The following is a 42,562-nucleotide window of genomic DNA, read 5'->3' as shown; positions in this document are numbered from 1 at the left end:
GTGGGCAAAAAACTGGAACTGCTCGAATCACTGCGGGAGCGGAGATGGCACCGGCTTCGCCGGTGTTCGCGGGTAAACCCGCTCCTACAAGGGAAGGGTGCAACGCCAGGCAGGGGCGCCCCCCGCACACCCTTCAGGACAACGTCGCCTCCCATAATTCGAGTCAGAACACTAGAATAGCCCCCACGCACCTATACAGAAGCGCTCTATGTCCAATTCTGTCGAACCTGAAACCCTGGCCCAGCTGCCGTTGGACGAGCTTGTCGCCTGCCATGAATGCGACCTGCTGCTGCGCAAGCCCGTGCTGCAGCATGATGAGAAAGCCCAATGCCCGCGCTGCGGCTACGAGCTCTATGCCCACCGGCATAATGTGGTCAATCGCAGCCTGGCCTTGGTGCTGACGGCCCTTTTGCTATTCGTGCCGGCCAATTTCCTGCCGATCATGCAGTTGCACCTGCTTGGCCAGACTTCGGACGATACGGTCTGGAGTGGCGTGCTAGGCCTGTACAACTCGGGAATGCGCGGTGTTGCCGTAGTGGTGTTGCTCTGTAGTATGGTCATTCCGCTGGCGAAGCTGCTCTGTCAGCTGGCCGTGCTGTTGAGCATCCGCTTGAACTTCGGGCGGGACTACGGCCTGGTCTTCTACCGCATCTATCACCACCTGCGTGACTGGGGCATGCTCGAGGTCTATTTCATGGGGGTGCTGGTGGCCATCGTCAAACTGGTGGACCTGGCCGAACTGACCGTGGGCCTTGGGCTGTTCTGTTTCATCAGTCTGTTATTGATCCAGGTGTGGCTCGAAGTGGTGATGTCGCCCCACCAGATCTGGAGTGCGCTATCGGGGGAGGACCTGCATGCGGGCGATTGACGCAGGCATTGTTGTCTGCAATGAGTGTCACGAGCTGAACAGGCAAGAGCCAGACAGCACTTCGCAAACCTGTACACGTTGCGGCGCTATCGTGCATGCACGCCGGCCGAACAGTATCGTGCGCACCTGGGCGTTGCTGATTGCGGCGTCGATCCTCTACATCCCGGCCAACATACTGCCGATCATGACCGTGAGTACCCTCGGTCAGGGTAGCCCGGACACCATCATGTCCGGTGTCATCACCCTGCTCAAGCACGGCATGGTGCCCATTGCGGCTGTGGTGTTCATTGCCAGTATCCTGGTCCCCACGTTCAAGCTGGTGGGTATCGGCTTGCTGTTGTACTCCGTTCAGCGGCGGCAGCCGCTTTCGGCCCGGCAGCGGATATTGATGTACCGCTTCATCGAATTCATCGGGCGCTGGTCCATGCTGGATATCTTCGTCATTGCCATCCTGGTGGCAGTGGTGAATTTTGGCCGAATAGCCAGTGTCGAAGCCAACCTGGGCGCTGTCGCCTTCGCAACTGTGGTGATACTGACAATGCTTGCCGCTTTAACTTTCGATCCCCGACTGATTTGGGATAACACGGAGTCGGATGACGACCATGAGTGACCTGCCAACGGCTAAAACCCGCCCAGCCTCGAACTGGTCGGCCATCTGGATCCTGCCTTTGATTGCGCTGATGATCGGTGGCTGGCTCGCGTGGCAGGCCTACCGCGACGCTGGCGTGGAAATTGAAGTCCGCTTCGAGTCGGGAGAGGGTATCGTCGCCAACAAGACCGAGGTCATCTACAAAGGCATGCCGGTTGGCAAGGTGAAAAGCCTGGTGCTCGACGCCAAGGGCGACACGCAGGGGGTGATCGCTACCATCGAGATGAACAAGGCTGCCGAGCCCCATCTAACCAAAGGCACGCGTTTCTGGCTGGTGAAGCCGAGTGTCAGCCTGGCCGGTATATCTGGCCTTGAAACACTGGTGTCGGGTAACTACATCGCCGTTAGCCCGGGAGAGGGGGAACGTACCAAACGCTTTGTGGCATTGAAGGTGGCGCCACCGCTCTCGGATTCTGAACCAGGCCTGCACCTGACCCTCAAGGCCGACAGGCTGGGCTCGCTCAACCGTGACAGCCCGGTATTCTACAAGCAGATTCAGGTTGGCCGGGTGAAAAGCTACCGCCTGTCCGAGGACCAGAGCACCGTAGAGGTGAAAGTCTTCATCGAGCCGGCCTACGCCAGCCTGGTGCGCAAGCACACGCGTTTCTGGAACGCCAGCGGTGTCAGCATCGATGCTTCGCTTTCGGGTGTGAAGGTGCGCAGTGAGTCGTTGTCGAGCATTGTGGCGGGTGGTATCGCCTTCGCCACGCCGGAGTACCGCAAGGACAGCCCTCCCACCGATCCGAGCCTGCCGTTCCGTCTGTACGAGGACTTCGATGCCGCCCAGGCGGGTATCCGGGTAAAAGTGAAGCTGAGCGATTATGAAGGCCTGCAGGCGGGTCGCACGCCGGTCATGTACAAGGGCATCCAGGTGGGCTCGCTGAAAGCCCTGAAGATGGAAGACAACCTGGCCAGCGCTTCGGCCGAGCTGACACTCGACCCACTGACCGAGGACTACCTGGTAGACGGGACACAGTTCTGGGTAGTCAAACCGTCGATTTCCCTGGCGGGAATCACTGGCCTGGAAGCGCTGGTCAAAGGTAACTACATCGCCATTCGTCCTGGTGAGAAGGGCGCACGGCCAGAGCGTGAGTTCGAGGCGCGTGCCAAGGCGCCGCCGCTCGACCTCAAAGCGCCGGGCCTGCACATGGTGTTGTTCGCCGACACCTTGGGTTCGCTGGAAATCGGCAGCCCGGTGACGTACCGCCAGGTGAAGGTGGGTAGCGTGCAGAGCTATCAGTTCGCCCGTAACAGCAACCGCATCCTGATCGGTGTGCATATCGAGAAGGAGTACGAGAAGCTGGTCAATGGTTCGTCGCGCTTCTGGAACGTCAGTGGGATCACCCTGACCGGCGGCCTGTCGGGCATCAAGATCAAGAGTGAGTCGCTGCAAACACTGATGGCCGGCGGTATTGCGTTCGATACACCACGGCCCGATGTACCGCTGAAACGGCACATTCCACGCTTCCGCCTGCATGACAGCCAGGAAGCGGTGAACCGTGCGGGTACGTTGATCACCATCCGTGTAGAGCGTGCCGATGGCCTGAAGCCGGGTACGGCCATCCGCTTCCGCGGCCTGGATGTGGGCAGCATCGAGAGCGTCGACCTTACCGATGACCTGCAGGCGGTGCTGCTACGGGCGCGCATTACCGAATCGGCGGATCGCATTGCCCGTGCCGGCACGCAGTTCTGGGTGGTCAAGCCGGCCCTGGGCCTGGTGCGCACTGAAAACCTGGACACCTTGATAGGTGGGCAGTACCTGGAAGTGCAGCCAGCAGCCAAGAACCGTGGGCCACAGCGCGATTTCATCGCCCTGGCCGAGGCACCGGAGGTAGCAGGGCCAGAGGTCGGCCTGCCATTGACGCTCAGTGCACCGCGTCGCGGCTCGATCAAGCCGGGTGTGCCGGTTACCTATCGTGAGGTTACGGTGGGCAAGGTGACAGGCTTCGAGCTGGGCCAGAGCGCTGACCGCGTGCTGATTCATATCCTCATCGAGCCGCGCTATGCCGCCTTGGTGCGCAGCGGTAGCCGCTTCTGGAACAGCAGTGGTTTCGGTTTCGACTGGGGTCTGTTCAAGGGCGCTACAGTGCGTACCGAGTCGCTGGAAACCCTGATCGATGGCGGTATCGCCTTCGCAACGCCAGATGGCGAGCAGATGGGTAACCCGGCACGGCCGCAGCAGACCTTTGCCTTGTTCGAAAAGGCCGAGGATGAATGGCTGCAGTGGGCACCGAAGATTCAGATCGCCAAGTGATGTAAAAGTAGGGCCGCCAAACGCGGCCCTGCTTTTTTGTGGGAGCGGCCTTGCGTCGCGAAAGGGGCGCGTAGCGGCCCCTCGGTTTCAGCGCAGAAGCTGAGATTGCCGGGGCTGCTTCGCAGCCCTTTCGCGACACACAGAGATCGAGACCCACATGGAACTGGGCCCGCAAGCATAAATCGCAGGCAACAAAAAACCGACCCTAGGGTCGGTTTTTCGACTAGCGCGTCGCTTAGGCAGCTGCAGCTTCTTTCAGCGCCTTGATGTGGCCATTCAGACGGCCTTTGTGACGAGCAGCCTTGTTCTTGTGGATGATACCCTTGTCGGCCATACGGTCGATTACAGGTACAGCCAGAACGTAAGCGGCTTGCGCTTTTTCGGCGTCTTTTGCGTCGATGGCTTTAACTACATTCTTGATGTAGGTGCGGACCATGGAACGCAGGCTGGCGTTGTGGCTGCGACGCTTCTCAGCCTGTTTTGCACGTTTCTTGGCGGAAGGTGTGTTGGCCACCGTCGAGCTCCTCGAAAGACTTTAGGTAAATAGCAAACAAAATAGGCCGCGAATCATGCCGATCAGTCGAGCGGATGTCAAGGCCACCTGCAAGGTTCCGCCGAGCGGTGCGCCAACAAGCGGGAAAGATTCCTTTCTGCTGCGCGACCTGTACACTCGGGAATTTTTGGCTCCCCTGCGAAGGCGCGGGAGTATCGCACATTCGGACGCTCTCTGGCAGCGTCCTCTGTCATTGGCGTGAATCTTTTCGATGAACCTGCTCAAATCCCTGGCTGCAGTAAGCTCGATCACCATGATTTCGCGGGTGCTGGGCTTTGTTCGCGACACCATCCTGGCCCGCATCTTTGGTGCTGGTGTCGCTACCGATGCCTTCTTCATCGCGTTCAAACTGCCCAACCTGTTGCGGCGCATCTTCGCCGAAGGCGCATTCTCCCAGGCCTTCGTGCCGATTCTGGCCGAGTACAAGACCCAGCAAGGCGAGGAGGCGACGCGCACCTTCATTGCCTATGTCAGCGGCCTTCTGACCCTGGTGCTGGCCCTGGTGACCGCCATCGGCATCCTCGCTGCACCGTGGGTGGTGTGGGCGACGGCCCCGGGTTTTGTCGACAGCACCGAAAAATACGAGCTGACCACCGACCTGTTGCGGGTGACGTTTCCTTATATATTCCTGATCTCGCTGTCTTCCCTGGCCGGAGCGATCCTCAATACCTGGAACCGCTTTTCGGTGCCGGCCTTCACGCCCACCTTGCTGAACGTGGCGATGATCGCCTTCGCCGTGTTGCTGACGCCGTACTTCAACCCGCCAATCATGGCGTTGGCCTGGGGCGTGCTGGCGGGTGGCCTGGCGCAGTTGCTGTACCAGCTGCCAGCGCTGAAGAAGATCGGCATGCTCGTGCTGCCGCGCCTGAACCTCAAGGACGCGGGTGTGTGGCGGGTACTGAAACAGATGCTGCCGGCGATCCTGGGGGTGTCGGTGAGCCAGATCTCGCTGATCATCAACACCATCTTCGCCTCCTTCCTGGTGGCCGGCTCGGTATCGTGGATGTACTACGCCGACCGCCTCATGGAGCTGCCTTCCGGTGTGCTGGGCGTTGCCCTGGGCACCATCCTGCTGCCGACCCTGGCCAAGACCTACGCCAACAAGGACCGCGAGGAGTACTCACGGATTCTCGACTGGGGCCTGCGCCTGTGCTTCCTGCTGGTACTGCCCTGCACCCTGGCGTTGGCCATTCTTGCCGAACCGCTGACCGTTGCTTTGTTTCAATATGGCAAGTTCAGCGCGTTTGATGCGGCGATGACCCAGCGAGCGTTGATCGCCTATTCCGTGGGCTTGCTGGCGATCATTCTGATCAAGGTACTGGCACCTGGCTTCTATGCGCAGCAGAATATTCGCACGCCGGTGAAGATCGCAGTCTTCACCCTGGTCTGCACCCAGCTGTTCAACCTTGTCCTGGTCGGCCCGCTTGCACATGCCGGCCTGGCATTGGCGATCAGCCTCGGTGCCTGCCTGAATGCCGGTTTGCTGTTCTGGAAGCTGCGCAGTCAGCAGCTGTTCGAGCCTCAGCCTGGCTGGGCAGTGTTCCTGCTCAAGCTTGTGTTGGCGGTGGCGCTGATGTCGGCAGTACTGCTGGCGGGCATGCACTATATGCCGGCCTGGGAACAGGGCATCATGCTTGAGCGCTTCCTGCGGCTTGGGGCGCTGATCCTGGCGGGCGTCGTGACGTATTTTGGCTGCCTGTACCTGTGTGGCTTCAGGCCCCGGCATTTCGCTCGCAAGGCCTTGCACTGAGGCTTTTGGCGGGTCAGGCGTCGGTTTTTCGCATTCCACGCCGCCCTTGGGCGCTGCTGCCTGTCACCAGCGCCCGGGTGTGGTTATAATCGGCCACTTTATGAGCAAGAAGCGCGTTATGCAGCTGGTTCGAGGTCTTCACAACCTGCGCCCCGAGCACCGGGGCTGTGTCGCCACCATTGGCAACTTCGACGGGGTTCACCGCGGCCACCAGGCAATCCTGGCGCGCCTGCGCGAGCGCGGTCAGGCCTTGGGCCTGCCGACCTGCGTGGTGATCTTCGAACCGCAACCACGCGAGTACTTCGCACCCGATACCGCGCCGGCACGTCTGGCCCGGCTGCGCGACAAGATCGAGCTGCTGGCGACCGAAGGCATCGACCGGGTGCTGTGCCTGGCGTTCAACCAGCGTCTGAGCAAGCTCAGTGCCGATGCCTTCGTCAAGGCCATCCTGGTCGACGGCCTGGGCGTGCGTCATCTCGAAGTGGGCGATGACTTCCGCTTCGGCTGCGACCGCGCTGGCGACTTCGCTTTCCTGGTCGAGGCCGGCAACGCGTACGGCTTTACCGTCGAGGCCGCCAACACGGTCATCCAGGATGGCCTGCGGGTCAGCAGCACCGAAGTGCGCAAGGCCTTGTCCGAGGGCGACTTCGAACTGGCCGAACACCTGCTGGGCCGCCCGTACCGCATTACAGGCCGCGTGCTGCACGGCCAGAAGCTGGCCCGCCAGCTCGGCACACCAACCGCCAACATCCAGCTCAAGCGCCGCCGCGTGCCGCTGTCCGGGGTATACCTGGCCAGCATCGTGATCGACGGCAAAGCTTGGCCGGGTGTCGGCAATATCGGCGTGCGCCCCACCGTTGCCGGTGATGGGCGCCCGCACCTGGAGATTCATCTTCTGGACTTTGCCGGCGATCTTTACGGCCGGCGCCTGACGGTGGAGTTCCACCACAAGCTGCGTGAAGAGCAGCGATTCGCCTCCCTGGAGGCGCTGAAGTCGGCGATCGATGCGGATATCGCCGCCGCACGTGCACATTGGCACGCTCAACCGCTAACGAAGAGCCTGAAATGACCGACTACAAAGCCACGCTTAACCTTCCGGACACCGCCTTCCCCATGAAGGCCGGCCTGCCTCAGCGCGAACCGCAGATCCTGCAGCGCTGGGACAGCATTGGCCTGTACCAGAAGCTGCGCGAAATTGGCAAGGATCGTCCCAAGTTCGTCCTGCACGACGGCCCGCCCTATGCCAACGGCAAGATTCACATCGGTCATGCGCTGAACAAGATCCTCAAGGACATGATCGTCCGTTCCAAGACGCTGGCCGGCTTCGATGCGCCGTACGTGCCAGGTTGGGACTGCCACGGCCTGCCGATCGAGCACAAGGTCGAGGTTACCCACGGCAAGCACCTTTCCGCCGACCGTACCCGCGAGCTGTGCCGCGAGTACGCTGCCGAGCAGATCGAAGGGCAGAAGACCGAGTTCATCCGCCTGGGCGTGCTGGGTGACTGGGACAACCCATACAAGACCATGAACTTCGCCAACGAGGCCGGTGAAATCCGCGCCCTGGCCGAGATGGTCAAGCAAGGCTTCGTGTTCAAGGGCCTGAAGCCGGTGAACTGGTGCTTTGATTGCGGTTCGGCGCTGGCTGAAGCGGAAGTCGAGTACGCCGACAAGAAGTCGCAGACCATCGACGTGGCCTTCCCGGTTGCCGATGAAGCCAAGCTGGCCGCCGCCTTCGGCCTGGCCTCGCTGGCCAAGCCGGCCGCCATCGTGATCTGGACCACCACCCCGTGGACCATCCCGGCCAACCAGGCCCTGAATATCCACCCGGAATTCAAGTACGCCCTGGTCGACACCGGCGAACGCCTGCTGGTGCTGGCTGAAGAGCTGGTCGAGTCGTGCCTGAAGCGCTACAACCTGGAAGGTTCGGTCGTTGCCACCGCCCAAGGTTCGGCGCTGGAGCTGATCAACTTCCGCCATCCGTTCTACGATCGCCTGTCGCCAATCTACCTGGCCGACTACGTCGAGCTGGGCGCCGGTACCGGCGTGGTGCATTCCTCGCCAGCCTACGGTGAAGACGACTTCGTCACCTGCAAGCGCTACGGCATGGTCAACGACGACATCCTTACCCCGGTGCAGAGCAACGGCGTGTATGTCGACTCGCTGCCATTCTTCGGCGGCCAGTTCATCTGGAAGGCCAACCCGGCCATCGTCGAGAAGCTGAGCGAAGTCGGTGCGCTGATGCACACCGAAACCATCAGCCACAGCTATATGCACTGCTGGCGCCACAAGACCCCGCTGATCTACCGCGCCACCGCGCAGTGGTTCGTGGGCATGGACAAGCAGCCGAGCACCGGCGAGCCGCTGCGTGAGCGTGCGCTGAAAGCCATCGAAGACACCAAGTTCGTCCCGGCCTGGGGCCAGGCGCGCCTGCACGCGATGATCGCCAACCGCCCGGACTGGTGCATCTCGCGTCAGCGCAACTGGGGTGTGCCGATCCCGTTCTTCCTGCACAAGCAGACCGGCGAGCTGCATCCGCGCACTGTCGAACTGATGGAAGAAGTGGCCAAGCGTGTCGAGCAGCAAGGCATCGAGGCCTGGTTCAAGCTGGACGCCGCTGAACTGCTGGGCGCTGAAGCCGACCAGTACGACAAGATCGCCGACACCCTCGACGTGTGGTTCGACTCGGGCACCACTCACTGGCACGTACTGCGTGGCTCGCACGACATCGGCCACGCCACCGGCCCGCGCGCTGACCTGTACCTGGAAGGTTCCGACCAGCACCGCGGCTGGTTCCACTCGTCCTTGCTGACCGGTTGCGCCATCGATAACCATGCGCCATACCGCGAGCTGTTGACCCACGGTTTCACCGTGGACGAGAACGGCCGCAAGATGTCCAAGTCGCTGGGCAACACCATCGAGCCGGAGAAGGTCAACAACACCCTGGGTGCCGATATCCTGCGCCTGTGGGTTTCGGCCACCGACTATTCCGGTGAAATGGCCGTTTCCGAGCAGATCCTGCAGCGCAGTGCCGACGCCTATCGGCGTATCCGCAATACCGCCCGCTTCCTGCTGTCCAACCTGTCCGGCTTCGACCCGGCCCGCGACCTGCTGGCCCCGGAAGACATGCTGGCGCTGGACCGCTGGGCCGTGGACCGTACCCTGCTGCTGCAACGCGAACTGGAAGAGCACTACAGCGAGTACCGTTTCTGGAACGTCTACTCCAAGGTGCACAACTTCTGCGTACAGGAGCTGGGCGGCTTCTACCTCGACATCATCAAGGACCGCCAGTACACCACCGGCGCCAACAGTGTCGCCCGCCGTTCCTGCCAGACTGCGCTGTACCACATCAGCGAGGCGCTGGTGCGCTGGATCGCGCCGATCCTGGCATTCACCGCCGACGAAATCTGGCAGTACCTGCCGGGCGAGCGCAACGAGTCGGTAATGCTCAACGGCTGGTACCAAGGCCTGAGCGAGCTGCCGGAAGGCACCGAGTTGGACCGCGCCTACTGGGACCGCGTGATGGCAGTGAAGGCATCGGTCAACAAGGAGCTGGAAAACCAGCGCACTGCCAAGGTCATCGGCGGCAACCTGCAAGCCGAAGTGACCCTGTACGCCGACGAAGGCCTGAGTGCCGACCTGGGCAAGCTGGGCGACGAGTTGCGCTTCGTGCTGATCACCTCGGCCGCCAGCGTGGTGCCGTTCGCACAGGCGCCGGCCGAAGCGGTAGCCACCGAAGTCGAAGGCCTCAAGCTGCAAGTGGTCAAGTCCGGCCACACCAAGTGCGGCCGTTGCTGGCACTTCCGCGCCGACGTCGGCAGCCATCCGGAGCACCCGGAAATCTGCGGCCGTTGCGTCGACAACCTGACCGGCTCGGGTGAGGTGCGCCACTATGCCTAACCCTGCAGCGGGGCGCTTCGGGCGCCTTGCATGGCTGTGGCTGAGCTTGCTGGTCCTGGTCATCGACCAGGCCACCAAGCTGTACTTCAACAACGCCCTGACCATGTACCAGCAGATCGTGGTCATTCCTGACTACTTCAGCTGGACCCTGGCCTACAACACCGGTGCCGCGTTCAGCTTCCTGGCTGACGGAGCGGGTTGGCAGCGCTGGTTGTTCGCCCTGATCGCCGTGGTGGTCAGCGCGGTACTGGTCGTCTGGCTCAAGCGCCTGGGGCGCAACGAGACCTGGCTGGCCGTGGCGCTGGCGCTGGTGCTGGGTGGGGCGATTGGCAACCTGTACGACCGCATCGTGCTGGGCCATGTAGTCGACTTCATCCTGGTGCACTGGCAGAACCGCCATTACTTCCCGGCCTTCAACGTGGCCGACAGCGCCATCACCGTTGGTGCGGTGATGCTGGCGCTGGATATGTTCAAGAGCAAGAAGTCCGAGGATCCGGTCCATGACTGACACCCGTATCGGCCAGAACACCGAAGTCACCCTGCACTTCGCGCTGCACCTGGAAAACGGCGACACCGTCGACAGCACGTTCGATAAGGCCCCGGCTACTTTCAAAGTGGGTGATGGCAACCTGCTGCCGGGCTTTGAAAACGCCCTGTTCGGCTTCAAGGCCGGTGACAAGCGCACCGTGGCAGTGGCCCCGGAGAACGCCTTCGGCCAGCCTAACCCGCAGAACGTGCAGGTCATGCCAAGGTCCAACTTCGAAGGCATGGAGTTGTCCGAAGGGCTGCTGATCATCTTCAACGACGCCGCCAACACCGAGCTGCCGGGTGTGGTCAAAGCGTTCGATGACGACCAGGTCACCATCGACTTCAATCACCCACTGGCTGGCAAGACCCTGACCTTCGAGGTGGAGATCCTCGAGGTGAAGGCCCTGTAAGCCTGGAGCCGAGCATGCAAATCAAACTCGCCAACCCTCGCGGCTTCTGCGCCGGGGTCGACCGGGCGATCGAGATCGTCAACCGCGCGCTGGAAGTCTTCGGCCCGCCGATCTATGTGCGTCACGAAGTGGTGCACAACAAGTTCGTGGTGGAAGACTTGCGTAACCGCGGCGCCATCTTTGTCGAAGAGCTGGACCAGGTGCCGGACGATGTCATCGTCATCTTCAGTGCCCACGGTGTTTCCCAGGCGGTGCGCCAGGAAGCTGCTGGCCGTGGCCTGAAAGTGTTCGATGCCACTTGCCCGCTGGTGACCAAGGTTCACATCGAAGTCGCCAAGTACAGCCGCGACGGCCGTGAGTGCATTCTCATCGGCCACGAAGGGCACCCGGAAGTCGAAGGCACCATGGGCCAGTACGATGCCAGCAACGGCGGCGCCATCTACCTTGTCGAAGACGAGGAAGATGTGGCCAACCTGCAGGTGCGCGACCCGGACCACCTGGCTTTCGTCACCCAGACAACACTGTCGATGGACGACACCAGCCGCGTCATCGATGCGCTGCGTGCGCGCTTCCCGAACATCGGCGGCCCGCGCAAGGACGACATCTGCTACGCCACCCAGAACCGCCAGGATGCCGTCAAGCAACTGGCCGGCGAGAGCGACGTGGTGCTGGTGGTCGGCAGCCCGAACAGTTCCAACTCCAACCGTTTGCGTGAGCTGGCTGAGCGCATGGGCACCCCGGCCTACCTGATCGACGGTGCCGAGGACCTGCAACGCGGCTGGTTTGACCAGGCCGCGCGCATCGGCATCACCGCCGGTGCTTCTGCGCCCGAAGTGCTGGTGCGTGGCGTGATAAAACAGCTCAAGGCCTGGGGCGCCACTGGCGCTGAAGAGCTGGACGGGCGCGAAGAGAACATCACCTTTTCAATGCCCAAAGAGCTGCGGGTTCGCTCGCTGATCTGACGGGCAGCACCGCCGCCAATGCAGGGGCTGCTTTGCAGCCCTTGCGCGACACAAGACCGCTCCTGCAATGACCGCGCTAGCAGCGGTCATTGCTCAGGTCCTCCGTAAGCAACCTGACTCTGCCGCTTGATGCCAGCACCACCTGATATCGGCTGCGAGCAGCGGCGCGTTCGCACATTTCCAGTTTTGCGCCCAACCAGCTGTTGCCCGACGTCATGGGCACGCCCAGCGCACTGAATTTGAACTGCTCACCGCGATTGCTGGTTATTTTCAGCGGCTTTGAAAGGCGCTGTTCGCGCAGCACCTGCCGGTTATGCTCCAGCACTACCCGCCACCCATTCCCCCAATTACCGTCCAGCGCCAGCACCAGCACCGGCTGACCCTGCAACAGCGCATGGCTGCGTGCACTGCGCAGCGCCTGCGCCAGATCACGGGCAGCCGCCGCCCGGTGCAGGTCATCGCTCATTCGGGCGTAGGCCGGCATGCCCAGTTGGGTCAGCAAGACCGCCACGGCCAAGGCCGACAACATTTGTATCAGTGTTACGCCGCGTTGCTTCACCGTGCATTCCTCCCTGGACGTGCTTGGCTATAGCTTCCTGGCGGCTGGACAAGAGGTCCAGTCGCCCAAGTTGAAAGCAATGACGGGAAAAGTCGCAGGAGGTGCAGGGATGCACGCAAGGCAAGGGGGCATGACGCTTCTGGAAGTGTTGTTGGCGATCGTGATCGTGGCCGCAGGTCTGTTCGCAACGGCTGCGATGCAATTGCAGGCATTGCAGGCTGCGGACAGCGCGCGCCGGGATGGACAGGCGGCGATGGCGCTGCACAGCGAACATGAGCGCAGGCGGCGATGAGGCGCTGCCATACAGGGTTTGGGTTGCTTGAGATGGTGGTGGCGCTGGCGATCGGATTGATGCTGCTGGCGGCGGCCAGTCAGCTTTTTGTCTCTGCGCACCAGACTTGGCGCCTGCAAAGTACGGCAGTGCGCATGCAGGATTCTGCGCGGCTTGCGTTGCTGCGCATGGCGCAGGATATCCGCATGGCCGGGATGTTCGGTTGCCTGCGCCTGGGCCCAGACGACTTTCTGATCCCAGGCGCGGAGCAGGCCTTTGCCCGGCCCTTGGCGAACGGCCCGTCAAGTTTGAGCCTGGTTGTCGCTGAGTTACCAGGATATGCCGGCGACCCCGACTGGACCTTGCTGACAAACTGTATCGACACGGTGGAGGTACACAAGGAGCGCGCGCAAGGGACTGACAACCTTATGGCTTTGCCTTTCAGCCGGCATCGCTATGTTCACGTTGGAAGTACGCTTTACTTCGAGCGGCGCGGCCGCAATCAGCCCTTGGTCGATTACGTGCGCGAACTGCGTGTGGTTCAGGTGGCTGGAGAGCGGATCGATCTTCAGCTGACATTGTATGAGCCGACCTTGCAGCTTGAGCAGCACCATGCGCTGAGCGTGGCATTGCGCAACCCGGTGCCGGATTCATGAACCGACAGCGGGGTGTTGTCCTGTTGTTGGCGTTGGTGCTCAGCGTCCTGCTGGGCCTGCTTGCCACATCTGCCCTGCGCGACGCGCTGGTGGTAACGCGAATGACCGGCTACCTGAGCGATGGCCTGATGGCGCTGGAAGAGGCTGAGGCCACTTTGCTGGCCGGGGTACGCGAACTTGAACGGGCGCCCCCTGACGTTTGTAACGCGTGCCTGCCACCGCCCAGGCCGCACGATCTGGTTGGGCAGTGGCAAGGTACCCAGACCGGCTTTTTCCAGCTGCAGAACCTGGGTGTCAGCGAACGTGCCGCGCACATGCCCGAAGGGCAGCCGGTTAGCCTGTTCCGGATTACCGCCGTCAGCAAGCAAAGCCGCTCACGGCATGTGCTGGAAGCGGTCTACGCCGTGGCCGGCAATCAAACCCAACGCATCACCTGGCGGCAAAGATTGCGAGGAGACTGACATGCAGCAAGGCTTGAGCCTGATCGAGTTGTTGATTGTGCTGGCCGTGACCGGCATTCTGGCAGCCATTGCCTACCCCAGTTACAGCGACCAGCTTCGGCGAGCCGCGCGCAGCGAAGTGGTTGGCCTGCTGCATGATGCCGCCCTGCGCCTGGAGCGCCACCGCGTGCGCACTGGCCAATACGCCGAGGGCGACCTGGTCTTGCCCGAAGGTACCCGCTACTACAGCCTTCAGGCCCAGCGCGACAGTGACACCTTCACGCTGCGCGCCCGGCGGCTACCGCATGGGCTGATGGCACAGGATGGCTGTGGCGATTTCCAGCTCGACCAGGCTGGCGTGCAGCACAATCCGGGCGCCGTTGAGCACAGCACGCACTGTTGGGGAAGTTGAAGGTTCAATGATGCCCGGTGCATCGCGGTTTTACTTCAGGTGTTGGATCGACAGATGAGCAAGCAAGTAGTGGTGGTTGGCGGCGGGGTGATCGGCCTGCTGACGGCATTCAACCTGGCAGCCAAGGTCGGCCAGGTGGTGGTGTGCGATCAGGGCGAGGTTGGCCGAGAGTCGTCCTGGGCTGGCGGAGGCATTGTCTCGCCGTTGTACCCGTGGCGCTACAGCCCCGCCGTGACCGCTCTGGCGCATTGGTCGCAGGACTTTTATCCCCAGCTGGGCGAGCGTCTGTTCGCCAGCACCGGCGTCGACCCGGAAGTTCACACCACCGGGCTGTACTGGCTCGACCTGGACGACGAGGCCGAAGCGTTGGCCTGGGCCGCGCGCGAGCAGCGGCCGCTGAGTGCCGTGGATATTTCGGCGGCCTACGATGCGGTGCCGGTGCTGGGCCCGGGCTTCAAGCACGCCATCTACATGGCTGGCGTGGCCAATGTGCGCAACCCACGCTTGGTCAAGTCGCTGAAAGCAGCGTTGCTGGCGCTGCCGAACGTGAGCTTGCGCGAACACTGCCAGATCACCGGCTTCGTGCAGGAAAAGGGGCGCGTGACCGGTGTACAGACGGCAGATGGGGTACTGGCGGCGGATGAGGTTGTGCTCAGCGCAGGCGCCTGGAGTGGTGACCTGTTGCGTACCCTTGGCCTTGAACTGCCGGTGGAGCCCGTGAAGGGCCAGATGATCCTGTTCAAGTGCGCTGAAGACTTCTTGCCGAGCATGGTGCTGGCCAAGGGGCGCTATGCAATCCCGCGACGTGACGGGCACATTCTGGTAGGGAGCACGCTGGAACACGCCGGGTATGACAAGACCCCGACCGGGGATGCGCTGGAAAGCCTGAAAGCATCGGCGGTGGAGTTGTTGCCAGAGCTTGAAGGCGCGACAGTGGTGGCGCACTGGGCGGGACTGCGGCCGGGGTCGCCAGAAGGCATCCCTTATATTGGGCCTGTGCCAGGGCATGAAGGGTTGTGGCTGAACTGCGGGCATTATCGCAATGGGCTGGTGCTGGCGCCGGCTTCGTGCCAGCTGTTTACCGATTTGCTGACAGGGGCCGAGCCGATTATCGACCCGGCGCCGTATGCGCCAGAAGGGCGTTTGGGCTGAGGACCTCTTCGCGGGTAAACCCGCTCCTACGAGAGCGGGTTTACCCGCGAAAGGGCCTCAGAAACCAACACAGATTTCAGCCAGTAATCGGTGCTTGCAGGTGCCGGCTCGGATAATGCTGCTCATACACCTTGCACACCCGCAGCACTTGCTCATCAGCAAAGCGCCCGGCCACCACCTGCAGGCCCACCGGCAACCCCTCGCGGGTGAACCCGCAGGGTACCGAGGCCGCCGGCTGTTGGGTCAGGTTGAACGGATAGCTGAACGGCGTCCACTCCATCCATTGCGCCATCCCCGACCCAGGCGGCACGTTGTGTCCGGCCTCGAACGCCACCAACGGCAGCATCGGCGATACCAGCACGTCATATCGCTGATGAAAGGCATTCATCTTCGCAATCAATTCTGCCCGTGCCTCAAGCGCCTGGGTGTATTCGCCGAGGCTGATCTGTGCACCTTGTTCGGCAATCCAGCGCAGCCCCGGGTCAAGCAACGCTTTCTGCTCATCGCTCAAGGCACTGGCCAACCGCGCCGCACCGGCAAACCACAGGGTGTTGAAGGTTTCCAGCGGGTCGCTGAAGCCCGGGTCCACTTCCTCTACCTGCGCACCCAGCCGCGCCAGGCGCTGCACCGCTTGCGCCACCAGTGCCTGGATCTGTGGGTCGACCTGCACGTAACCGAAGTTGGCGCTGTAGGCGATGCGTAGGCCGCTCAGATCTTGCTGCTGGCTGAGCCACGGCGCCTGCCGGGGTGCGCCGGCCAAACCGTCGCGGGCATCGGGGCGCGCTACGCAGTCAAGCATCAGCACCGAATCGTCCACGGTACGCGTCATCGGCCCCAGGTGCGACAGCACGGTCATGGCGCTGGCCGGCCATTGCGGCACATAGCCGAAGGTCGGTTTGATGCCGAAGGTGCCGGTGAAGGCGCAAGGGATGCGAATCGAACCACCGGCATCGCTGCCCTGATGCAGCACCCCCAGGTTCAGCGCGGCGGCTGCCGCAGCACCACCAGACGAACCACCGGCAGTCAGCCTGGTATCCCAAGGGTTGCGGGTAATGCCGTACAGCGGGTTGTCGGTCACGCCTTTCCAGCCGAACTCCGGCGTGGTGGTCTTGCCCACCAGCACAGCACCGGCTTCACGCATGAAGGCGCTGAAGGGCGCATCGATTTCCCACGGGCCGGTACCCGAGGTTGTACGCGAGCCTTTGCGGGTGGGCATGCCGCGGGTCAGGGTCAGGTCCTTGATAGAGGCGGGTACGCCATCCAGTCGGCCACAGGGCTCGCCGCGCTGCCAGCGCTGTTCGCTGGCGCGGGCGGCGGCGCGGGCGCCTTCGCCGTCGACATGGCAGAAGGCGTTGACCGCCGGGTTATGCAGGTCGATGCGCGCCAGCACATCCTCGACCACCTCGACGGGTGACAACTGGCGGCGCTGGTACAGTTCGAGCAGTTCGACGGCGGTGAGTTCGCCAATCGCGGTTTTCTGGGTCATTTCAACGGGCTCCCGGGTTGGCGGCCTGGAACATGGCGCGCAACAGGACGTCGCAACCATCGGCCAGGTCCTGGGGCGCGGCATTTTCGATTTCGTTGTGGCTGATGCCGCCTTCGCATGGCACGAAGATCATCCCGGCCGGGCCCAGCTCGGCGAGGAAGATTGCATCGTGACCGGCGCCGCTGACGATATCCATGTGGCTCAGGCCCAGCGCACGCGCCCCCTGGCGCACGGCATCCACACACTGCTCGGCGAAGTACAGCGGCGGGAAGTCGGCTGTCGGGGTCAGCTGATAGCTCAGGCCATGTTTCACCGTGCTGGTTTCGATGGCTGCGCGCACTTCGCTGACCATGGCGTCGAGGTGCCCAGGGTCGAGGTGGCGCAGGTCGATGGTCATGTGTACCTGGCCGGGGATAACGTTGCGCGAACCTGGATGCAGGGTCAGGCAGCCGACCGTGCCGCAGGCATGTGGTTGGTGCGCGTGAGCGACGCGGTTGACCGCAGCCACCACTTCGGCTGCGCCGACCAATGCGTCCTTGCGCAGGTGCATGGGCGTGGGGCCGGCATGCGCCTCGACACCGGTCAGTACCAGGTCGAACCATTTCTGTCCCAGGCAGCCCTGGACCACGCCGATGGTGGTGCGTTGGTCTTCCAGCACCGGGCCTTGCTCGATATGTGCTTCGAAGTAGGCGCCCACGGCATGCCCGGTAGGCACGCGCGGGCCGGCGTAGCCGATGCGCTGCAATTCAGCGCCGACCGACAGACCTTGGTCATCGACCTTGTCCAGGGTTTCCTGCAGGCCGAACTTACCGGCAAACACGCCCGAGCCCATCATGCAGGGCGGGAAGCGCGAACCTTCTTCGTTGGTCCATACCACCACTTCCAGCGGGGCTTCGGTGGTCAGGTGCAGGTCGTTGAGCGTGCGCATCACTTCGAGGCCGGCCATGACGCCGTAGCAGCCATCGAACTTGCCGCCGGTGGGTTGGGTGTCGATGTGGCTGCCGGTCATAACCGGTGCCAGGGCAGGGTTGCGGCCGGGGCGGCGGGCGAAGATGTTGCCGATGGCGTCGATGCTGACGGTGCAGCCGGCTTCTTCGCACCAGCGCACGAACAGGTCGCGCGCCTGGCGGTCGAGGTCGGTCAGGGCCAGGCGGCATACGCCACCCTTGGCGGTGGCGCCGAGTTGGGCCAGGTCCATCAATGATTGCCACAGGCGCTCGCGGCTGATCAGAGGGCCTTGGCCGAGCAGGTGCTGCGAGGGATCGATGCGGGTGTTCATGGTTCATCTCTCCTGAAATTACTGGGTTGCTTGTACCGGCCTATTCGCGGGTGAACCCGCTCCTACAAAGGCCTCGCAGGGCTGAGGGTGGTGACACCTTTGTGGGCGCGGGTTTACCCGCGAAAGGGCCGGTACAGGTAAGCACGGTCGGGTCAGGCGCTAAGGGCCAGGTACCGGTTCTTGATGCTCGGGTCCTCGCGGAACTGCGCTGCACTGCCTTGGTAAGCGACGCGGCCCTGCTCCAGCACATAGTGGCGATCAGCAAGGGCATCGCAGACCATCAGGTTCTGCTCTACCAGCAGGATCGACAGCCCTTCGTCCTTGATCCGTCGCAGGATCTTCACCAGTTCGTCGACAATCACCGGGGCCAGGCCTTCGGTGGGCTCGTCGAGGATCAGCAGCCTGGGGCCGTTGAGCAGGGCGCGGGCGATAGCCAACATTTGCTGCTCGCCACCGGACAGGGCGAAACCACCGTTGCGGCGCCGCTCCTTCAGGCGCGGGAACATGCTGTACACGTCCTCCAGCTGCCACCGGCTGGCCTTGCGCACGGCAATCTTCAGGTTCTCCTCCACGCTGAGCTGGCGGAAAATGCCGCGGTGTTCCGGCACCAGAGCAATGCCGAGCCGGGCGATATCGAAAATTTCGCGGCCAACCAGTTGCTGGCCGTTGAAGCTGATCTGCCCCTGCCGTGGGCGGACGATGCCAAGGATGCTGCGCAAGGTGGTGGTCTTGCCTGCACCGTTGCGCCCCAGCAGCGTTACCAGTTCGCCTGCCTCGACCTTGAGCGAGACACCTTCGAGCACATGGCTCTTGTCGTAGTAGGAATGGATCGAATCGACGTTGAGCATCAGGCGGCCTCTCCAAGGTAGGCGGTGCGTACGCGCTCGTCGTTGCGCACCTGTTCAGGGGTACCCTCGACCAGGATCTGGCCGTGACTCATCACCGTGATGCGCTGGCTGATCGACATGACAATGCTCATGTTGTGCTCGATCAGTAGCACGGTATGGTCGCGGCCAAGATCGCTGATCAGGTCGGTCATCACCGGGATGTCGTCGATGCCCATGCCCGAAGTGGGTTCGTCGAGCATCAGCAGGGTGGGCTTGGCGCAGATCGACATGCCCACTTCCAGCACCCTTTGCTGGCCGTGCGACAGCTCGCCCGCCAGGGTTTCGGCACGGGCGCTCAGTTTCAGGCGCTCCAGCACCTGGTCGGCGGTGTTCCAGTGGCTGCGCTTGTGCTCGACGCTGCGCCAGAAGTTCAGCGCGCCCAGGCCATCACGGCCCTGGGCGGCCAGGCGCAGGTTCTCGCGCACTGAAAGGTTCTGGAACAGGCTGGTGAGCTGAAACGAGCGCGCCATGCCAAGCGCCACGCGCCCGTGGGACGGCTTGCGAATGATGTCCTGGCCATTGAACAGGATCTTGCCGGCCGTGGCCTGACGCTCGCCGGTCAGGCAGTGGAACAGGCTGGTCTTGCCGGCGCCGTTGGGGCCGATGATGGTGTGGATGGTGCCGGCTCGCACTTTGAGGTCAACACCCGCGACCGCCTTGAACGGCCCGTAGGCCAGCTCCAGGTGGCGGGTTTCCAGGAGGTAGTCGCTCATCACAGGGTCTCCTTGGTCTTGGCCTGGGGTTTGTCATCGGCATTGCGGGTGGCCAGCAGGCGCTTGCCCAGTTCGGTCAGGCCGCCCCACAGGCCGCCACGCATGAACACCACCACCAGAATCAGGATCACCCCCAGCAGCATCAGCCAGCGTGGCCAAAGCTCCGACAGCACGTCACCCAGCAGCACGATGGCGCCGGCCCCCAGCAGCGAGCCGAACAGTGAGCCGGTGCCGCCGACGATGGTCATGATCAGGATGTTCTCGCTCATCATCAGGTCGATGTTCGACAGCGGCGCAAAGTGCAGCAGCATGGCGTACAGCGCCCCGGCGATGCCGGTGATGGCGCCCGACAGCATGAACACAAGTATCTTGAAATGGCGGGTGTCGTAGCCGATGGCGGCGGCGCGGGTCTCGTTCTCGCGGATAGCCAGCAGGGTGCTGCCGAATGGCGAACGGATCACCCGCAGGGCTGCGGCGAAGATCAACAGGAACAGCACCGCGACGAACACATAGAAGTGCCGCGGATCGGCCAGGTCGACCAGCACATGGCCGGCGACTTCGATATTCGGCCGTGGCACATCAAGCAGGCCGTTGTCACCGCCGGTCCAGCCGCTGAGGGTATAGGCCAGGAAGTAGGCCATCTGGCTGAAAGCCAGGGTCAGCATGACGAAGTAGATGCCCGTGCGACGGATCGCCAGTGCGCCCACCAGCAGCGCGAGGAGGGCGCCGAACACAGCTGCGCCAAGCAGCGCGGCGAACATGCCCCACTGCAGGTGGATCATCAGCAGCGCTGCGCCATAGGCGCCCACGCCAAAGAAGATGCCTTGGCCGAACGACAGCAGTCCGGTGTAGCCGAGCAGCAGGTTGCAGGCCAGTGCGGCCATGGCAAAGATCAGGATCTCGGTGGCCAGGGTGGCCGAGGGCAGCAACAGCGGCAGCGCCACCAGGCTGGCAACTACCAGCGACAGCAGCGCCGGGGCGCGGCCCTTGGCGACTGGCAATGGGTTTTTCTCGCTCATCTCAGGCTCTCCCGAACAGGCCGTAGGGACGGACCAGAATCACTGCTGCCATGGCGCCGTAGATCATCAGGCTGGCGCCTTGCGGCCAGAGACTGGTCATCATGCTTTGCACCACACCCACCAGCAGGCCGCCAACCAGCGCCCCGCCGAACGACCCCATGCCGCCAATCACCACCACCACGAAGGCAATGCCGAGGATTTCCGGGCCGACGAAGGGCTGGGCGCCCCGTAGCGGCGCAAACAGCACACCCGCCACACCCGCCAGGCCCACGCCCAGGGCGAATGTCAGGGAGAACAGGCGGAAAATGTTGGTGCCCAACAGCGACACGGTTTCGGTGCTTTCGCTACCGGCCCGCACCAGTGCGCCGAAACGGGTGCGTTCCAGCAGCAGCCACAGGCCAGTACCGATCAGCGCTGCGAAGCCGATCAGGAACAAGCGGTAGTAGGGGTAGATGAAGTCGCCGAGTATCAGCACCCCACGCAGTTCGGGTGGCACGGCAATGTTCTTGCCCACCGGGCCCCAGATCAGCACCGACGCTTCCTGGATTATCAGCGCGATGCCGAGGGTGACGAGGATCTGGAAGGTGTGCGGCAGGTGGTAGATGCGTTTGATCAACAGGCGCTCGACCGCCCAGGCCAGCGCGGCCACCACCAGTGGCGCAATCAGCAGCGCCAGCCAGAAGTTGCCGGTGACGGCCACGGCGGTGTAGCACAGGTAGGCGCCCAGCAAGAAAAACGCGCCGTGGGCGAAGTTGACGAAGTTCAGCAGGCCGAAAATGATCGTTAGGCCTACGGCGATGAGGAAGTAGATCATCCCCAGGCCCAGGCCGTTGAGCAGTTGGAACAGGTACAAATCGAGCATGAGCGTGCCCTCGACAGCGCGCCGGGCGGCTGCCTGTACAAGTGTTTGTGACTAACGCCGCAGCTTCAGGCCAGGGCGCAACCGGTGTGATCGACCTCGACGAACGAGCGGCCCGAACTGATGACTTCGGCCAGGTCGTCCTCGTCGCGCATCTGCCCCTGGGGCTTGCCGCGCAGCAGGTAGTAGTCCTTGAGCACCTGGTGGTCACCCGGGCGGATCAGTTCTTCGCCGGTCGGGCCCTGGAAGCGCATGCCCTGCAATGCCGCAGACACGGCGGCCCCGTCCAGGCTGCCGGCCTTGACGATGGCTTCGAGCATCACCTTGGTGCCGATGTAGTCGGCGGCCAGCGGATAGTTGGGGTTGATGCCATAGGCCTTGCGGGTGGCGGCGACCAACTGTTTGTTCAGCGGGGTGTCGACCTGGTGCCAGTACTGCGCACCCAGGTACACGCCCTCGAGCACGTCGCTGCCCAGCTCCTGGAACTGGTCGAGGCCGGCAGACCACACCATCAGCACTTTCATGCGGTCCTTGATGCCGAAGTTGACCGCCTGGCGCAGGGCGTTGGAGGCCTGGCTACCGAAGTTGAGCAACACCAGCACGTCGGGCTTGGCGGCGATGGCGTTGGTCAGGTAGCCGGAGAACTCCTGCTCCTGCAGCGAGTGGTAGCTGTTGCCGATGTGTTCCACGCCGAGCTCGGCGAACACTTTGCGGGCGTTGTCCAGCAGGGCATCGCCGAATACATATTGCGGGGTGATGGTGTACCAGCGCTTGGCCTGGGGCAGCTGGCGGCTCATCGGCACCAGTGTTTCGCGGATGGCACCATAGGTGGGCACCGACCAGCGGAAGGTTGAGGCATTGCAGTCCTTGCCGGTGATTTCGTCGGCGCCCACAGGCGTCATGAACACGCCGCCGGCTTTGTGGATTTCCTTGGACACCGCCAGTGCCGAAGACGACAGGGTGCACCCCTGGAAGAAGCGTGCGCCATCCTGGCCGATGGCTTCCTGCACCTTGCGCACTGCCTTGCCGGCGTTGCCTTCGGTGTCGATGACTTTGTACTTGAGCGGGTGGCCGAGCAACTGTGGGTGCTCGGCGATGGCCAGGCGCGAGCCCATGTCGGCGTACTTGCCGTAGCTGGCGAAGGCGCCCGACATGGACTTGAGCCCATAGAAGGTCAGCGGTTGGTCGGCGAATGCCCGGTGTGCCCCCAAGGGGAGGCTACCTAAGGCACCCAGGGCAAGGCCTGCCTTGAGCAGGGTACGTCTTTGCATGAGTAACTCCTTGTTTGTGGTTATTAGGCAGGAGTGGCAATGACAAAGCGGGTACGGCCGGGCCTGTGTGCAGGCCTCTTTACAGGCGCATCAGTGGTGGTGATCGAACTCCAGCAGGAAGTTACGGGCAACCTCGCCTTCCAGCGCGGTCATGTGGTGCTCGGCGTCGCACATGTGTTCGTGCATCAGCCGGCGTACGGCGGGTTCGTCGCTGGCGCGCAAGGCGGTCAGCAGTTGCTTGTGGTAGTCGATGTTGGCGGCGGCGAACTGCTGGCGCTTGGGCAGGTAGGCCTTTTTCAGCACCACCAGGTCGCGCAGCAGGTCGTTGAGGAACACCGCCATGAAACGCAGCAACGGGTTGGGGCAGCGGTTGGCCAGCAGGGTGTGGAATTCAAGCTCCGCCAGGCGCTGTTCGCGCTGGCCTTCTTCGCTGTCTTCCGGCGCGCTGCAGAAGTCGATGTTGGCCTGCAGTGCGGCGTAATCGGCTTCGCTCAGCTTGCCCATCACCGACACCGCCAGTTCTACCTCGATGACTTTGCGCAGCTGGTACACCTGTTCGCCGTCCAGGTGCTGAAAGTGCAGGTAGTTGCGCAGTGCGCGGCTGGCTGGCTCGGTGCCCACTTCGTTCAGGTAGGCGCCCCCGGTCGGGCCGGTGCGGGTGCTGACCAGGCCTTCTACTTCGAGCGCCTTGAGGGCTTCGCGGGCGGTGCCCTTGGAACATTCGAAATGCTCCATCAGCTCCCGCTCGGTGGGCAGGCGGTCGCCAGGGTGCAGCGCTTCGGTGACGATCGAGCGCTTGACTGATTCGACGATCACATCGGACAGCTTCTGGCGCTTGCGTTTGGGTTTGAGCATTTCGCTATTTTTCATATTTATGCGGATAAATAGGATTTAGCGAATTTTGGCCGGATGGGTCAATGCTGGTGGTGGGGGAGGGGTCGTAAATGGTGTGAAAGGGTCGGGGAGGGATATGTGGAACACGAAATTGCAGATAAAAACTGTGGGAGCGGGCGTGCCCGCGAACACCGGCGAAGCCGGTGCCATACACCGTGGTGCCTGCTTCGCGGGCAAGCCCGCTCCCACAGATTTCGAATTGGTTTCAGGATTGAACAGACATCGTGTTCAGCCTTGGTGGCCAGGGCCCTGCTGCAGGTGGGCCTGGCTGCAATACCACTCATTGCCCTGCTGCAGCGCCCGGTCGTTGGGCAGGTGCACGCCGCAATGGGCACAGCGCACCATCTTCAGCGGCGCATCCAGCTTCGCTTCGGGGTGCGACTGCTGGCTGACTTTGTACTTGCGCCACAGCCAGAACGCGGCGGCGATCAGGGCGATCCAGAAAAGTAGGCGAACCATGATGTCCAGCTTGTCGATTGAAGAAGCCGACAGTCTAGGACGCGGCCAATAAAAAAGGGAGGCCCAAGGCCTCCCTTTCATTCACCGCTGAAGGTCAGTCGAACAGACCAAAGGTCATGTAGCTGAACCAGGAACGGTCTTTCTCGGCTTCTTTCGGGCCTTCCGGCACGATTGGGTCGCCGTTCTCGTCTTTAGGCAGCAGCTCTCGCGGCATCTCGTCGCGCGCGTCCTGGAACTGCTTGACCACGTCCTGGTTGGCGCGGGTTTCGCCTGGCGGCAGCGGGGTTTCGGTTTCGATCAGGCCCAAGGTGGCCTTGGACAGCCAGCCGCGGCCGTCAGACTCGGTCTGCTTGGGCTGGAACTCGCCATCGACCAGGCTCGGGTGGTCTGGGTAGTTGAGCTTGAGGGTTTCCAGGCTCGTGGCGGCCAGTTCGTCCAGGTGCAGCTTCTGGTACGACTCGACCATCACCGCCAGGCCGTCACCGACAGACGGGGTTTCCTGGAAGTTTTCGACCACGTAGCGGCCACGGTTGGCAGCCGCTACATAAGCCTGGCGGCTCAGGTAGTAGTCGGCCACGTGGATTTCGTACGAAGCCAGCAGGTTGCGCAGGTAGATCATGCGCTGCTTGGCGTCTGGCGCGTAGCGGCTGTTGGGGAAGCGGCTGGTCAGCTGGGCGAACTCGTTGTACGAGTCGCGGGCGGCGCCCGGGTCACGTTTGGTCATGTCCAGCGGCAGGAAGCGCGCCAGCAGGCCACGGTCCTGGTCGAACGAGGTCAGGCCCTTGAGGTAGTAGGCGTAATCGACGTTCGGGTGCTGCGGGTGCAGGCGGATGAAGCGCTCGGCGGCCGACTTGGCGGCCTCGGGCTCGGAATTCTTGTAGTTGGCGTAGATCAGCTCGAGCTGCGCCTGATCGGCATAGCGGCCGAACGGGTAGCGCGACTCCAGGGCCTTGAGCTTGTTCACGGCGCTGGTGTAGCTGGAGTTATCCAGATCAGCCTGGGCCTGCTGGTACAGTTCGGCCTCGCTGAGGTTCTCGTCAATGACCTCTTTATTAGAGGAACAGGCCGCGGTAAGCCCGAGGATGGCGATCAGCAGCAGGTGTTTCACTCGCATGGCGGCTTGCGTCCCTTTGACGGCCGCTGTCTTGGGCGGTGCCGTCCTGTTATGATGAGCGCCCCGGCCAACCCCGGGACAAAAGAAGCCGTATTTAACCACAAGCTCGCAGCCGAAACCAAAGGCTGTGCGCCCGCCGAATCGAGCATGTCCGAGATCATTCAACTTAGCGCAGAGGTACCGTCCGAACTGGGCGGCCAACGCCTCGACCAGGTCGCCGCCCAATTGTTCGCCGAGTACTCGCGTTCGCGGCTAACTTCGTGGATCAAAGAGGGCCGCCTGACGGTCGATGGTGCAGTCGTGCGCCCTCGAGACCTTGTTCATGGTGGCTCTCTGCTTGCCCTGGAGGCCGAACAAGAGGCCCAGGGCGAGTGGATCGCAGAAGATATCGAACTGGATATCGTCTACGAAGACGACCACATCCTGGTGATCAACAAGCCTGCCGGGCTGGTTGTGCACCCGGCGGCCGGGCATGCCAGCGGCACCCTGCTCAACGCGCTGCTGCACCATGTGCCAGACATCGTCAACGTGCCGCGCGCCGGTATCGTGCACCGTCTGGACAAGGACACCACCGGCCTGATGGTGGTGGCCAAGACCCTGCAGGCGCAGACCAAGCTGGTCGAGCAGATGCAGGCCCGCAAGGTCAGCCGCATCTACGAGTGCATCGTGATTGGCGTGGTGACTGCCGGTGGCAAGATCGACGCGCCCATCGGCCGCCACGGCGGCATGCGCCAGCGCATGGCTGTAACTGACGGCGGCAAGCCGGCGGTCAGCCACTACCGCGTACTCAAGCGCTTCCGCTCGCACACCCATGTGCGGGTCAAGCTGGAAACCGGCCGTACCCACCAGATTCGCGTGCACATGGCCCACGTGGGTTTCCCACTGGTTGGTGACCAGACGTACGGCGGGCGCTTCCGTATTCCGCCCGCTGCCAGCCCGACCATGGTCGAGGCGGTCAAGACTTTCCCGCGCCAGGCGCTGCATGCGCGTTTCCTCGCCTTGGCCCACCCGATTACCGGTGAAGTCATGAAGTGGGAATCGCCACTGCCGGATGACTTCGTCTGGTTGCTGTCGCTGCTGAACCAGGACCGCGAGAGCTTCATCGGATGAGTGACCTGACGCAGGCGTTGCTGTTCCCCGACTGGCCGGCCCCGGCTTCGGTCCGCGCCTGTGTCACCACCCGTCAGGGCGGCGTCAGCCTGCCGCCCTATGAAACCTTCAACCTCGGCGACCATGTTGGGGATGACCCTGCCGCGGTCGCCGAGAACCGCCGCCGCCTGAGCGAACAGTTCACCATCCAACCGGCCTGGCTCAAGCAGGTGCATGGGCGGGTGGTGGCGGATGCCGACCCGACCGTGGTGGCCGAGGCCGATGCCAGCTGGACCCGCCAGCCTGGTATTGCCTGCACCGTGATGACCGCCGATTGCCTGCCTGCGCTGTTCTGCGACCGTGCCGGCACCCGCGTGGCGGCGGCGCATGCGGGCTGGCGCGGGCTGGCGGGTGGCGTGCTGGAAGCCACGCTGGACCGGCTGGCGCTGCCGCCAGAAGAGGTGCTGGTGTGGTTGGGGCCTGCCATCGGCCCGCAAGCGTTCGAAGTGGGGCTGGAAGTGCGTGATGCCTTTACCGCCGTGCACCCGCAAGCAGCTCGGGCATTCGTCGACGGCGAACGGCCAGGCAAGCTGTTGGCGGATATCTATGAGCTGGCGCGTATTCGCCTGGCTGCCCGTGGCGTGACTGCTGTTTATGGCGGTGGCTTGTGCACGGTCAGTGATGCGCGGTTCTTCTCCTATCGCCGTACCCCGCAGGGTGGGCGTTTTGCATCGTTGGTCTGGCTGGACCCGCGCTAGTCTGTACCGGCCTCTTCGCGGGCACGCCCGCTCCCACAAAAATTCCGCAAACGTTGAAACTGGTGGTGTACCTGTGGGGGCGAGCATGCCCGCGAATGGGCCCCGTTAATCCAACAGGTTGACTTTGGTCAACCCCGCTACGCTTGAATCTTCCAGAATCAGCCTTATCTATAAAGTCATCTCAGGCAGGTTTCTTTATAAACAGGCGCTGTCCATCGCTCCGACCTGCCCTTTAAAGGAAGGTACACCATGCGAATAGACCGTTTAACCAGCAAGCTGCAACTTGCAATATCCGATGCCCAGTCTTTGGCCGTTGGCATGGACCACCCTGCCATCGAGCCCGTGCACCTGTTACAGGCGCTGCTCGAACAGCAGGGTGGCTCCATCAAACCGCTGCTGATGCAGGTAGGCTTCGACATCAATGGCCTGCGCCAGGGGCTGGTGAAAGAACTCGACCAACTGCCGAAAATACAGAACCCTACCGGCGACGTGAACATGTCGCAGGACTTGGCACGCCTGCTTAACCAGGCAGACCGCCTGGCGCAGCAGAAGGGCGACCAGTTCATTTCCAGCGAGCTGGTGCTGTTGGCCGCCATGGACGAAAACAGCAAGCTCGGCAAGCTGCTGCTGAGCCAGGGCGTGAGCAAGAAAGCGCTGGAAAATGCCATCAACAACCTGCGTGGCGGCGCGGCAGTGAATGACGCCAACGCCGAGGAATCGCGCCAGGCGCTGGACAAATACACCGTCGACCTGACCAAGCGTGCCGAAGAGGGCAAGCTGGACCCGGTCATTGGCCGTGACGATGAAATCCGCCGCACAGTGCAGGTGCTGCAACGCCGTACCAAGAACAACCCGGTGCTGATCGGTGAGCCCGGCGTGGGTAAAACCGCCATCGCCGAAGGCCTGGCCCAGCGCATCATCAATGGTGAAGTGCCCGACGGCCTCAAAGGCAAGCGCCTGTTGGCGCTGGACATGGGCGCGCTGATTGCCGGTGCCAAGTACCGCGGTGAGTTCGAAGAGCGCTTGAAAAGCCTGCTGAACGAACTGTCCAAGCAGGAAGGCCAGATCATCCTGTTCATCGACGAACTGCACACCATGGTCGGCGCCGGCAAAGGCGAGGGCGCCATGGACGCCGGCAACATGCTCAAGCCGGCCCTGGCCCGCGGCGAGCTGCATTGCGTAGGTGCCACCACGCTGAACGAGTACCGCCAGTTCATCGAAAAGGACGCCGCCCTGGAGCGCCGCTTCCAGAAGGTGCTGGTCGAGGAGCCGAGCGAGGAAGACACCATCGCCATCCTGCGTGGCCTGAAAGAGCGCTATGAAGTGCACCACAAGGTGGCCATCACCGACGGTGCAATCATCGCTGCGGCCAAGCTCAGCCACCGCTACATTACTGACCGCCAGCTGCCGGACAAGGCCATTGACCTGATCGACGAAGCGGCCAGCCGCATCCGCATGGAGATTGACTCCAAGCCGGAAGTGCTCGACCGCCTTGATCGCCGCCTGATCCAGCTGAAGGTGGAGTCGCAGGCGCTGAAGAAAGAAGAAGACGAAGCGGCGAAAAAGCGCCTGGAGAAGCTGACCGAGGAAATCGAGCGGCTGGAGCGTGAGTATTCCGACCTGGAAGAAATCTGGGCTTCGGAGAAAGCTGAAGTGCAGGGCTCGGCGCAGATCCAGCAAAAGATCGAGCAGTCTCGCCAGGAGCTGGAAGCCGCCCGTCGCAAAGGCGACCTGAACCGCATGGCCGAACTGCAGTACGGGGTGATCCCGGACCTGGAGCGCAGCCTGCAGATGGTCGACCAGCACGGCAAGACCGACAACCAGTTGCTGCGCAACAAGGTCACCGAGGAAGAAATTGCCGAAGTGGTGTCGAAGTGGACCGGCATTCCTGTGGCCAAGATGCTCGAAGGCGAGCGTGAGAAGCTGCTGAAAATGGAAGAGCTGCTGCACCAGCGCGTGATTGGCCAGAGCGAGGCGGTAACCGCCGTAGCCAACGCCGTACGCCGCTCGCGTGCCGGGTTGTCTGACCCGAACCGGCCAAGTGGTTCGTTCCTGTTCCTCGGCCCGACTGGTGTGGGCAAGACCGAACTGTGCAAGGCGCTGGCCGAGTTCCTGTTCGACACCGAAGAGGCGATGGTGCGCATCGACATGTCCGAATTCATGGAGAAGCACTCCGTCGCGCGCCTGATCGGTGCACCACCAGGCTATGTAGGGTATGAAGAGGGCGGTTACCTGACCGAGGCCGTGCGGCGCAAGCCTTACTCGGTGGTGCTGCTGGACGAGGTGGAAAAAGCCCACCCGGATGTGTTCAACGTACTGTTGCAGGTGCTGGAAGACGGCCGCCTGACCGACAGCCACGGGCGCACCGTGGACTTCCGCAACACCGTGATCGTGATGACCTCCAACCTGGGCTCGGCGCAGATTCAGGAACTGGTGGGTGACCGCGAGGCACAGCGTGCGGCAGTGATGGATGCGGTGGGGGCACACTTCCGTCCGGAGTTCATCAACCGCATCGACGAAGTGGTGGTGTTCGAGCCTTTGGGCCGCGAGCAGATTGCCGGTATTACCGAAATCCAGCTCGGCCGCCTGCGCAGCCGCCTGCTGGAGCGCGAACTGTCGCTGAGCCTGAGCCCAGAGGCGTTGGACAAGCTGATTGCCGTGGGTTACGACCCGGTGTACGGCGCGCGGCCGCTGAAGCGGGCGATCCAGCGCTGGATCGAGAACCCGCTGGCGCAGCTGATTCTGGCCGGCAAGTTCCTGCCCGGTACGGCGATCACCGCCAAGGTGGAAGGCGACGAAATCGTCTTCGGCTGATTGTGTTGCACCATGAGCCCCGCGTTTGCGGGGCTTTTTTTACCCGTTGCCAATGCCGGCACAGCCCAGCTATTTCGGGCCTTTGCGCCAACCCGGGGTAACCGCCTGAAATTTTTGAAATTTTTGCTTGCATCAAATTTAGAGTGCCCCTAATATACGCCGCGTTGTCAGGCACTAAGCGAATCACCAGCAACATCGGTGATCGCAAAACAACTTACAAATCAGTAAGTTGAATGAAAAAAAGTGGTTGACAAGCAAAACGAAGAATGTAGAATAGCCGGCCTCAGCAGCGACAACGCGAAAGCGAAGAAGCTAAAGAGTCCGAAGCGAACACAGTCTTCGGAGTTGTACCGAAGTTCAGTTCCGCGATAGCTCAGTCGGTAGAGCAAATGACTGTTAATCATTGGGTCCCTGGTTCGAGTCCAGGTCGCGGAGCCAATCTCGGGGTGTAGCGCAGTCCGGTAGCGCGCCTGCTTTGGGAGCAGGATGTCAGGAGTTCGAATCCCCTCACCCCGACCATTTTCCGGGTCGTTAGCTCAGTTGGTAGAGCAGTTGGCTTTTAACCAATTGGTCGTAGGTTCGAATCCTACACGACCCACCATGTAGAAAAGGGCATCTCCAAAGAGATGCCCTTTTTTTTGAAACACTCGGGGTGTAGCGCAGTCCGGTAGCGCGCCTGCTTTGGGAGCAGGATGTCAGGAGTTCGAATCCCCTCACCCCGACCATTTTTGGGTCGTTAGCTCAGTTGGTAGAGCAGTTGGCTTTTAACCAATTGGTCGTAGGTTCGAATCCTACACGACCCACCATGAACAAAGGGCATCTCGCATGAGATGCCCTTTTTCTTTTGCCCCGAAAAATGCGCCCATCGGTGCAATCCCACCTGCATCTATTTGCCACACCGCCCCTTTGTAGGAGCGGGTTCACCCGCGAATACGGCAGCGCAGCCACCATCGCATTCACAGGTAAACCCGCGCCTACAGGGCATGGGGGCGCCTGTCAGTGCAACTTCAGGCGCGGCTCGGTACCCCGGCCAATCTTGCTACCCAGCATCATCAACGCCGTGCGGAAGAACCCGTACAGCGCCATCTGGTGCATGCGGTACAGCGACACATAGAACATCCGCGCCAGCCAGCCTTCCAGCTTCACGCTGCCCATCAGGTTACCCATCAGGTTGCCCACCGCCGAGAAGCGCGACAGCGACACCAGCGAGCCATAGTCCTTGTACTCGTACGTCGGCAGGGCCTTGTTCTCCAGGCGCGCCTTCAGGCTTTGCGCCAGCATCGAAGCCTGCTGGTGCGCCGCCTGTGCGCGCGGCGGCACGTTGCGGTCGCTGCCAGGTTGCGGGCAGGCGGCGCAGTCACCGAAGGCGAAGATGTTGTCGTCGCGGGTGGTTTGCAGGGTAGGGCGCACGACCAGCTGGTTGATGCGGTTGGTTTCCAGGCCATCGATGTCCTTGAGGAAACCAGGCGCGCGGATACCGGCTGCCCACACCTTCAGGCTGGCCTGGATCACTTCACCGTCCTTGGTTTTCAGGCCGTCCTCGGTCACTTCACTGACTGCGGCGTTGGTCATCACCTTCACCCCGAGTTTTTCCAGGGTTTTGTGAACCGGTACGCTGATGCGCTCCGGCAGCGCCGGCAGAACGCGCGGGCCCGCCTCGATAAGGGTGATGTGCATGTCCTTGGGCTGGATGCGGTCCAGGCCATAGGCCGCCAGCTCGTGGGCAGCGTGGTGCAGCTCGGCCGCCAGCTCTACACCGGTGGCACCGGCGCCGACAATGGCTACGCTGATTTTCTCGCTGGCCACGTCGCCGGCGTGGGCACGCAGGTAGTGGTTGAGCAGTTGCTGGTGGAAACGCTCGGCCTGCTTGCGGGTATCCAGGAACAGGCAGTGCTGCGCTGCGCCCAGGGTGCCGAAGTCGTTGGTGTTGGAGCCCACGGCAATCACCAGGGTGTCGTAGCCCAAGGTGCGCGCAGGCAGCAGCTCGCGGCCCTCTTCGTCGAGGGTGGCAGCCAGTTGAATCTGCTTGCCTTCACGGTCCAGGCCGCTCATGCGCCCCAGCTGGAAATTGAAGTGGTTCCACTTGGCCTGAGCCACGTAGTTCAGTTCGTCTTCCGAGGAGTTCAGCGAGCCGGCGGCCACTTCGTGCAGCAGTGGCTTCCAGATGTGCGTGAGGTTGGTGTCGACCAGGGTGATTTCGGCCTGCTTGCGCTTGCCCAGGCTTTTACCCAGGCGGGTCGCCAGTTCCAGGCCGCCGGCGCCGCCGCCGACAATCACGATGCGATGAGTCATGGGAATATCTCATAAGGTTTACGGAATTCGTGGCCCTGGGGGCCGGCCGCAAACTGCACGAGGGGAGGGCGAGCGCGAAGCAGCTCATAGCACCAGTCCACTCAGCAGGCGGCTGATCAGACCCAACCCGATGGTCACGGCCAGCACCAGCACAAGGAGCAGCCACGGCCGGAAGGGCCTGCGCTCGACTTGGTGCTGGGGGGCTCGCAGATACTCATCGACACGACGCTGATCTTCCGGGTTCAGGCGACTGGTCATGGTGGGCCTCGTCAGGTAGACGTTTGTGACTGCGCAAACGCTACAGCGTTCGCGCAGGCGCTTGAAACAAATGATAATGCTTTCTATCCCTGGCGCCGAGTGTACGCCATCGCAAACAGTCGCTGCACTGGATCAAAGACTGATGCCTACGTCGAAGACGATGCTGCGGCCCAGGTTGCCGCGCAGGAAATCCGGCGCATCGGGGTGGGCAAACAGTACCCGGGCAAAGGTTGGCCCGACCAGCGACAGCGAACGCCAGCCTTGGCGCAGGTATTCGGTAGGCGGCGGGAAGTGGGTGTTGAGGTCGAGCACTTCGCGCTTGAGGCTGGAGAACGCGATGATGTCCAGCTCGTTCAGCTCCAGCCCGCGTTCCCGGTAATTGTGCGCCTTCTTGCGCAAGGTGGGCGCCAGGCGCCCCAGCAGTTCGGTGGCACTGATGCGCCGTGGGCGTGCTTCGCGGCGTACCAGCTGCGCCAGGGAAAACGCACTGCGTCGCCGCTGCAGCTCCTCGCGCCATTCATCGTTCAGCCGGCGGCCCTCGTCGAGCACGAAAAACACCTCGAAGGCGGCGTCGCGGAACAGCACGTCTGGTGGCTCCTGTCCCGCCGGGGTGAAGTCCTCGCTGCGGTAGGGAATGTTCAGCCCCTGCAACAGGCGCTGGCACACCCAACGCTCCCGCTCCCACTTACGGGCGTTGGAGAGAAAGGCATTGGCTTGTTCGGCCTGGATGGTAAGCAGGCGCAGGTAGTCTGAGTCATCCATGCAGACAAGCTTAGCCGCTAATCGATGACGGTAAGATGCTGTTTAAGCGTGAGAATCAGCCCAGCACTGGCCACTGCTGCACCAGCCCGACCAGATGTACCACGCCAAAGCCCAGGCAGATCAGCGAACTGACCACGATAAAACGCTGCGAACGCCCGGTGCCCGCCAGCAATACTGGCCCCAGCAGACCGCGTAGCAAGTACACCAGGGTGATCAGGCAAATGACTGGCAGCAGCAAGGGCAGCCGCCCGATCGCCCCGGCAGCCGACAGCGCATAGGCCGACCAGGCCAGCAACACGCAGGCGATGGCGGCAGTAATCAGCGCCGGGTAGCAGCGGCCCTTCTCGGCGGCCACCGCCATGCGCTCACCGGCCCCGAACAATCGGTACCAACGCGGCCCCACGGCGATGATGGCCAGGTGAATTACGCCGATGATGGCGTTGAGTGCCGCTGCCAGTAGCAGGGCGGGGTTGGTTCCTTCCTGCATGACCAATGCTTCCTGCATCGAATGGAAGCGTCAGCCTACCGCAGCCGAAGGAATGGGAGAATGGGTGTAGACTCGGTTTTATCCACATGGCCGCAAAGGGTATTGTTCAGGTGATCAGCGCGCAGGTGTTATCCGGCACCACCCTTACCCTTGGCTGGCTGGGTTATGTGCCGTTGCTGATCTGGGCGGTCAGCCGGGTTCGCTGGGTTGAACTGTTTACCGACCGGCGCCGCCAGCATTTGCTGTTTGGCACGGTGTTCTGCCTGTTTGCGCTGTGGCTGGTGCGGCGCGACTTTGATACCGGTGTGTCGTACCACTTTATTGGCATGACGGCGGTCACCCTGTTGCTGGACTGGCCGCTGGCGGTGCTGGGTGGGTTCATGGCCCAGCTCGGCTTGCTGGCGCTGGGGCGTCAGGACCTGGCGGCGCTGGGGGTGAATGGTTTGTTGCTGGTTGGCTTGCCGGTGCTGATTACCGAGGTGTGCGCGCTATTGGTGGAGCGTGCCCAGCCCCGAAACCTGTTTGTTTACATCTTTTGTTCGGGTTTTTTTCCGGCAGCGCTGACTGTGCTGATTTGCGTCCCCGCAGCGCTAGGGGTGTTGTGGCTGGACGGGCGTTTTGCCCTGCCGGAGTGGCTCAGCGACTTTGTTGGCTACCTGTGGCTGATGATGTTCCCCGAGGCGTTCATCAACGGCATGGTGATCAGTGCGCTGGTGGTGTTTTGCCCCGAGTGGCTGGAAACCTTCAACCGCACACGGTATCTGCAGGCGCCCTGGAAGGAAGATGAGCGGTGAATGTGTGGTGGCTGTGCCGGCCTCTTCGGGGGTAATGCACAGCACTCAGCGGTTGCACTCTCACTGTGGGAGCGGGCATGCCCGCGAACACGGGCGAAGCCCGTGCCATCCACTGCGCCGCCTGCTTCGCGGGCTTGCCCGCTCCCACAGGTACCGCGCGGGTTGTGGGCCCGCGTTGTATTTGTGGATCAGCTCAATGCCGCGGCTCCAGGTCCCCCGAATACAGCTCATCTTCGGACTCTTCCGACCCCGCAATCTTGTGCTCCTCGGCTGCCCAGGCGCCCAGGTCGATCAGCTTGCAACGGTCCGAACAAAACGGTCGGAACGCGTTTTTTTCGCTCCATTCCACAGGCGCGCCGCAAGTTGGGCAATCGACGGTTAATGGCTGGCTCATGGCTGGCCTCCTTTCAAAGTCAGGTAAAAGTGGTGCAGGCGGTCAATCTGCTCATGCAGCGCGGCCAGGTCGCCGTCGTTGACCACCACATCATCGGCATGGCGCAGGCGATCCTCACGGGCCAACTGCGCCTGCAAAATGGCCTGCACGTGCTCGGCACTGGTGTTGTCCCGCGCCAGGGTACGGGCTATTTGCAGGTCCTGCGGCGCATCGATCACCAGCACACGTTGGGTCTTGTGGTGCTGGCCCGATTCGATCAGCAGCGGCGACACATAGACTGCATAAGGCGACTGCGCCTTGGCCAGATAGCTGAAAATCTCCTGACCGATCAGCGGGTGCAGCAGTTGTTCCAGCCATTTGCGTTGCGCCGGGTCGGCGAAAATCAGCTGGCGCAGGGCGGCGCGATCGAGCTGGCCGTCGCCCTGCAGCACGCCCGGGCCGAAGCGCTCGACGATGCTGGCCAGGGCCGGGCGGCCAGGTTCGACAACCCAGCGCGCCGCCTGGTCGGCATCGACCAGGTGCACGCCAAGCTCGACAAAGCGCTCGGCAGCGGCGCTTTTGCCGCTACCAATGCCGCCGGTCAGGCCGAGAATCCAGGGGGTAAAGGCCGCAGTGGTCATCAGTATCCAAGCAGTTGCATGTATGAGGCGTATATTTCATCACCCCAGAGCACGGCAATCCACCCCGCAATTGCCAGATAAGGGCCAAACGGGATTGCCGTGCCCAAGGCATGCCGGCGAAAACGCAGCAGGCACAGGCCAACAAGCGCCCCCACCACCGACGACAACAGCAGCGTCAACGGCAGCACCTGCCAACCCCCCCACGCCCCGATCAGCGCCATCAGCTTGAAATCGCCATAGCCCATGCCTTCCTTGCCGGTGACCAGCCTGAACACCCAGTACACCGTCCACAGGCTGAGGTACCCGGCCACTGCGCCCCACAGTGCGTCGGCCAGGGGCACATGGATGCCAAAGGCATTGACGATCAGCCCTAGCCACATGGTCGGCAGCACCAGCACATCCGGCAGCAGCTGGTGGTCCGCATCGATCAGGCTCAGCGCCAGCAGGCACCAGGTCAGCGGCAACGCCAGCAACGCCTCTACCGAAGCGCCGAAGCGCCAGGCCACTACCAGCGACAGCAGCGCGCTGGCCACTTCCACTACCGGGTAACGCAGGCTGATGCGGTTTTTGCAGGACGAACAGCGCCCGCCCAAGGCCAGGTAGCTGATGACTGGAATGTTCTCCCACGCACGAATCCGGTGCGCGCAGTGTGGGCACCGGGAGGCGGGCAGGCACAGGTCGAAACGCGCGTGCTGCGTGGTCGGCAGCCCCAATACCTCTTGCGCCTCACGCTGCCATTGCCGCTCCAGCATGATCGGCAGGCGATACACCAGCACATTGATAAAACTGCCCACCAGCAGGCCGAGCACCGTGGCGAAAGTAAGGAAGTACGCTGGCTGTTCAGCCAGCAAAGCCCATAAAGTCATGTTCAGATCAAACTACCCAACTGGAAGATCGGCAGGTACATCGCCACCACCAGGCCACCCACCAGCAAGCCCAGGATCAGCACGATGGCCGGCTCCAGCAGGCTGGTCAACTGGTCCAGCGCCTGGCTGACCTGTTCCTCGTAATGGCTGGCGGCTTTTTCCAGCATCTGGTCCAGCGTGCCGCTGGATTCACCGATGGCCGTCAACTGCACCAGCAAGGGGGGAAACAGCGGTTCACCGGCCATCGCCTGATTCAGCCCTTGTCCATTGGCCATGCCTTGGCGCAGCCGCAACACCGCCTGTTCGTGCAGGTCGCCACCCGTTACCCGCGCCACCGTCCCCAGCGCATCCAGCAACGGCACCCCGGCGCCGTAGGACGTTGCCAGGCTGCGCGCAAACCGCGCCAGCGCGGCCTGCCCCAGCAACTTGCCAAACACGGGCAAGCCCAGCACCCGCCGAGATATCCACAGGCGCGCTGGCGCGTGCTGCCGGTAAAGCTGGCGCACGGCAACACCCAGCACCAAGCCCATCACCAGCAGCAGCGGCGCAAACCGGCTCAGCCCTGTGGACAAGTTGATCACCCATTGGGTAAATGCCGGCAACGCCGCGCCCATGCCCGAGAACATGCTCTCGAATTTAGGAATCACCTCCAGCAACAAGATTGCCGACACCCCCAGCCCGGTCAGCAACAGCAGCAGCGGGTAGATCATCGCCTTGCGCACCTTCTTGTGCAGCACCCGACGCTGTTCCAGCATGCCGGCCAGCTGCTCCAGCTGCCGGTCGAGCGTACCGGACTGTTCGCCCACCCGTACCAGGTTGCAATACAGCGCATCGAACCATGCCGGGTGACGCTGCAATGCATCCGCCAACCCCAGGCCCGAGGCCACATCCTGTTTCAATCTTTCCAGCAACGCCGCCTGCGCCGCATCGCAACCACTGCGGCCCATCACCTCGAACGCCTGCAGCAGCGGCACCCCGGCCTTGAGCAACGTCGCCAACTGCCGGCTGAACCCCGCCGGGTCAGCCTTTTCGCGCCGCTTTGGCAAGCTGAACGCCAGCCCGCTGGCCGGCCGCAAACTCGCCACCGTGATGCCCTGGCGAATCAGCCCGGCGCGCACATAAGCCGGGCTGCGCCCGGGTGTTTGGCCGCTGACCGGCGTGCCGTTGGCGTCGGTGCCGTGCCAGCGGTAGAGAAGTGAAGATGAAGTCATGCAAAGGTCCTTGTTCAGCCCTGGCGACAAGCCTGGAAACAGCTTGCCGCGTCCATGCAAGGGCACGCGTCCGTGATGCTCACTAGAGTAGTTCAGCGAAGATGACGCCCGTGCGGGCAGGGGTGACAAAAGGTGTCTGTTCAGGCCTACTGCGCCGCTGCCGGTTGGGGCGCAACTGACCTCAATGTGTAAGCGAATCAAAAAGGAACTACGTTCATGAAAGGGCAACGCGGTATCACCCTGATCGAACTGATGATCGTCGTCGCGATCATCGGCATTCTGGCGACCATCGCCTTACCGATGTACACCAACCACCAGGCACGCTCCAAGGCTGCGGCCGGGTTGCTGGAGATCAGCGCGCTGAAGACGGCGATGGATCTGCGGCTGAATGATGGAAAGGATGTAGCGGATGTCGCCGCCCTGGGTGGCCAGCCGGCGACGGCGCATTGTGCGATCACGGCGAGCGGCAAGGCTGCGGATGGTAGCGGCAGCATTGTCTGCACCCTGGTGGATGCGCCGGCCAACGTGCTGGGCAAGGCCCTGACCCTGACGCGTTCGGCTAGCGGCTGGGCGTGCACGACCGACATCGAGGAAGACCTGGCGCCCAAAGGGTGCAAGGGGGCTTGAGGGCAGGGCAATAAACCAGTGGAAACAGGGGTTTGCGTTACGGGTGTGAGCAGTGGTACGTTGCGCTACACGCCGGTGTAGCTCAGTCGGTAGAGCAGCGCACTCGTAACGCGAAGGTCGCAGGTTCGATTCCTGTCTCCGGCACCAGAGACCAGTTTCCAGAAGTCTATGACTGTCTACGAAACGCCCCGCAAAGCCCGCCTAGTGCGGGCTTTGTTGTTTCTGTCTGTCTCTTTTTGTCTCTGGGCATCTACGCGATTTAGGGATATGGTTAGGGATATCTCGGTTCGACAAGGAAACGTATCCCTATGGCGCGCACAGTGGTGCCTCTCACCGATCCCAAATGTGATGCGGCCAAGCCTCGGGAGAAGGATTACAAGCTGTTCGATGGCAAAGGCCTCTACCTGCTGGTGAAGCCGTCAGGGGTCAAGACCTGGCGTATGAAGTACACCAAACCTGATGGCCGTGATGGTTTAGCTACGTTTGGCAACTATCCGGCGCTCGGCTTGAAAGCGGCCAGGGAGCGACGCGCTCAGGCGCTTGAGCTTCTTGCTGCTGGGAAAGACCCCATCGAGCAGGCGCGCTTGGACAAACAGGAAGCGGCTAACGCCCGGGCGAATACATTCCGTTTGCTCGCTCAGGAATGGCACGCGGCCTGCGCTCGTAAGTGGACACCTGGTCATGCCTCCACCGTGTGGCGGCGCATTGAATCCCACCTGTTGCCCACTCTCGGTGATCGTCCGGTCGCGGAGCTCAAAACACGGGATCTGCTAGTTCCGCTGAAAGCGGCGGAAAAGCGGGATACCTTGGATACGGCAGCACGCCTACGCCAGTACATGACGGGCATCCTCCGCATGGCGGTTCAGCATGGCCATCTGGATTTCAACCCTGCGATAGATCTGCAAGGCGCCACGGCTACCCGCAAAACAGCGCACCGGCCTGCTTTGCCATTTGAGCGCTTACCTGAGCTTCTCCAGCGGATAGAAGCCGACAGCGGGCGCGGCCTGACCAAGCTCGCGGTGCAGCTGACCTTGCTGGTGTTTATCCGCTCTAGTGAGCTCCGATTCGCTCGCTGGGGTGAGATCGACATGGGGAGGTTGATGTGGGAAATCCCTGGTGAGCGAGCGCCTATCGAGGGCGTAAAGAACTCCCATCGCGGCTCGAAGATGAGCACACCACACTTGGTTCCGCTCAGTCGCCAGTCAGTTAGTGTCTTGGAGCGAATCCGCGATCTCACCGGCCGATTCGACTTGGTATTTGCAGGTGATCACCATCACTGGAAACCCATGAGCGAAAACACCGTCAACAAGGCCCTTCGACGCATGGGGTATGACACGAAGTCAGAGGTCTGCGGCCACGGTTTCAGGACAATGGCTTGTTCAGCACTAGTTGAGTCGGGGTTGTGGAGTAAAGACGCGGTCGAACGACAGATGAGCCATCAGGAGCGAAACACGGTGCGCGCAGCGTATATCCACAAAGCAGAACACATTCAGGAGCGAAGGCTCATGGTGCAGTGGTGGGCAGATTATTTAGACGCCAATCGAATGGAAGCGATCACCCCGTACGATTTTGCCCACCGAGATGCTGTAGCGAGCGACGTTTGAGATTTCAAACAACGCATGAGGCATCGAGAGCCAGCGATACGTTACGGTCGTCAATACTCGTGGATCGTAGCCACCAATTGGGGTGTTTCATGTGCAACTCGTGTTTCGGGGCTGGTGGAGCCGTTGAAAATCCTAGCCTCCGGACTGGTAACACATCGCTGGCCCACGCGGACAAGCAGGTGTATCAAAGCTATATGGTGTTTCGCACCACTGTTGCCTGTCGGTCCTGTCGGCAGCTTAGCGATCATCTATCGCGCAGGCTCATTTTTCGATCAAGGGGGCGTGGGGTGTGATCTGGTCCGAAAATGAGGTGGAGCAATTCACGTTCGAGCTTGCGAATACTGACATCAGTAGCCTGCTCGATGAGATCCAGATGATGGAGGATGCTGTAGCGGAAGTTGCACTTTTCCCTGAGTTTCGTGAGCACTTTCGCCAGGCATTTGATGTGATAAACGAGGCAGCTTCATATTGGCTCGAGGAAGGCTTGGGGTATTCCAATCAAGCAAGGCGGGTAATCCATGAGACGTTCAGGCAGCGAGATCTCATTTACGAGCGATTGTGCTATGCCCAGTCGTTTTCGCTGCCGGATGTAGTGCGTCAGGTGCTAGGTCAAGTTGAAGCTATTTCTAGCTCTCGAATGGCGGCGAGCTACGCCTTCGCGCAAGCGCTGGACGCTGTTCAGGTGCTGGCTGACTGGTTGGTGAATGTTGAGCTCAATGTGTACGACATCAACCCTGACTTAGCCGAATTCCTAAGGCTGAATGATCCCGAATTTTTTCACACCATGGTTGAGCGCCAACGCCGCACCCAACCGGGCAGGGAAGCTGAGGTCAGAGAGACCTTTGCCCAGTGGGTGGTTGAATCGGAAAAGGTTTTGATGCTTGCTGACCTTCATCGCCAGTCTGAAGTCGCGTTGAGCTCTGGGACGCTTCAGGCAGGTAGTTTTTTTCCAACGATGATCGACAAAATCTACACCGTGAAAAGCTCCGAGAGGGCGCGCTTGGCTGGCAAGGGGAACAGTCGGCCAGGTACCGCTACTCAAGATGGAAAGGCGAAGAAGCGGGAGCTCACTCGGGCCGCCGTTGAGCGTATCAAGAAGTCCTATCCTGAAATTGAACCTAAGGCACTGCTGTCCAGGTTGGTCGGCATAGAGGGAATCGGAACGCGCGACACGATAAGGGAAAATCTCAGAGCGCTGGGAGAGTACGGCCCGAGGAAAAAAAGAAAAACGAGCGGACCGTGTTGATTCGTTTTTGAGTTTTTAGTCTGTGCCTGTCTCTGTAGATATAGGCATGACTATGACCTCTCCCTCCGCAGCAAACACCCTCCATTCTGGGCGCGACCCGCACACCACACTGATACGCATCACTGAAGTGATGGCCATTGTCGGGTTGGCCCGCCCCACGATCTACAAGCTGATGCAGCAAGCCGAGAGTGGCTTTCCGCTGCCGGTGAAGCTGAGCAACAGCACCGCCCGGGGTGCCCCGGTAGCCTGGGTTCTTTCCGAGGTTCAAGCATGGACGCGTAGCCGCATTCAGGCTCGTGACCGGGTGGCAGCATGAGCGTGCGCCATTATCACTTCACTGGCCCATTCCATGATCCATATGGCGCAGCGTTCTGCCTCTACAAGCATGGGGATGTCAACTGGCGCCACAGGATCATTGCTGGAGTGAGTTGGAACGGCCAGTCCCAAGAGGCGTTCTTTTTCAACCCAGATGGCCTAGCCATTCCGCTGCGCGCGAACCCTTGGGAAATGCCCGCGTTCATGCGCAAGCATGGAATCCGTCGCGAGTTCTCCACCATCGTGGGTGAGGGGCCATTCGCAATGGACAAACGGCGGCGTTTGGGCCTCACAGCAATTCAACTGGCTGAATGGGTAACCTACTGGTTCACCGATGAGAGTTACCTCTATTCGAATGATGCTGAGGTTTGGGAGGGCTGGGTAGCGAACGATCTGGAGGTGGAGCAGGCCACCAGCGAACAAAGTCATGCGTTTGGACGAGACCAGACAGACCTGGATACTTTCGTAACTGAGTGCGTTGCAAAGCGTGAAGAGTGGCTCGCCGAGGAGTACCGCCGACGGTGCAGGGAAGATGCGAGGATCTTCGCCTGGCTGAAAGGCGAAGCACCTCCACTGACATCCGGCAACTGACCGCTCCGGCCCGCACCGCTCAAACGAAAACGCCCCCGGCGGCTACCGAGGGCGTTGAGGTAAGTCTTCATGCCCGCTCAATCTAATCTTGCATTCGCGCTTATGCAAGTAAGTGCACCTGTTGCGCTTCTGATCACTCACGTTTACTCTGTAGTCGTCGCTGCAAATTCAGCGACCGACCTTGGCCGGTCGAACTACTCAAGGCGCACAAGCGCCCACCATACGATTGCAGGCGCTTTTTTTGTGCCCGCAGTTTCGTGTTATGGCGGCTGTGCGTGGGACACCTTCGGGTGTGCCGGGTGCCTTGAGTCCCGGTCGGCCAACCCGCGTACAGCCGTCACCATTCCTTGCTTGGCCGCAAGCGGTGATGGCTCCTCAACTCAAGGAGCAACACCCAGTGCACGCCCTCCGTCCGTCCAAAATTCGCGCCGCTGCCCATCGGGCATTGGCTCTCGCCGCTCTTCACGCCGACTCCAGCCTTCGCACTCGTCT

General features: G+C 62.0%; 43 protein-coding genes and 6 tRNA genes. 29 read left to right on the top strand and 20 right to left on the bottom strand.

Annotation, left to right across the window (positions count from 1 at the left end; all coding sequences use genetic code 11):
* Positions 1 to 208 precede the first annotated feature (208 nt).
* From V7787_RS38240 to V7787_RS38230, 3 genes are read left to right on the top strand one after another with little or no spacing between them, the layout of a single operon-like run.
* On the top strand, positions 209 to 868 hold the full coding sequence (locus tag V7787_RS38240) for a paraquat-inducible protein A (RefSeq protein WP_020190949.1): 660 nt from the start codon (positions 209 to 211) through the stop codon (positions 866 to 868).
* The gene (locus tag V7787_RS38235; RefSeq protein ID WP_014589576.1) at positions 855 to 1,478 is read left to right on the top strand and encodes a paraquat-inducible protein A; all 624 of its coding nucleotides are present in this window, start codon (positions 855 to 857) and stop codon (positions 1,476 to 1,478) included. Before V7787_RS38240 ends, V7787_RS38235 begins: the two co-directional genes overlap by 14 nt.
* Entirely contained in the window at positions 1,471 to 3,771 is a 2,301-nt protein-coding gene (locus V7787_RS38230) for a PqiB family protein (RefSeq protein WP_064491428.1), read from the top strand. The genes V7787_RS38235 and V7787_RS38230 overlap by 8 nt, the downstream gene beginning before the upstream one ends.
* A gap of 235 nt (positions 3,772 to 4,006) precedes the next feature.
* Here V7787_RS38230 and rpsT read toward each other — a convergent pair whose 3' ends face one another.
* Positions 4,007 to 4,285 (bottom strand): 30S ribosomal protein S20, encoded by a 279-nt coding sequence (gene rpsT, locus V7787_RS38225; RefSeq protein WP_003247625.1) that lies wholly within the window; start codon positions 4,283 to 4,285, stop codon positions 4,007 to 4,009.
* 250 nt (positions 4,286 to 4,535) lie between these two features.
* On the opposite strand from rpsT, the gene murJ reads away from it, so the two are divergent.
* The 6 genes from murJ (at position 4,536) to ispH (ending at position 11,871) form a co-directional block, all read left to right on the top strand.
* Complete coding sequence (murJ, locus tag V7787_RS38220; RefSeq protein ID WP_064491427.1) at positions 4,536 to 6,074, top strand: murein biosynthesis integral membrane protein MurJ; 1,539 nt, start codon at positions 4,536 to 4,538, stop codon at positions 6,072 to 6,074.
* A 118-nt stretch (positions 6,075 to 6,192) separates the two neighbouring features.
* On the top strand, positions 6,193 to 7,143 hold the full coding sequence (ribF, locus tag V7787_RS38215) for a bifunctional riboflavin kinase/FAD synthetase (RefSeq protein WP_010951868.1): 951 nt from the start codon (positions 6,193 to 6,195) through the stop codon (positions 7,141 to 7,143).
* Positions 7,140 to 9,971, top strand: coding sequence for an isoleucine--tRNA ligase (gene ileS, locus V7787_RS38210; protein ID WP_129933647.1), 2,832 nt, complete (start codon positions 7,140 to 7,142; stop codon positions 9,969 to 9,971). Before ribF ends, ileS begins: the two co-directional genes overlap by 4 nt.
* A complete protein-coding gene (lspA, locus tag V7787_RS38205) occupies positions 9,964 to 10,479 on the top strand; it encodes a signal peptidase II (protein WP_003247609.1) in 516 nt (171 codons plus the stop codon). Before ileS ends, lspA begins: the two co-directional genes overlap by 8 nt.
* Positions 10,472 to 10,909 carry an FKBP-type peptidyl-prolyl cis-trans isomerase gene (gene fkpB, locus V7787_RS38200; protein WP_010951871.1) on the top strand — a complete coding sequence of 146 codons (438 nt, stop codon included), beginning with the start codon at positions 10,472 to 10,474 and terminating at the stop codon, positions 10,907 to 10,909. The genes lspA and fkpB overlap by 8 nt, the downstream gene beginning before the upstream one ends.
* A gap of 14 nt (positions 10,910 to 10,923) precedes the next feature.
* The gene (ispH, locus tag V7787_RS38195) at positions 10,924 to 11,871 is read left to right on the top strand and encodes a 4-hydroxy-3-methylbut-2-enyl diphosphate reductase (protein WP_336092776.1); all 948 of its coding nucleotides are present in this window, start codon (positions 10,924 to 10,926) and stop codon (positions 11,869 to 11,871) included.
* A 76-nt stretch (positions 11,872 to 11,947) separates the two neighbouring features.
* Here the strand turns inward: ispH and V7787_RS38190 are convergent, their stop codons facing one another.
* Positions 11,948 to 12,430, bottom strand: coding sequence for a GspH/FimT family pseudopilin (locus V7787_RS38190; protein ID WP_010951873.1), 483 nt, complete (start codon positions 12,428 to 12,430; stop codon positions 11,948 to 11,950).
* A 109-nt stretch (positions 12,431 to 12,539) separates the two neighbouring features.
* Between V7787_RS38190 and V7787_RS38185 the strand changes: the two genes are divergently transcribed.
* Genes V7787_RS38185 through thiO form a run of 5 tightly spaced genes read left to right on the top strand, consistent with a single transcriptional unit; the run spans position 12,540 to position 15,361 of the window.
* Positions 12,540 to 12,722 (top strand): type IV pilus modification PilV family protein, encoded by a 183-nt coding sequence (locus V7787_RS38185; protein ID WP_003247582.1) that lies wholly within the window; start codon positions 12,540 to 12,542, stop codon positions 12,720 to 12,722.
* Positions 12,719 to 13,357 (top strand): PilW family protein, encoded by a 639-nt coding sequence (locus tag V7787_RS38180; RefSeq protein ID WP_336092775.1) that lies wholly within the window; start codon positions 12,719 to 12,721, stop codon positions 13,355 to 13,357. Before V7787_RS38185 ends, V7787_RS38180 begins: the two co-directional genes overlap by 4 nt.
* On the top strand, positions 13,354 to 13,818 hold the full coding sequence (locus V7787_RS38175) for a hypothetical protein (RefSeq protein WP_064491424.1): 465 nt from the start codon (positions 13,354 to 13,356) through the stop codon (positions 13,816 to 13,818). Before V7787_RS38180 ends, V7787_RS38175 begins: the two co-directional genes overlap by 4 nt.
* Before the next feature lies 1 nt (position 13,819).
* On the top strand, positions 13,820 to 14,209 hold the full coding sequence (locus V7787_RS38170) for a type IV pilin protein (RefSeq protein ID WP_010951877.1): 390 nt from the start codon (positions 13,820 to 13,822) through the stop codon (positions 14,207 to 14,209).
* A gap of 54 nt (positions 14,210 to 14,263) precedes the next feature.
* The gene (gene thiO, locus V7787_RS38165) at positions 14,264 to 15,361 is read left to right on the top strand and encodes a glycine oxidase ThiO (protein WP_020192259.1); all 1,098 of its coding nucleotides are present in this window, start codon (positions 14,264 to 14,266) and stop codon (positions 15,359 to 15,361) included.
* Positions 15,362 to 15,437: 76 nt separating this feature from the next.
* On the opposite strand, the gene V7787_RS38160 is transcribed toward thiO, so the two are convergent.
* From V7787_RS38160 to V7787_RS38115, 10 genes are all read right to left on the bottom strand, one after another.
* Complete coding sequence (locus V7787_RS38160; RefSeq protein ID WP_064491423.1) at positions 15,438 to 16,847, bottom strand: amidase; 1,410 nt, start codon at positions 16,845 to 16,847, stop codon at positions 15,438 to 15,440.
* Between the two features lies 1 nt (position 16,848).
* On the bottom strand, positions 16,849 to 18,126 hold the full coding sequence (locus tag V7787_RS38155) for a Zn-dependent hydrolase (RefSeq protein WP_336092774.1): 1,278 nt from the start codon (positions 18,124 to 18,126) through the stop codon (positions 16,849 to 16,851).
* Positions 18,127 to 18,278: 152 nt separating this feature from the next.
* The gene (locus tag V7787_RS38150) at positions 18,279 to 18,974 is read right to left on the bottom strand and encodes an ABC transporter ATP-binding protein (RefSeq protein ID WP_020192256.1); all 696 of its coding nucleotides are present in this window, start codon (positions 18,972 to 18,974) and stop codon (positions 18,279 to 18,281) included.
* Positions 18,974 to 19,726 carry an ABC transporter ATP-binding protein gene (locus tag V7787_RS38145; protein ID WP_010951882.1) on the bottom strand — a complete coding sequence of 251 codons (753 nt, stop codon included), beginning with the start codon at positions 19,724 to 19,726 and terminating at the stop codon, positions 18,974 to 18,976. Before V7787_RS38145 ends, V7787_RS38150 begins: the two co-directional genes overlap by 1 nt.
* On the bottom strand, positions 19,726 to 20,745 hold the full coding sequence (locus V7787_RS38140) for a branched-chain amino acid ABC transporter permease (RefSeq protein ID WP_198747350.1): 1,020 nt from the start codon (positions 20,743 to 20,745) through the stop codon (positions 19,726 to 19,728). Before V7787_RS38140 ends, V7787_RS38145 begins: the two co-directional genes overlap by 1 nt.
* A 1-nt stretch (position 20,746) precedes the next feature.
* On the bottom strand, positions 20,747 to 21,607 hold the full coding sequence (locus tag V7787_RS38135) for a branched-chain amino acid ABC transporter permease (protein ID WP_266023721.1): 861 nt from the start codon (positions 21,605 to 21,607) through the stop codon (positions 20,747 to 20,749).
* Positions 21,608 to 21,672: 65 nt separating this feature from the next.
* Positions 21,673 to 22,875, bottom strand: a complete 1,203-nt coding sequence (locus V7787_RS38130; protein WP_003247562.1) for an ABC transporter substrate-binding protein — start codon at positions 22,873 to 22,875, stop codon at positions 21,673 to 21,675.
* 90 nt (positions 22,876 to 22,965) lie between these two features.
* Complete coding sequence (locus V7787_RS38125) at positions 22,966 to 23,730, bottom strand: FadR/GntR family transcriptional regulator (RefSeq protein WP_020192253.1); 765 nt, start codon at positions 23,728 to 23,730, stop codon at positions 22,966 to 22,968.
* A 267-nt stretch (positions 23,731 to 23,997) separates the two neighbouring features.
* On the bottom strand, positions 23,998 to 24,228 hold the full coding sequence (locus V7787_RS38120; RefSeq protein WP_014589594.1) for a PP0621 family protein: 231 nt from the start codon (positions 24,226 to 24,228) through the stop codon (positions 23,998 to 24,000).
* A 94-nt stretch (positions 24,229 to 24,322) separates the two neighbouring features.
* Positions 24,323 to 25,342 (bottom strand): outer membrane protein assembly factor BamD, encoded by a 1,020-nt coding sequence (locus V7787_RS38115; RefSeq protein ID WP_003247556.1) that lies wholly within the window; start codon positions 25,340 to 25,342, stop codon positions 24,323 to 24,325.
* Between the two features lie 147 nt (positions 25,343 to 25,489).
* Here V7787_RS38115 and rluD point away from each other — a divergent pair, with 147 nt between their 5' ends.
* The 8 genes from rluD (at position 25,490) to V7787_RS38075 (ending at position 30,809) form a co-directional block, all read left to right on the top strand.
* A complete protein-coding gene (gene rluD / locus V7787_RS38110) occupies positions 25,490 to 26,452 on the top strand; it encodes a 23S rRNA pseudouridine(1911/1915/1917) synthase RluD (RefSeq protein WP_003247554.1) in 963 nt (320 codons plus the stop codon).
* Complete coding sequence (gene pgeF, locus V7787_RS38105) at positions 26,449 to 27,189, top strand: peptidoglycan editing factor PgeF (RefSeq protein ID WP_010951886.1); 741 nt, start codon at positions 26,449 to 26,451, stop codon at positions 27,187 to 27,189. Before rluD ends, pgeF begins: the two co-directional genes overlap by 4 nt.
* A 249-nt stretch (positions 27,190 to 27,438) precedes the next feature.
* Entirely contained in the window at positions 27,439 to 30,003 is a 2,565-nt protein-coding gene (gene clpB / locus V7787_RS38100; protein WP_010951887.1) for an ATP-dependent chaperone ClpB, read from the top strand.
* Between the two features lie 362 nt (positions 30,004 to 30,365).
* A tRNA-Asn gene (locus V7787_RS38095) sits at positions 30,366 to 30,441 on the top strand.
* A gap of 4 nt (positions 30,442 to 30,445) precedes the next feature.
* Positions 30,446 to 30,522 (top strand) — tRNA-Pro (locus tag V7787_RS38090).
* 6 nt (positions 30,523 to 30,528) lie between these two features.
* Positions 30,529 to 30,604: transfer RNA gene (locus V7787_RS38085), tRNA-Lys, on the top strand.
* Between the two features lie 47 nt (positions 30,605 to 30,651).
* A tRNA-Pro gene (locus V7787_RS38080) sits at positions 30,652 to 30,728 on the top strand.
* Positions 30,729 to 30,733: 5 nt separating this feature from the next.
* Positions 30,734 to 30,809 (top strand) — tRNA-Lys (locus V7787_RS38075).
* Between the two features lie 190 nt (positions 30,810 to 30,999).
* Here V7787_RS38075 and V7787_RS38070 read toward each other — a convergent pair.
* The 4 genes from V7787_RS38070 to V7787_RS38055 form a co-directional block, all read right to left on the bottom strand.
* Entirely contained in the window at positions 31,000 to 32,295 is a 1,296-nt protein-coding gene (locus tag V7787_RS38070) for an NAD(P)/FAD-dependent oxidoreductase (protein ID WP_003247549.1), read from the bottom strand.
* 84 nt (positions 32,296 to 32,379) lie between these two features.
* Positions 32,380 to 32,553 carry a DUF3094 domain-containing protein gene (locus tag V7787_RS38065; protein WP_008091951.1) on the bottom strand — a complete coding sequence of 58 codons (174 nt, stop codon included), beginning with the start codon at positions 32,551 to 32,553 and terminating at the stop codon, positions 32,380 to 32,382.
* Positions 32,554 to 32,685: 132 nt separating this feature from the next.
* A complete protein-coding gene (locus tag V7787_RS38060; RefSeq protein WP_003247546.1) occupies positions 32,686 to 33,315 on the bottom strand; it encodes a DUF1780 domain-containing protein in 630 nt (209 codons plus the stop codon).
* A gap of 55 nt (positions 33,316 to 33,370) precedes the next feature.
* Positions 33,371 to 33,802, bottom strand: a complete 432-nt coding sequence (locus V7787_RS38055; protein ID WP_064492471.1) for a hypothetical protein — start codon at positions 33,800 to 33,802, stop codon at positions 33,371 to 33,373.
* A gap of 86 nt (positions 33,803 to 33,888) precedes the next feature.
* Here V7787_RS38055 and V7787_RS38050 point away from each other — a divergent pair, with 86 nt between their 5' ends.
* A complete protein-coding gene (locus V7787_RS38050) occupies positions 33,889 to 34,596 on the top strand; it encodes an energy-coupling factor ABC transporter permease (protein WP_020190540.1) in 708 nt (235 codons plus the stop codon).
* 193 nt (positions 34,597 to 34,789) lie between these two features.
* Here V7787_RS38050 and yacG read toward each other — a convergent pair whose 3' ends face one another.
* Genes yacG through V7787_RS38030 form a run of 4 tightly spaced genes read right to left on the bottom strand, consistent with a single transcriptional unit; the run spans position 34,790 to position 37,687 of the window.
* Positions 34,790 to 34,990 (bottom strand): DNA gyrase inhibitor YacG, encoded by a 201-nt coding sequence (gene yacG, locus V7787_RS38045; RefSeq protein ID WP_010951889.1) that lies wholly within the window; start codon positions 34,988 to 34,990, stop codon positions 34,790 to 34,792.
* A complete protein-coding gene (gene coaE, locus V7787_RS38040) occupies positions 34,987 to 35,610 on the bottom strand; it encodes a dephospho-CoA kinase (RefSeq protein WP_266023732.1) in 624 nt (207 codons plus the stop codon). The genes yacG and coaE overlap by 4 nt, the downstream gene beginning before the upstream one ends.
* On the bottom strand, positions 35,610 to 36,476 hold the full coding sequence (locus V7787_RS38035) for a prepilin peptidase (protein WP_266023734.1): 867 nt from the start codon (positions 36,474 to 36,476) through the stop codon (positions 35,610 to 35,612). Before V7787_RS38035 ends, coaE begins: the two co-directional genes overlap by 1 nt.
* Positions 36,477 to 36,478: 2 nt before the next feature.
* A complete protein-coding gene (locus V7787_RS38030; RefSeq protein WP_104886725.1) occupies positions 36,479 to 37,687 on the bottom strand; it encodes a type II secretion system F family protein in 1,209 nt (402 codons plus the stop codon).
* Positions 37,688 to 37,903: 216 nt separating this feature from the next.
* Between V7787_RS38030 and V7787_RS38025 the strand changes: the two genes are divergently transcribed.
* From V7787_RS38025 to V7787_RS38000, 6 genes are all read left to right on the top strand, one after another.
* Positions 37,904 to 38,314, top strand: a complete 411-nt coding sequence (locus tag V7787_RS38025) for a pilin (protein WP_176685551.1) — start codon at positions 37,904 to 37,906, stop codon at positions 38,312 to 38,314.
* 71 nt (positions 38,315 to 38,385) lie between these two features.
* Positions 38,386 to 38,461, top strand: a tRNA-Thr gene (locus V7787_RS38020).
* Positions 38,462 to 38,622: 161 nt separating this feature from the next.
* Complete coding sequence (locus V7787_RS38015; RefSeq protein ID WP_336092773.1) at positions 38,623 to 39,918, top strand: tyrosine-type recombinase/integrase; 1,296 nt, start codon at positions 38,623 to 38,625, stop codon at positions 39,916 to 39,918.
* 289 nt (positions 39,919 to 40,207) lie between these two features.
* Positions 40,208 to 41,164, top strand: a complete 957-nt coding sequence (locus V7787_RS38010) for a hypothetical protein (RefSeq protein WP_336092772.1) — start codon at positions 40,208 to 40,210, stop codon at positions 41,162 to 41,164.
* 46 nt (positions 41,165 to 41,210) lie between these two features.
* On the top strand, positions 41,211 to 41,480 hold the full coding sequence (locus tag V7787_RS38005) for a helix-turn-helix transcriptional regulator (protein WP_414933409.1): 270 nt from the start codon (positions 41,211 to 41,213) through the stop codon (positions 41,478 to 41,480).
* Entirely contained in the window at positions 41,477 to 42,070 is a 594-nt protein-coding gene (locus tag V7787_RS38000; RefSeq protein ID WP_336092771.1) for a hypothetical protein, read from the top strand. The genes V7787_RS38005 and V7787_RS38000 overlap by 4 nt, the downstream gene beginning before the upstream one ends.
* The last annotated feature ends 492 nt before the right edge of the window (positions 42,071 to 42,562 follow it).

The sequence above is a fragment of the Pseudomonas sp. CGJS7 genome, from assembly GCF_036961695.1.
The sequence above is the reverse complement of the archived record's forward strand: the minus strand, read 5'-3'. Positions and strand labels throughout refer to the sequence as shown.

Coding starts and splice junctions, on each gene's coding strand:
- V7787_RS38230 (WP_064491428.1), top strand. CDS start 1,471: ATGAGTGACCTGCCAACGGCTAAAACCCGCCCAGCCTCGAACTGGTCG.
- V7787_RS38065 (WP_008091951.1), bottom strand. CDS start 32,553: ATGACCAGTCGCCTGAACCCGGAAGATCAGCGTCGTGTCGATGAGTAT.
- murJ (WP_064491427.1), top strand. CDS start 4,536: ATGAACCTGCTCAAATCCCTGGCTGCAGTAAGCTCGATCACCATGATT.
- yacG (WP_010951889.1), bottom strand. CDS start 34,990: ATGAGCCAGCCATTAACCGTCGATTGCCCAACTTGCGGCGCGCCTGTG.
- V7787_RS38145 (WP_010951882.1), bottom strand. CDS start 19,726: ATGAGCGACTACCTCCTGGAAACCCGCCACCTGGAGCTGGCCTACGGG.
- V7787_RS38235 (WP_014589576.1), top strand. CDS start 855: ATGCGGGCGATTGACGCAGGCATTGTTGTCTGCAATGAGTGTCACGAG.
- ileS (WP_129933647.1), top strand. CDS start 7,140: ATGACCGACTACAAAGCCACGCTTAACCTTCCGGACACCGCCTTCCCC.
- rluD (WP_003247554.1), top strand. CDS start 25,490: ATGTCCGAGATCATTCAACTTAGCGCAGAGGTACCGTCCGAACTGGGC.
- V7787_RS38070 (WP_003247549.1), bottom strand. CDS start 32,295: ATGACTCATCGCATCGTGATTGTCGGCGGCGGCGCCGGCGGCCTGGAA.
- lspA (WP_003247609.1), top strand. CDS start 9,964: ATGCCTAACCCTGCAGCGGGGCGCTTCGGGCGCCTTGCATGGCTGTGG.
- ispH (WP_336092776.1), top strand. CDS start 10,924: ATGCAAATCAAACTCGCCAACCCTCGCGGCTTCTGCGCCGGGGTCGAC.
- fkpB (WP_010951871.1), top strand. CDS start 10,472: ATGACTGACACCCGTATCGGCCAGAACACCGAAGTCACCCTGCACTTC.
- V7787_RS38185 (WP_003247582.1), top strand. CDS start 12,540: ATGCACGCAAGGCAAGGGGGCATGACGCTTCTGGAAGTGTTGTTGGCG.
- coaE (WP_266023732.1), bottom strand. CDS start 35,610: ATGACCACTGCGGCCTTTACCCCCTGGATTCTCGGCCTGACCGGCGGC.
- V7787_RS38160 (WP_064491423.1), bottom strand. CDS start 16,847: ATGACCCAGAAAACCGCGATTGGCGAACTCACCGCCGTCGAACTGCTC.
- V7787_RS38135 (WP_266023721.1), bottom strand. CDS start 21,607: ATGCTCGATTTGTACCTGTTCCAACTGCTCAACGGCCTGGGCCTGGGG.
- V7787_RS38120 (WP_014589594.1), bottom strand. CDS start 24,228: ATGGTTCGCCTACTTTTCTGGATCGCCCTGATCGCCGCCGCGTTCTGG.
- V7787_RS38180 (WP_336092775.1), top strand. CDS start 12,719: ATGAGGCGCTGCCATACAGGGTTTGGGTTGCTTGAGATGGTGGTGGCG.
- pgeF (WP_010951886.1), top strand. CDS start 26,449: ATGAGTGACCTGACGCAGGCGTTGCTGTTCCCCGACTGGCCGGCCCCG.
- V7787_RS38000 (WP_336092771.1), top strand. CDS start 41,477: ATGAGCGTGCGCCATTATCACTTCACTGGCCCATTCCATGATCCATAT.
- V7787_RS38140 (WP_198747350.1), bottom strand. CDS start 20,745: ATGAGCGAGAAAAACCCATTGCCAGTCGCCAAGGGCCGCGCCCCGGCG.
- V7787_RS38055 (WP_064492471.1), bottom strand. CDS start 33,802: ATGCAGGAAGGAACCAACCCCGCCCTGCTACTGGCAGCGGCACTCAAC.
- V7787_RS38015 (WP_336092773.1), top strand. CDS start 38,623: ATGGCGCGCACAGTGGTGCCTCTCACCGATCCCAAATGTGATGCGGCC.
- V7787_RS38025 (WP_176685551.1), top strand. CDS start 37,904: ATGAAAGGGCAACGCGGTATCACCCTGATCGAACTGATGATCGTCGTC.
- V7787_RS38030 (WP_104886725.1), bottom strand. CDS start 37,687: ATGACTTCATCTTCACTTCTCTACCGCTGGCACGGCACCGACGCCAAC.
- V7787_RS38060 (WP_003247546.1), bottom strand. CDS start 33,315: ATGGATGACTCAGACTACCTGCGCCTGCTTACCATCCAGGCCGAACAA.
- V7787_RS38115 (WP_003247556.1), bottom strand. CDS start 25,342: ATGCGAGTGAAACACCTGCTGCTGATCGCCATCCTCGGGCTTACCGCG.
- V7787_RS38050 (WP_020190540.1), top strand. CDS start 33,889: ATGGCCGCAAAGGGTATTGTTCAGGTGATCAGCGCGCAGGTGTTATCC.
- V7787_RS38175 (WP_064491424.1), top strand. CDS start 13,354: ATGAACCGACAGCGGGGTGTTGTCCTGTTGTTGGCGTTGGTGCTCAGC.
- thiO (WP_020192259.1), top strand. CDS start 14,264: ATGAGCAAGCAAGTAGTGGTGGTTGGCGGCGGGGTGATCGGCCTGCTG.
- V7787_RS38005 (WP_414933409.1), top strand. CDS start 41,211: ATGACTATGACCTCTCCCTCCGCAGCAAACACCCTCCATTCTGGGCGC.
- V7787_RS38170 (WP_010951877.1), top strand. CDS start 13,820: ATGCAGCAAGGCTTGAGCCTGATCGAGTTGTTGATTGTGCTGGCCGTG.
- V7787_RS38125 (WP_020192253.1), bottom strand. CDS start 23,730: ATGCTCAAACCCAAACGCAAGCGCCAGAAGCTGTCCGATGTGATCGTC.
- ribF (WP_010951868.1), top strand. CDS start 6,193: ATGCAGCTGGTTCGAGGTCTTCACAACCTGCGCCCCGAGCACCGGGGC.
- V7787_RS38130 (WP_003247562.1), bottom strand. CDS start 22,875: ATGCAAAGACGTACCCTGCTCAAGGCAGGCCTTGCCCTGGGTGCCTTA.
- V7787_RS38150 (WP_020192256.1), bottom strand. CDS start 18,974: ATGCTCAACGTCGATTCGATCCATTCCTACTACGACAAGAGCCATGTG.
- V7787_RS38035 (WP_266023734.1), bottom strand. CDS start 36,476: ATGACTTTATGGGCTTTGCTGGCTGAACAGCCAGCGTACTTCCTTACT.
- clpB (WP_010951887.1), top strand. CDS start 27,439: ATGCGAATAGACCGTTTAACCAGCAAGCTGCAACTTGCAATATCCGAT.
- V7787_RS38155 (WP_336092774.1), bottom strand. CDS start 18,126: ATGAACACCCGCATCGATCCCTCGCAGCACCTGCTCGGCCAAGGCCCT.
- V7787_RS38240 (WP_020190949.1), top strand. CDS start 209: ATGTCCAATTCTGTCGAACCTGAAACCCTGGCCCAGCTGCCGTTGGAC.